At 63.0% G+C, this 57,671-nt stretch carries 43 protein-coding genes and 1 pseudogene (1 of these 44 running past the window's edge); 21 read left to right on the top strand and 23 right to left on the bottom strand.

Going from position 1 to position 57,671, the window contains the following annotated elements; genetic code table 11:
• A protein-coding gene (locus tag ACV4UY_RS05905; protein ID WP_491606718.1) for a beta strand repeat-containing protein crosses the window boundary here: on the top strand, nt 1–2,806 show its end. 3,863 nt of this gene lie to the left of the window's left edge; the window shows 2,806 of its 6,669 coding nt (coding positions 3,864–6,669); its start codon lies beyond the left edge, outside the window; its stop codon occupies nt 2,804–2,806.
• Nucleotides 2,807–2,961: 155 nt separating this feature from the next.
• A complete protein-coding gene (locus ACV4UY_RS05900) occupies nt 2,962–3,858 on the top strand; it encodes a type II secretion system protein N (protein ID WP_491606717.1) in 897 nt (298 codons plus the stop codon).
• A 37-nt stretch (nt 3,859–3,895) separates the two neighbouring features.
• Here ACV4UY_RS05900 and ACV4UY_RS05895 read toward each other — a convergent pair whose 3' ends face one another.
• Nucleotides 3,896–4,150, bottom strand: coding sequence for a hypothetical protein (locus ACV4UY_RS05895; protein ID WP_491606716.1), 255 nt, complete (start codon nt 4,148–4,150; stop codon nt 3,896–3,898).
• On the opposite strand from ACV4UY_RS05895, the gene gspD reads away from it, so the two are divergent.
• Entirely contained in the window at nt 4,149–6,788 is a 2,640-nt protein-coding gene (gene gspD / locus ACV4UY_RS05890; protein WP_491606715.1) for a type II secretion system secretin GspD, read from the top strand. The two genes, ACV4UY_RS05895 and gspD, sit on opposite strands and share 2 nt — an antisense overlap.
• Before the next feature lie 140 nt (nt 6,789–6,928).
• Here gspD and ACV4UY_RS05885 read toward each other — a convergent pair whose 3' ends face one another.
• Nucleotides 6,929–7,084, bottom strand: a complete 156-nt coding sequence (locus ACV4UY_RS05885; RefSeq protein WP_491606714.1) for a hypothetical protein — start codon at nt 7,082–7,084, stop codon at nt 6,929–6,931.
• Nucleotides 7,085–7,332: 248 nt separating this feature from the next.
• Between ACV4UY_RS05885 and gspE the strand changes: the two genes are divergently transcribed.
• The 4 genes from gspE (at nt 7,333) to ACV4UY_RS05865 (ending at nt 11,413) form a co-directional block, all read left to right on the top strand.
• Nucleotides 7,333–8,862, top strand: coding sequence for a type II secretion system ATPase GspE (gene gspE, locus ACV4UY_RS05880; RefSeq protein WP_491606713.1), 1,530 nt, complete (start codon nt 7,333–7,335; stop codon nt 8,860–8,862).
• Nucleotides 8,862–10,100 carry a type II secretion system F family protein gene (locus ACV4UY_RS05875; protein WP_491606712.1) on the top strand — a complete coding sequence of 413 codons (1,239 nt, stop codon included), beginning with the start codon at nt 8,862–8,864 and terminating at the stop codon, nt 10,098–10,100. The genes gspE and ACV4UY_RS05875 overlap by 1 nt, the downstream gene beginning before the upstream one ends.
• Nucleotides 10,097–11,017, top strand: a complete 921-nt coding sequence (locus ACV4UY_RS05870) for a tetratricopeptide repeat protein (RefSeq protein WP_491606711.1) — start codon at nt 10,097–10,099, stop codon at nt 11,015–11,017. The genes ACV4UY_RS05875 and ACV4UY_RS05870 overlap by 4 nt, the downstream gene beginning before the upstream one ends.
• Before the next feature lie 72 nt (nt 11,018–11,089).
• Entirely contained in the window at nt 11,090–11,413 is a 324-nt protein-coding gene (locus ACV4UY_RS05865) for a hypothetical protein (RefSeq protein ID WP_491606710.1), read from the top strand.
• Between the two features lie 111 nt (nt 11,414–11,524).
• On the opposite strand, the gene ACV4UY_RS05860 is transcribed toward ACV4UY_RS05865, so the two are convergent.
• The 6 genes from ACV4UY_RS05860 to grpE form a co-directional block, all read right to left on the bottom strand.
• Entirely contained in the window at nt 11,525–14,824 is a 3,300-nt protein-coding gene (locus ACV4UY_RS05860; protein WP_491606709.1) for a Helicase associated domain protein, read from the bottom strand.
• Between the two features lie 425 nt (nt 14,825–15,249).
• Nucleotides 15,250–15,501 (bottom strand): hypothetical protein, encoded by a 252-nt coding sequence (locus ACV4UY_RS05855; protein WP_491606708.1) that lies wholly within the window; start codon nt 15,499–15,501, stop codon nt 15,250–15,252.
• A gap of 376 nt (nt 15,502–15,877) precedes the next feature.
• A complete protein-coding gene (dapB, locus tag ACV4UY_RS05850) occupies nt 15,878–16,702 on the bottom strand; it encodes a 4-hydroxy-tetrahydrodipicolinate reductase (RefSeq protein WP_491606707.1) in 825 nt (274 codons plus the stop codon).
• Between the two features lie 543 nt (nt 16,703–17,245).
• The gene (gene dnaJ / locus ACV4UY_RS05845) at nt 17,246–18,406 is read right to left on the bottom strand and encodes a molecular chaperone DnaJ (protein ID WP_491606706.1); all 1,161 of its coding nucleotides are present in this window, start codon (nt 18,404–18,406) and stop codon (nt 17,246–17,248) included.
• On the bottom strand, nt 18,403–20,349 hold the full coding sequence (gene dnaK, locus ACV4UY_RS05840) for a molecular chaperone DnaK (RefSeq protein WP_491606705.1): 1,947 nt from the start codon (nt 20,347–20,349) through the stop codon (nt 18,403–18,405). The genes dnaJ and dnaK overlap by 4 nt, the downstream gene beginning before the upstream one ends.
• A gap of 126 nt (nt 20,350–20,475) precedes the next feature.
• Nucleotides 20,476–21,129, bottom strand: coding sequence for a nucleotide exchange factor GrpE (gene grpE / locus ACV4UY_RS05835; protein WP_491606704.1), 654 nt, complete (start codon nt 21,127–21,129; stop codon nt 20,476–20,478).
• A 251-nt stretch (nt 21,130–21,380) separates the two neighbouring features.
• Between grpE and ACV4UY_RS05830 the strand changes: the two genes are divergently transcribed.
• The 12 genes from ACV4UY_RS05830 to acpS all read left to right on the top strand — a co-directional run bounded on the left by ACV4UY_RS05830 (nt 21,381) and on the right by acpS (nt 38,603).
• Nucleotides 21,381–24,650, top strand: coding sequence for a YhdP family protein (locus ACV4UY_RS05830; protein ID WP_491606703.1), 3,270 nt, complete (start codon nt 21,381–21,383; stop codon nt 24,648–24,650).
• Nucleotides 24,651–24,927: 277 nt separating this feature from the next.
• On the top strand, nt 24,928–26,658 hold the full coding sequence (locus ACV4UY_RS05825) for a chemotaxis protein CheA (RefSeq protein WP_491606702.1): 1,731 nt from the start codon (nt 24,928–24,930) through the stop codon (nt 26,656–26,658).
• A 56-nt stretch (nt 26,659–26,714) separates the two neighbouring features.
• Nucleotides 26,715–27,074 (top strand): response regulator transcription factor, encoded by a 360-nt coding sequence (locus ACV4UY_RS05820; protein WP_491606701.1) that lies wholly within the window; start codon nt 26,715–26,717, stop codon nt 27,072–27,074.
• A gap of 47 nt (nt 27,075–27,121) precedes the next feature.
• On the top strand, nt 27,122–27,832 hold the full coding sequence (locus ACV4UY_RS05815; protein WP_491606700.1) for a hypothetical protein: 711 nt from the start codon (nt 27,122–27,124) through the stop codon (nt 27,830–27,832).
• A 19-nt stretch (nt 27,833–27,851) separates the two neighbouring features.
• On the top strand, nt 27,852–30,611 hold the full coding sequence (locus tag ACV4UY_RS05810; RefSeq protein WP_491606699.1) for a response regulator: 2,760 nt from the start codon (nt 27,852–27,854) through the stop codon (nt 30,609–30,611).
• Nucleotides 30,612–30,632: 21 nt separating this feature from the next.
• Complete coding sequence (locus ACV4UY_RS05805; protein WP_491606698.1) at nt 30,633–31,571, top strand: diguanylate cyclase domain-containing protein; 939 nt, start codon at nt 30,633–30,635, stop codon at nt 31,569–31,571.
• A 19-nt stretch (nt 31,572–31,590) separates the two neighbouring features.
• Nucleotides 31,591–33,102 carry a response regulator gene (locus tag ACV4UY_RS05800; RefSeq protein WP_491606697.1) on the top strand — a complete coding sequence of 504 codons (1,512 nt, stop codon included), beginning with the start codon at nt 31,591–31,593 and terminating at the stop codon, nt 33,100–33,102.
• A 46-nt stretch (nt 33,103–33,148) separates the two neighbouring features.
• Entirely contained in the window at nt 33,149–35,809 is a 2,661-nt protein-coding gene (locus ACV4UY_RS05795) for a response regulator (protein ID WP_491606696.1), read from the top strand.
• Between the two features lie 12 nt (nt 35,810–35,821).
• A complete protein-coding gene (locus ACV4UY_RS05790) occupies nt 35,822–36,472 on the top strand; it encodes a hypothetical protein (RefSeq protein WP_491606695.1) in 651 nt (216 codons plus the stop codon).
• Nucleotides 36,473–36,490: 18 nt separating this feature from the next.
• Nucleotides 36,491–37,012, top strand: a complete 522-nt coding sequence (locus tag ACV4UY_RS05785; protein WP_491606694.1) for a chemotaxis protein CheD — start codon at nt 36,491–36,493, stop codon at nt 37,010–37,012.
• A gap of 455 nt (nt 37,013–37,467) precedes the next feature.
• Nucleotides 37,468–38,202, top strand: coding sequence for a pyridoxine 5'-phosphate synthase (gene pdxJ / locus ACV4UY_RS05780; protein ID WP_491606693.1), 735 nt, complete (start codon nt 37,468–37,470; stop codon nt 38,200–38,202).
• The gene (gene acpS, locus ACV4UY_RS05775) at nt 38,199–38,603 is read left to right on the top strand and encodes a holo-ACP synthase (protein ID WP_491606692.1); all 405 of its coding nucleotides are present in this window, start codon (nt 38,199–38,201) and stop codon (nt 38,601–38,603) included. Before pdxJ ends, acpS begins: the two co-directional genes overlap by 4 nt.
• A gap of 1,029 nt (nt 38,604–39,632) precedes the next feature.
• On the opposite strand, the gene rnhB is transcribed toward acpS, so the two are convergent.
• The 7 genes and pseudogenes from rnhB to ndk all read right to left on the bottom strand — a co-directional run bounded on the left by rnhB (nt 39,633) and on the right by ndk (nt 44,181).
• Nucleotides 39,633–40,322, bottom strand: coding sequence for a ribonuclease HII (gene rnhB, locus ACV4UY_RS05770; RefSeq protein ID WP_491606730.1), 690 nt, complete (start codon nt 40,320–40,322; stop codon nt 39,633–39,635).
• A gap of 56 nt (nt 40,323–40,378) precedes the next feature.
• Nucleotides 40,379–40,726, bottom strand: coding sequence for a 50S ribosomal protein L19 (gene rplS, locus ACV4UY_RS05765; RefSeq protein WP_491606691.1), 348 nt, complete (start codon nt 40,724–40,726; stop codon nt 40,379–40,381).
• Nucleotides 40,723–41,541, bottom strand: a complete 819-nt coding sequence (gene trmD / locus ACV4UY_RS05760) for a tRNA (guanosine(37)-N1)-methyltransferase TrmD (RefSeq protein ID WP_491606690.1) — start codon at nt 41,539–41,541, stop codon at nt 40,723–40,725. The genes rplS and trmD overlap by 4 nt, the downstream gene beginning before the upstream one ends.
• Nucleotides 41,542–41,582: 41 nt before the next feature.
• Complete coding sequence (locus ACV4UY_RS05755; RefSeq protein WP_491606689.1) at nt 41,583–42,239, bottom strand: ribosome maturation factor RimM; 657 nt, start codon at nt 42,237–42,239, stop codon at nt 41,583–41,585.
• 37 nt (nt 42,240–42,276) lie between these two features.
• Nucleotides 42,277–42,501: pseudogene (gene rpsP, locus ACV4UY_RS05750) on the bottom strand (30S ribosomal protein S16); the annotation flags it as partial.
• 100 nt (nt 42,502–42,601) lie between these two features.
• Entirely contained in the window at nt 42,602–43,756 is a 1,155-nt protein-coding gene (gene rlmN / locus ACV4UY_RS05745; RefSeq protein WP_491606688.1) for a dual-specificity RNA methyltransferase RlmN, read from the bottom strand.
• A complete protein-coding gene (gene ndk / locus ACV4UY_RS05740) occupies nt 43,756–44,181 on the bottom strand; it encodes a nucleoside-diphosphate kinase (RefSeq protein WP_420904328.1) in 426 nt (141 codons plus the stop codon). The genes rlmN and ndk overlap by 1 nt, the downstream gene beginning before the upstream one ends.
• Nucleotides 44,182–44,466: 285 nt before the next feature.
• On the opposite strand from ndk, the gene ACV4UY_RS05735 reads away from it, so the two are divergent.
• Together ACV4UY_RS05735 and ACV4UY_RS05730 are read left to right on the top strand one after the other, a co-directional pair.
• A complete protein-coding gene (locus ACV4UY_RS05735; RefSeq protein WP_491606687.1) occupies nt 44,467–45,327 on the top strand; it encodes a hypothetical protein in 861 nt (286 codons plus the stop codon).
• Between the two features lie 239 nt (nt 45,328–45,566).
• Nucleotides 45,567–46,418, top strand: a complete 852-nt coding sequence (locus tag ACV4UY_RS05730; protein WP_491606686.1) for a PilZ domain-containing protein — start codon at nt 45,567–45,569, stop codon at nt 46,416–46,418.
• A gap of 208 nt (nt 46,419–46,626) precedes the next feature.
• Here the strand turns inward: ACV4UY_RS05730 and ACV4UY_RS05725 are convergent, their stop codons facing one another.
• From ACV4UY_RS05725 to ACV4UY_RS05690, 8 genes are all read right to left on the bottom strand, one after another.
• The gene (locus ACV4UY_RS05725; protein WP_491606685.1) at nt 46,627–49,911 is read right to left on the bottom strand and encodes a DNA translocase FtsK; all 3,285 of its coding nucleotides are present in this window, start codon (nt 49,909–49,911) and stop codon (nt 46,627–46,629) included.
• 4 nt (nt 49,912–49,915) lie between these two features.
• On the bottom strand, nt 49,916–51,598 hold the full coding sequence (locus tag ACV4UY_RS05720; RefSeq protein ID WP_491606684.1) for a ribonuclease J: 1,683 nt from the start codon (nt 51,596–51,598) through the stop codon (nt 49,916–49,918).
• Nucleotides 51,595–52,383, bottom strand: coding sequence for a twin-arginine translocase subunit TatC (gene tatC, locus ACV4UY_RS05715; protein ID WP_491606683.1), 789 nt, complete (start codon nt 52,381–52,383; stop codon nt 51,595–51,597). The genes ACV4UY_RS05720 and tatC overlap by 4 nt, the downstream gene beginning before the upstream one ends.
• A complete protein-coding gene (locus ACV4UY_RS05710) occupies nt 52,380–52,964 on the bottom strand; it encodes a Sec-independent protein translocase subunit TatA/TatB (protein WP_491606682.1) in 585 nt (194 codons plus the stop codon). The genes tatC and ACV4UY_RS05710 overlap by 4 nt, the downstream gene beginning before the upstream one ends.
• 50 nt (nt 52,965–53,014) lie before the next feature.
• On the bottom strand, nt 53,015–53,245 hold the full coding sequence (tatA, locus tag ACV4UY_RS05705; protein WP_491606681.1) for a twin-arginine translocase TatA/TatE family subunit: 231 nt from the start codon (nt 53,243–53,245) through the stop codon (nt 53,015–53,017).
• A gap of 231 nt (nt 53,246–53,476) precedes the next feature.
• Nucleotides 53,477–54,340, bottom strand: a complete 864-nt coding sequence (locus ACV4UY_RS05700) for a tetratricopeptide repeat protein (RefSeq protein ID WP_491606680.1) — start codon at nt 54,338–54,340, stop codon at nt 53,477–53,479.
• Between the two features lie 203 nt (nt 54,341–54,543).
• Nucleotides 54,544–54,756 carry a hypothetical protein gene (locus tag ACV4UY_RS05695; RefSeq protein ID WP_491606679.1) on the bottom strand — a complete coding sequence of 71 codons (213 nt, stop codon included), beginning with the start codon at nt 54,754–54,756 and terminating at the stop codon, nt 54,544–54,546.
• Nucleotides 54,753–57,206: a tetratricopeptide repeat protein gene (locus ACV4UY_RS05690; RefSeq protein ID WP_491606678.1), complete on the bottom strand. Its 2,454-nt coding sequence runs from the start codon at nt 57,204–57,206 to the stop codon at nt 54,753–54,755. Before ACV4UY_RS05690 ends, ACV4UY_RS05695 begins: the two co-directional genes overlap by 4 nt.
• Nucleotides 57,207–57,671: the final 465 nt, after the last annotated feature.

Below are 57,671 nucleotides of genomic sequence, written 5' to 3'. Positions count from 1 at the left end.
GGCCCAGGCCACCAACAGCATCTGTGCCATCACCACCCTCAAGACCGGGACCTTCACCGTCACGGTCAAGGACACGGCCACCTACAACGGCAAGACCGGCGCGGGTGTTGATCGGACCGAAAATGCCGTCACCACGGCGACCATCGAGGTGGTGGATCCGATCACGGTAACCGGATTGCCGGGCAAAATTCTGTATCTGGATACGGTCACCACCACCGGTGGACGCAACACCGCCAAGCTGGTTCCGGTGGGCGGTGGCAGCGGCGCGACCTACTCCTTCACTTCGGCGGATGCCACCAAGGTGAGCGTGGACAGCGCGGGCAATGTCACGGGTCTTGGCGTCACCGATGGTGTCAAGGTGACCATCAAGAGCAACAAGTACACGGAAATCGCCACGGATGTGACCGTGATCGTGAAATCCGCGCTCTCCTTCAAGGATACCGCCGCGACGGAGATCGATGTCACCAAGGCTCAAACCACCACGAGTGGGGGGGCGGCCTTGCGCTTTGCGGTTTCCGGTGGCGCGGGCAATTTGTCGGTGATGGTCAAGGGGCCGTGGTATGGGACCTCCTCCGAAACCCTGACCGCCACCAACGGGGTCTACACCTTCACCGCGCCGACGACCGGAGCCTTTGCCGGAGTCTACACCGTGACCGTGACCGATCCGGACTCCGGATGGACCAAGGAGATGACCGTCAACGTGCCTTACAAGGTGGCGATCTCCGCGAGTGCCATGCTCTCCTCGGATCTGAACCAATCGGTTTCGGTGACCGGTGGCAAGTCGGGTGATCAGTTCAAGCTGACGGTGGTGGATGGTGCTGGTGTTGCCGACACCACGGTGAAGATCGCCGGTTTGCTGGCCACCAAGGGGCAGGGGACCGCGACCAACAGCCTGACCGCGACCGCGGTCGCCGGTACCGGCACCGAACCGGCCAGCGCCGCCATCGTGCCCGCGTCCGGTTTGACCAAGGTGACCAGCTTCAAGGTCAAGGCGGTGGTGTTGGTCGAGAATGCCGAATCCACGGCGGCCTGGGCCACGGCCACTTCGGAGTCGGCGGCCATCGTGCCGGTCTCCAGCTACACCCTGACCGTGACCGATGGTTCCAACGTCGCCTTGAACGGCGCCACGATCGCCTTGCGCGACAAAACGACGTTGAAGACCGAGTTCAACATGGATTGGGTGAATCAGACCACGGGCACCGATGGCAAGGCGACCTTCTCCTTGCCGGTGGGCGGCAAGTATGCGTTCGATGTCACGCCGGCCAATGCCACGACCCACCTGACCAACAGCATCACGCTGGAGAGCACGCAGACCACCGGTACGGTGGTACTGCGGGCGATCGGCAAGCCGATCAGGTTCATGGGCACCCTGTCGGGTGAGACCGTCGCCACCTTGACGGACATCTCCGTCTCGGTGTTGGATTCGACCGGCAAGCGCGTGTTCGGGACCGCCGCCGTGGCGGCGGGGGTCGCGAACACCACGTACAGCTATGTCGTCTCCGTGGACAGCGCGACCTTGACCCCGGATCGTCTGGTGATTGCGGCCAAGGATGTGGTTTCCGACGTGCGCAGCGTGAAGACAGTGGATCTGACCACCGCCAACGGCTTCACGGTGTCCTGTGTCAACGGTCAGGGTGCCACGCAGACGCTTGAGACCATGAGCGCCTGTTTGGCGGTCTCCGGGAATACCTGGCAGGTCAACGTGGCGGCGATTCAGTTGAAGAGTCCTCCCACGGTTGGCGTGGTGACCGGGGATACCAGCAAATTGGTCGTGGGATCGACGACGCTTACCTTGCCGACCACGGGCGGTGTTCAGGAGACTCTGGACAGCACCTTGAGCGGCACGGGGGTTCAGACCGCGAGCCTGGTGACGGCGGCGCCGACCTTCATCGCCATCAGCGACAAGACCGATACGCCGGACTTCAAGGACATCGCCTTGACGACCAGCGAGTCGGCGGTGATCAAGGAGGTGGGTATCGCGATTCCGGCCAACGCTTTCAAGAGCGCGGACGTGGCCAATGTGGTGACCAAGGTGAATGCGGTCAAGCTGGACAACGCCGCCGCCGATGCCCTGACCGGTGGTGAGGTTCTCGAGATCAAGATGTTCGCCAACGACAAGAGTGGCAACGTCCTTTCGACCGCTTCGGGCAACACCATCATCGACAGTTCGGTGGGTATTCCCATCGAGGTTCCGGTGAGCAAGAAGGTGGTCGAGCAGAAGATGGTTGCCGGTGAGTCCATCTGTGACGCGGCGGTGAAGGCGCGCATGGAGGGCGGCTATGTCTTCAAGATCGCCAACACCCTGGCCGATCTGAATGCCGGGACCAATGTCGAGTCGTTGCCGTTCACCTTCAACTGCAACAACGGTGGCACGCCGTCGATCACCGTGAAGATGCCTCACTTCTCCGTGGGCGCGCCCGCCACCGTTTCCACGAGTGGCGGCACTTCCGGCGGCGGTGGTGGCTGCTTCATCGCCACGGCGGCCTATGGTTCTTACGAGGAGCCGCATGTCCAGCTCCTGCGTGAGTTCCGTGACCGTTACCTGCTGACCAACGCCCTGGGCAGCTGGTTCGTGGAGCAGTACTACACCCACAGCCCGGCGGCGGCGGATTGGCTGCGTGAGCATGATGCGGTCAAGCCTGTGGTGCGGGTGCTGCTGTTGCCCTTGATCGGCATGAGCTGGTTGCTGTTGACCGGTTCCATGCCGGCGGCCCTGGGGCTGATGTTGCTGTTGATCGTCGTGCCCGTGGCCCTGGTCGGCTGGCGGCGGCGGTCGATGGTCAAGGTGAGCGGCGGATTGGTCTGACAACGCGGGAGCGGATCGTATTCGACCGTGGAACGCCCTGGTGTGGGGGTTCCACGGTCGGGAGGTGCGTGGGGGATCTTGTCGTCATGGCCCGTCACGCTCCGCTCCTCTTTTCCAAGCCATTGTGATCACGAATCGGCAACCTCCGGTCGAGCATGACTCCAACCTCGTTGAACCATCTGGGCGCGCGTGTCGCGCCCTTTTTGATGGCCGCCTGTCTGGGACTGGAACTCGCCCGTCTCTCCTGGCTGGCCGTTCCGGAACCCCAGTCGCTCGCCCAGGCGCTTCCATCCCAGTCCGGCAAGAGCGCTCCGGTTCCGAATCGCGCGGTTTCCGGGACCACGTTGCTGGAAGGGATGCGCGCGTTCAATCCCTGGGAGACGGTGATCGTCGAGAAGGAGAAACCAGTCGCACCCCCGCCACCGGTGGTCAGGGAGGAGGTGGTGGAGTCGAGGCTGGAACTGAATCTGATCGGCTGCATGATCCTGCCGCAGCTCTCCTGGGCGGTTCTGACCCGCAAGAAGGATCCGAACAATCAGTTGGTGTTGCAGGTCGGCGAGGAGGTGGATGGGGCGTTCCTGAAGAAGATCGAGCGCAACGCCGTCTACTTCGACAATCGGGGACGGACCGAACGGATCGTCATGCCCGACGGCATCAAGCTGCCGGAGTTGGCTGGGGCGCGTCCTGCCGCCGAGGGGAGTGTTCAGGCATCACCGTCCACCGCAACCCTGGGCACGATCGCCAGACAGGAGTATGATACCCTGGTGGGCAAGGGTATGGGGCTTTTGGCGGGCGTGAACGTCACCCCGTATTATCAGGGGAACGACTCCGTGGGTTATCGGGTGAAGTTCGCCGATACCAAGACCGAGTTCACCCGATTCGGGTTGGCCAGCGATGACGTGATCCGCCAGATCAACGGCATTTCGGTCACCGATGCCCAGAAGATGGGGCAGTTGGCCGGTCAGCTCAAGGGGTTGGCCACGATTCGGATCGATCTGATCCGAGACAACCAGCCCAAGACGCTCGAATGGACCATTGGCGATGGATCGTGATGGCGATCCACGCTTAGAGGCGGTTTGGTGATTCCATTCATGGAATCACCAAACCTGCACGAATCGAAACAATCGATTCGTGCTTTTCAAATTGCGGCGCAATTTGGCGGGCCATGAATGGCCTGCGTCGGCTGTTTGGCATTTGCCAAACAGCCTCTTTAAGGATTTGGGAAGCGCGGATGAGTTTTCTTCGCATGTTGATGGTGTTGCTGCTTTCCGTGTCGATCGCGGAGGCGGCCCCATTTGGCGGGAGATCCTCTGTCAGGCCCTCGGACCCGAACGCGCCGGGCATGGGCGTCTCTGCCCAGACACCCGATCCGAACGTGACGGGCAATTCTGGTGCATCCGTGGTGACGGATGCGGCCTCCGGCGGCAGAGCGGGTACCGTTGCCGCCTCTCAAGCCGCGACCGGTGGCGTCGCATCCGCCCAGTCCGCATCGATGGGGGTGATGCCGGGTTCCGGGGATCGGGTCACCATGGATTTTCAGGGCGTGGAACTGGCCCAGGTGGTCCGTTTCGTCGCGGAGATGACCGGCAAGAACTATGTGCTCGATCCGCAGTTGAAGGGCAAGGTGACGGTGGTCACCCCTACGGCGGTTTCGGTGGGCGAAGCGGAGAAGATTTTCGAATCGATCTTGAGCGTGCATGAGTTGACCGTGGTCGAGCGGGATGGCGCCTTCAAGATCGTGCCGTTGAAATCGGGCATCGCCGAGGGAGGGACGCCGGTGTTGGAACCTTTGCCGGCGCCATCCAAGGAGGAGATGGTCTTGAGTCGTCTGGTGCGACTGCGCCATGTGGATGCCAACTCCCTGGCGGCCACCCTGAAACCGCTGTTGCACCCCTGGGGATCCCTGGCCGCTCATGTGCCGACCAATGCGTTGGTGGTGACCGACGCGGCGGTGGTGGTCAACAAGCTGGTGACCCTGATCGAGGCGATGGACGTGCCGGTGGGGTTGGCCGAACGGCGGCTGTTCGTGTTGAAGCACGCCTCGGCGACCGCGGTCGAAAAGCTTGTCAACGCCATTTATACCGATTTCAACACCCGGCGGCGCAAGGAGGATGTGGGGGTCAAGGTGTTCGGGGATGCCCGGAGCAACACCCTGGTGGTGGTTTCGCCCAAGGAGCAGCTCAAGGAGATCGCGCATCTGATTGCCGGGTTGGACCATCCGGTGGTATCGAACGCCGGGAATCTGCATCTTTATTATCCGCGCAACAGCGAGGCCGAGGCAATCGCCAAGGTGTTGACCACGCTGATGGGGTCGTCGAGTGCTTCCAAGAGCGGTGGCGATGAGTTGAAGCCTCTGGAGTTCATGCGTTCGGTGAACGTGGTGGGGGAGAAATCGACCAACACGCTGGTGATCGCCGCGACTCCGGAGGATTACCGGACTCTGTTGCCGATCATTCAGGGGTTGGACAAGCGGCGCTTGCAGGTGCATGTCGAGGCATTGATCATCGAGGTGACCGCCGAGCGGGCCGCTGAGTTCGGGGTGGAGTGGCGTTTCGGCAACATTCCGACCGTGGCGGGATCGAAGGCGTTGACCGGGTTTGCTGGGTCGTCGTTCGGGGATACGATCACCAACCCCCTGGACACGGGCAATGGCATGGCCTTGGGGTTGATGAAGGGGGCGATCACCTGGGGAACCACCACGGTTCCGAACATTCCGGCCATGATCAAGGCGTTTCAATCCGAGGGGGATGTGAACATCCTCGCCACCCCGAACATCGTCACCATGGATGGGGTGGAGTCGGAGATCATCGTGGGTCAGAACATTCCGATCGTTTCGGGAACCACCTCCTCCACTGCGGCCTCGTCCACCACCACGCCGGGTGTCACCTCGCAGACCGTGGAGCGCAAGGATGTGGGGTTGACCTTGAGGGTCACGCCTCGGATCATCGAGGATCAATGGCTGGAGATGAAGATCTATCAGGAGCAGTCCAGCATCACCCCGAAGAGCATGGATCAGCTCAATGCCGGCACCCTGGGCAGCAGTGTGGTGACCAACAAGCGTTCCATCAAGACCACGGTGAACTTGAAGAGCGGCAACACCATCGTTCTGGGTGGTCTGATCAAGGAGGAACAGAGCGATCAGGTGGGTATGGTTCCCTGTTTGGGCGGTGTTTCCGGGGTGGGGGAGTTGTTCAAGAAAACCAGTCGTTCGCGCAACAAATCCAATCTGATGGTGTTCATTCGTCCGGTGATCACCAATCAGTTCGACGAATTGGTCAAGCTCTCTTCCGACAAATATCAGACCGCGCGGGAGATGTGGGGTGTGGTGGAGTCGAAGGGGTCGGGGGTGATTCACACCTTGCCGCCTTCGCCGTTGCCGGAGTTCGGGCAGATTCTGCCGTATGTTCCCGTGGGCGAGGGGTCGGTAAAGGGGGAGGTTTTGTCGGAGGTGCCGACCGTTTCTGGCGGGTCGGATGGCGAGAAGCGCCCGGCTCCGGTGCGTGTGGAGGATCGCCCTCTCAAGCGTTCCGCCCAGGTAAAGGGAGAGGCGTTGTCGGTCAACGCCGCGACACGGGGTGAGGCCAGGTCCGGCAAGCGGGGTGAGGCCAGCGCGAAACAGGATGAAACGAGGTCCGGCAAGCGGGGTGAGGCCAAATCCGCGACGCCCGAGCCGGTGAAGGCCGAGCCTTCCGTCGCGGTTGAGGCGGCATCCGTGCCTCGGGCTTCGGACGGGTATGCGTTGCAGGTCGAGTATGGCGACAATCTCGAGGGGGCCAAGGTCACGGCGTCCAGGTGGGTGGACAAGGGATATGCGGCCAGTGTGGTGAGGGAGTTGGATCGGGACGGCAAGGCGCGGTTTTCGGTGCGGATTGGTCATTATGCCGGTGAGAAGGAGGCTTTGCGTGCGGCGGAGGCCTTCAAGAAGAAGGAGGGGAAGCGGGTCTATCCGATCCGGTGGCGTCCGGCGATCGAGGGGAATTGAGGCATGTCGAGGGGCGTGAGCGTGTCGAGGGGCGTGAACGTGTCGAGGGGCGTGAACGTGTCATGGGTCCAGGGGGATTATCCCCCTGGTGGGATCCAAGGGCAAAGCCCTTGGGACTTTCGTCTTTAATCTTTCGTCTTTCAGGCGCGTTTTATAAAGCAACATTTTTCACGTTTTTTGTGAAAAATGTTGCGCGCCAGCCTTGGCTGCGGGATCGTTTCGCGTTTTTGGCGAAACGATCCCGCGAACATGGCCAGTAAAGAGCAGGCCGCCGGAGGCGGCTTGTGTGCAGACATGCAATTCGCCCCATCCATTGTCCTGACGGGCAACGGATGGGGCACATGAGACCTCGCGCGCTTGCGCCATTTCTCGCAAAAGACGCGAAAAATGTCTTATCGTGAAAAGCGTGCGAAAAGCAAAAGTCCCAAGGGTGTTGCCCTTGGAACCCACCAAGGGCGTTGCCCTTGGAACCCACCAGTGGCCATTGGCCCCTGGACCCCGGTGACACTGGAATCTTATCCTTCCCCCTCGCACGGTTGGTTCGATGAGCAGAACAGAAACCCCACCGGAACGCTTGAACCCCGCCATCGCCCGCTCGCTCCCCTTTGCCGTGGCCAAACGTGCCCTGTTCCTGCCTGCCTGGAAAACCGACAATGGTCGCCTGGAGGTGTGGATCACCACGCACACCGATCCTCATGCCCTGGATCAGTTCCGTCTCGCCAGCAACGAGCCGGTCAAACCGGTCCGGGTCACCCGGGAGCAGCTGCTCGATGCCTTGCAACGGGTGCACCAGGAACACGGGATCGCGGTGGAAAACGTCCTGGACGAACTCCCACCCTCGATGCTCGCCAGTCAATTGGCAGAGAAACCGGATCTGCTCGAAGCCGACAACGATGCGCCCATCATCCAACTGGTCAATTCACTGATCATCCAGGCCCTGCGCAACCGCGCTTCGGATATCCACATCGAACCATTCGAGAACAACCTGATCGTGCGTTTCCGGGTCGATGGCCTGCTGCACGAAGCGTTGCGTCCCCCCAAACCGGTCCAGGCCCCGCTCATGTCACGCATCAAGGTGATGGCCGGCCTGAACATCGCCGAGAAACGGCTTCCCCAGGATGGCGCGCTGCGGGTGCAGGTGGCCAGCCAGGATATCGACGTGCGCGTATCGGTGCTGCCGGGCCATTACGGCGAACGGTTGGTGATGCGCCTTCTGGAGAAACAGGGCGAGAAGACCGGATTGACCGAACTGGGACTCACCGACGCGCAGATGGGGTGGATTCGGAGCCGCATGACCGCCAGCCACGGCATCATGCTGGTGACCGGGCCGACCGGAAGCGGCAAGAGCACGACTTTGTATTCGATCCTGTCGGCGATCAACACCTCGGAGAAAAACATCATCACCATCGAGGATCCGATCGAATACTCGCTGGCCGGGGTGGGACAGATCCAGGTGGCTCCGAAGATCGGCTTGACCTTTGCTTCCGGACTGCGCTCGATTCTGCGCCAGGATCCGGATGTGATCATGGTGGGCGAGATCCGCGACCTGGAGACCGCCGAGATCGCCATTCAGGCGAGTCTCACCGGCCATCTGGTCTTTTCCACCCTGCACACCAACGACAGCGTGGGGGCGGTGGTGCGGCTGGTGAACATGGGGATCGAGCCGTTTCTGGTCAGTTCGTCGGTGGATGGGGTGGTGGCGCAACGGTTGGTGCGTCGGCTGTGCGAGCGGTGCAAGGAGCCGTTCGTTCCCGAGGCGTCGTTGTTGCGGGCGAGCGTGGGCGAGAGTCGCGCGGGGGTGTTGGAAGGGGCACGGTTTTATCGTCCCAAGGGGTGCCCGGGCTGCATGGGGACCGGCTATCTGGGACGGACGGCGGTGTTCGAGCTTCTGACCATGAGTTCGGCGATCCGGGCGCTGATCGATCGGCGAGCCTCGGATCTGGAGTTGCACCGCGTGGCGCGTGAGGAGGGGATGACCTCGCTGCGCGAGGCGGGCCTGATCAAGGCCGCCGAGGGGCTCACCAGTCTGGAGGAGGTGTTTCGCGTCACCCAGGAGCGCGGCGAGGTGGTCTGATGGCGGTCTTTCGTTACGAGGGAATGCGCGCCGGCGGTGGTCGCACGGTCAAGGGGGTGCTGGACGCCGACACCGAACGGGATGCCCGTCGTCTGTTGAAGCAACAGGAGATCTATCCCACCCTGCTGGAACGGCTCGAGGGGAGCGAAACGTCGAAACGGAGCCCAAGACGTTGGTCGTTGAACAGACGCGCGCCTCTGCCGCCGATGCGGGAGAAGATCGTTTTTACCCGCCAGATGGCCAGCCTTCTGGCGGCTGGTTTCCCGGTCATGGAGGTGTTGAGCAGCGTGGAGGAGCAGATTCGCACCGGTCCGTTTCGCGAGGTGGTGGCGACCATCCGCAACGATGTGGGCGAGGGTCTGTCGCTTTCCGAGGCGCTGGGACGACACGAGCGGATCTTTCCGCCGCTCTATGTGAGTCTGGTGCGTGCGGGAGAGCGGGGAGGAGGTGGGGCGCTGGATACCATTTTCGAGCGTCTGGCGGTGGTGATGGAGGAGGAGAGGCGTATTCGTGCCCGGTTGATCAGCGCCATGATCTATCCTGCGGTGATGGCGATCGTCGGGGGGATGATTCTGATTTTCATGATGACCGTGGTGGTTCCAAAGGTGACCACGGTCTTCAAGGAGACCCAGCAGGCGTTGCCGATGGTGACCCGTTCGTTGTTGGCGATCAGCGATTATCTGCGCGACTGGGGGGTGTGGAGCGCCGTGGCGCTGTTGATCGGGTTGTTGGTGCTGGCGGGATGGGCGCGATCGTCGAAGGGGCGCGTGCGTTTGGAGCGTGTCTGGTGGCGTGTGCCTTTGTTGGGGGAGTTGCTGTCATCGGTGGCGACCATGCGGGTGTGTCAACTGCTTGGACTGCTTTTGAAAAGCGGGGTGCCTGTGATTGGCAGTCTGCAGGTGACCGCGGATGCCACCGGATTCGTCACGGTGCGCTCTGGCATGCTGGAGGTGGCCAAGGCGGTGGAACGGGGAGACTCCCTGGCCGAGGCCCTTGAGCGTACCGGCCATTTTCAGGGGTTGGCGATTCGCATGATCAAGGCCGGAGAGCGGTCCGGGAGCCTGGAGGCGATGCTGGAGCGGGCGGCGCGTTTGCATCGCGAGGAGATCGAACAGACCTTGGAACGGTTGATGCATCTGGTGGAACCTGTGATCATTCTGGTCATGGGGGGTGTGGTGGGTTATGTGGTGGTGGCGGTCTTGTTACCCATTTTCGAGATGAACCAGTTCATCAAATGAAGACACGGTTGCGCCTTTTTCTGGGGATTCTGGTCTGTTGGCTTTTCTGGCCGACGGGTGGCGAGGGGGGCTATCTGAATGCCCCGGAGGCGGTGTTTTCTTATGCGTTGGATCTGGAGAAGGGGAGCGACCACAAACGGGCGGCCACCGAGTTCGGTCGGTATGTGTCGGCTGGGCGGGGCGGTTCGGACCAGGCGTTTCCCAGACTCGAGGAGGCGATGTTCCGTCTGGCGGTGAATCTGGCCCAGGCCAACGAGACGGATGGTGCGTTGCGGGCCTTTTCCGAGCTTGGGGCGGCCTATCCCAAGAGTCCGTTCATTCCCATGGCGTTGTTGCGCATGGGGTTGATCTACGAGCGGGCCGGGGCGCGCGAGGAGGCGGTGAGACGCTATCAGCGGCTTGCCGAGATGGGCATGGATACCGAGTTGAGCGCCTTGTCGCGTCTGCGTCTGGCCTGGCTGGCCATGGGCAAGCCGGGTGAGGAGGAGGTGGCGCGCGGTCATCTTCTGGCCGTGGACCATCCGGAAATGAAAGAACCGGTTCATGATTTGATTCGTGAACTGGATCATCTTCCGAAATTGCCCTACAAGGATCCGTGGATTTCGGGTTTGTTGTCGGCGGCGGTTCCGGGTGCCGGCCATCTTTATCTGAATCGACCGGAGGATGCCGGGGTGGCGTTGCTCTCCAATGGCCTGCTTCTGGCCGGGACCATCCAGGCCTTCTCCAAGGGGATCTCGGGGCTGGGGGCGGCGTTGGGCGTGGTGGAGTTGGGGTGGTATTCGGGTACGATCTTTAGCGCGGTCAGCTTGACCCACAAGCAGAACCAGCGTATCCGCGAGGACCATTTGAACCATATCTGGCAGTTGCAGCAGCCGAAGATCGAGACGATCGGGCTGGAGATGGAGTGGCGGTATTAGCGTGCGACGGGGGTGAGGCGAACCGGGATTTCTATAAACCGGTTTACTTGAAGGCAAGGTCTGGAGGATGTGATGAACAATCGGTTGCTGGGTATGATGGGCGTGGTGATTGGCCTGGGGATGGCGGGTGCGGCGTGGGCCGCCGGGGATGTGGCGGCCAAGGAGCCGGACAAGGCCGCGCAGTTCAAGGCGCGCAAGGTCCGCGAAATCCAGGATCTGGAGGCCAGACTGACCTGCGTCAAGGCTGCCAACAGCCCCGCTGAGTTGAAACAGTGTCACGAGAGTGTGAAGGCACGTCACCAGAGCGAGCAGTTGCAGCGCATCCAGGAGCAGCGCCGCAAACTCGACGAACGGGAAAAGGCCCTGCGTGAGCAGCAAACCATCCAGGAACGGTAAACCGGTTTCTTGTTCTGGAGCTTTACCCGGTTCCGGAGACCTTTCCATTCCGGATCCGGTATGGGGTGAACCGAATACGTTCCATGCGTTCGAGGAGAACGTCTGAGGCCTCTAGCGCCAGATCACGCCGATCTCACCCAGCTTGCGGGTCCGCTCCGGGTCGAGCTGGCCATCCCTTTTGGCCTGGCGTTGAAACTGCAACCACATCCCCAAACGCGGCTGCTCCGGGGAGTCGAGCGGAACCTCGCAGTGACCGTGACGCCGGCGGAACGCGCGCAACTGTTCCATCATCTCCTCGGCCACCGCCTCCTTCGGATCCCAGATCATCCCCAGCGTGCTCAACCGTTCGGCATGGTCCGCACTCAGATGCCCCTTCATGCGCGCATTGCGCTGCGCGGTCACCCAGGCGGCCAGACGGGGATTCTCCGGCCAGTCGGTGGGCACCAGCAGGTGGCCGAAACGCTCCTTGAACGTCTCCAGCGTCCGGAATGACTCCAGCCAGAGCACCTCCTGGGCATCCCACACGAAACCGATCGCCTCCAGACGCGCCACCCGATCCGGTTCGAGTTGACCGGTCAGACGGGCCTTGCGTTGCGCGGCCACCCACCAGGCCAGTTGCGACAGCTCCACCGACCCCTCGGGCACCAGACAGTCCCCATGCCTGGCGCGATAGTCGGTCAAGGCGGCATACATCTCTTCCCAAAAGATCGCCTTGGAGTCCCACAAAAAGCCCAACGCCTCCAAACGGGCGATCCGGTCCGGAGAAAGCTGGTTGGCGCGGTACTCGCGGCGCTGCTGCTCCACCCAGCGGGCCAGATCCGGATCCTCCTCCCAACGCGCCGGCACCAGACAGTGGTTGCGGGCGGCGCGAAACCGTGCCAGGGCCTGGAACCGGGCCTCCCACGCCGCTTGGCGACCATTCCAGATAAAGCCGATCGCCTCCAGACGCGCCTGTTTGTCCGGCTCCAGCCGACCTTTCTCGCGGGATGCGCGTACCCCCTTGATCCAGACGGTCAGTTCCGGATCCTCCGGTGCGTTCCGGCTGGGATCAAAGTGTCCATGCGTGGCGAAAAAAACTTCCAGGGCGCTGCAACGTTCGTCCCAGAGCAGGCGCGCCGGATCCCAGACAAAACCCAACCGCTCCAGCTCTTCCACCCGCTCCGGTTGCAGCCGTCCTTTCTTGTGCAACTGGCGCACCCGCTCGGCCCATTCAGACAGCTCCGGCTCTTCGGGGCAGGGATCCGGGATTCGGACGTGACCGTTCTGGTCGATGAAACGTTGGAAACGGGTCATCTCCAGGGTCCAGGCATGGGCCTCCAGATCCCAGACGAATCCCAACCGTTCCAGCTCTTCCAGGCGCGCGGGCGCCAGTTTGTCCCGCTTGCGCGCCAGACGCTGGCGTTCCGCCCAGTCACCCAGTTCCGGATCCTCCGGGCATGGGTTGGGTATGATGGCCTGACCGGTCCGGGCGATGTGTCGCTTGAGGCGGGTCAGCTCCCCGGCCCAGGCGTGGGCCTCCAGGTCCCAGACAAAGCCGAGCTTTTCGAGTCGTGCCTCCCATGCCGAGTCCAGCTGACCACGGACACGGGCCAGACGCATCTTGCCCGCCCAGGCGGCCAGCTCCGGGGCTTGGGGCAGGTGGGTCGGCACCGCGCCATGACCATGCAGCCGACAGAATTGAATCAGCTCTCCGTAACGCTGGTCCTGGGGGTCGCCCAACACCCGCAACAGCGCCGTGACCAGAGCCTCCCCATCCACCGCGGCCCCACCGGGGAGAATCCGCATCCGGGTCAGGAACGGTTCGGCATCGAAGATTCCGCTCCGTCCCCATTGTTCCATGGCGGCGCGAATGTGTGCGCCCAAGGTCGGATCCCAGGCGACAAGCCCCTTCAACAGCTCCCACAACAGCGGATTGGACCCGATTCCATCCGCGTCGATCCCCAACGGGACGATCAGGAGTGCTGGTGTTTCAGCCCGCGAGGCGGCAAGCAGCGGCTCGAGCAGCGCGGTCAACTGCGCCGGATTGAGCGCGGTCAACAGAATCGCCCCATCCACGGCGGGGAGGTGCCTGCCCAGTTGCGCGGGTTTGATGGCCAGGATCGCCCGGTCCGCCTGGTCGAAGGCGGTGAAAACCGGTTCGCGGACAAGGAGAGCCCGCTCCTCGGGCAGGGGATGCCAGTTCCATGTCGAGGGCAGATCCTCCGGATTCTGGATTTCTCGTGGCAAGAGCGCGAACAGATGATCGCAACGCTCAAACCTCTCCAGTCGGGCGGATATCTCGCCAAATGTCGGTTCTTCACGCTCCGTCGGCACCAGCACGAGTCGCCACGGACGCGCGGGCGCCATCACCACGCCCGCTTCGGTCGTGACGGGTCGGGGCAGGAGGGGCGCGGTGAGTCGGATCCGTTTGGCGGCGGCGATCGGTTCTGCCAGCGTGTCAAAGCCGATCGCCAGATCCGCCCGCGGCGTGCCGATCATGGCGCGCGCCACCGTGCCCATGGCGGCGCGGGTGGCCAGGATCACCCGAGCGCCGGTGTGGCTCCAGGCCAGAAACCGGCGGATGCCATCCAGCGGATGGGTCAAGGGGAAGTCGAGTTCCAGGGGGTGGAAGGTGGTGCCTGGCTCTTCGGTCACCTGGAGCACCGCCAGATCCCCCCAGCCCAGATGGTGTCGCCACCGTCGTACCAGCTGGATGAGCTGTTCGAGATCCGTGGCGATCACCACCACCATCCGACGTCCCCCCAGCCGCAGCGCCAGCCGCAGCGCCAGGATCTCCCCTTCCGCGCCTGGAGCCAGATGCAACTCGGCGTGATCCGCGCGGGTCAGCGTTTCGTTGATCTGCTCCATGGCCCAGGCGTGGGCGGCGTTGGGCAGGGGACGTTCGATGGCGGAACCGGCTCCTTGCAGCCAGCGGCGCAGCGTCTGAAAATGGCGCGCCTCCAGGCGGTCCAGGTCGGACCCGCGCATGGCGTGGGCCTGTTTGGCCTTGTTCAAATACTCGAGCCGATCGCCGTTGGTGATGAGCAGCGGGCGCGGCGCACTCGAGGCAAAGGGGAGAAAACGATCCCGTTCCTCGGGAAGGGGGATGGATCGATCCGGTCGGAAAGCGATCTGATAGGCGTGAATCTCCCCCTCCAGGGAGCGGAAGAGACCATCCGCCCCTGGAATGCGCTCGGGCAGCGACAGTCGGCGGCGTGCCTCGAGCGGAATTGCGCCGCTTGGCCAGATCTCCACCGCCCGGTGCAACGCGCGGGTGGTGAGGATCCCTTCGACGAACAGCCCGAAGGCGGCCTGTTGCTCCTCGGGCGTGGCCAGCGCGCGGATACGCGCTTCGAGTTGCTCGAAACGGGTGATGTCCTGGAACAGTCCGGTCTCGAGGAGATGTTTGGCTTTCGGGTGACGGGGCAGCATGAGGGCGTTAATTCACCGGACTTTTCTTGAATGGTGCCAGCGTGTCATGGCGTGCGCGGGCGAGTGTGGGTGGCCATGGTGGCGCGTGATGCGGCGGCGAGCATGCCGAATTCGTTTATAATGGGGGGCGGATTGGAGTTCAAGGTCTGATGTGCGTTAATGGTCAAGACGGTGGTGGAGGGATCGATCGGGGAGGTTTCAGAACGCGCAAACGCCGATGCGATGTCGCAGATGCGTTTGCGCGTTCTGGATGGTCAGAGACTCTCAAACGGCTCCATCCATGGAATCAAGCCAAGCATGCGGATCGATGGGATCGATGCGCGGAGGTGAACCGGGTTGGCAACCTTGCGGCCATTCAAGGCGCGCATCGGGTGTTTGGCCGTGGTCAAAGCATCTTGGATGGAGATCGGACCTGGCCGGTGGGTTCAACCGAAAACCAGACCGGACCGCTGATGGGCATCCAGGAAGCCGTTTTCCAGTTCACCGATCAGCATTTCGCTCAACTCCTGGGCGATGCCGAGTTCCGGGATCCCTTCGATCATGCAGTCACCGACCTGCGGATGATCGTTGCGGCAGATGCTGTAGCCGTTGTCACCCAGGGCGATGTGGACATGTTCGCGAGCGCCTTGGTAAAGTTTGTGGAGGTCTTGCGCAAAGGTTTGATAGGTGGCGTTCATGGTGTAGTCTCCTTCATTAGGTAGAGTGCATTCAGACCTTGTGGCATGTTTCCCAATAAAGCGGTCCGTTGGATGCGCTTTGCCTCATGCCCCTGGTGTGGTGGTTGGGGCATTTTCCGAGACGGTGTTTGGATTGGTCCAGAGTGGGTTGGGGTTGATACGAACGGACGCTTGTTCATGCTTCACGTGCTGAATCGTGCTTATTCACCAGCTTGTTTAACTGTATGACAGCACAAGCGGCGAGAAAGTTCAAACAAAAAATGTCTGTCAGGGGAGAACTTTCTGTTCCCCGACCGTGGATCCGGCTTGTGGAAGCGCCACGATCAAAAACGCGGCCCAGTGGGCCGCGTTTGAAAATCCGAGTCGGATCCGTGCGTTACCCTTGACTGGTCTTGAATCCCAAAATATGGCCCATGTCGAACAGACCGGCCTTTTGGTCCGAGACCCAGAGCGCGGCCCGGACCGCCCCTTGGGCGAAGGTCATGCGGCTGGAGGCGCGATGGGTGATCTCCAGCCGTTCGCCCTCTCCGGCGAAGAGCGCGGTGTGATCCCCGACGATATCCCCGCCGCGCACCGTGGCAAAGCCGATGGTCTGGCGGTCACGGGCGCCGGTATGTCCTTCCCGGCCATACACCGCAACCTCTTGCAAGTTGCGATCCAAAGCGGAAGCGATCGCCTTGCCGATGCCCAGCGCGGTGCCGGAGGGGGCATCCACCTTGTGGCGATGGTGGGCCTCGATGATCTCGATATCGACCGTTTCGCCCAGTGCCTTGGCGGCCTCGGCGACCAGGCGGAACATGAGATTGACCCCCACCGAGAAGTTGGGCGCGAAGACGATCGGAATGGAGGTTGCGGCCTGCCCGATCGCCTGGACCCCGGCGGCATCGATTCCGGTGGTGCCGATGACCATGGCCGCCTGGTGACGGGTGGCCAGTTCCAGATGGGCAAGAGTTGCCGCCGGCAGGGTGAAATCGATCACCACCACCCCAGGCCGGAAGGCACTTTCCGCCTCCGGGGAGATGGCTACCCCGAGTCTGCCGACGCCGGCCACCTCGCCGGCATCCTGGCCGATGAAGGGGGAGGCGGGGTGTTCGGTGGCGGCCACCAGGCGGGCGTTGGCGGAACGGGCCTGGATGGCCTGGATCAACATGCGGCCCATGCGGCCCGCGGCGCCGACAACGGCGATTTGGATGTGTGACATGCTAAAGATTCCTTGGAATGGAGCGGTCATGATGAGAATCGGTCCGGGTGGTGGCAGTCGGTGAAGGTGCCATCCGGAAGGTCCATCAGCTTGCAAGATTGCTTGCCGCTTGGCAAGGGACGTTGCCGGATTGTTTGCGGCGCGGAATCGGGTGCCCTGGCCGCATCGCGCTCCGTTCGATCCGATCCTTCCTGGTGGCCCAGGTACGGGCACCGGCCCTCCTGCTGACCCAGGCACGCACGGCACCGGCCCTCCTGACCAGGTGGTACGCAGTCCCTCCTGCGGACCCAGGCACGCACGGCATCGGCCCTCCTGCTGACCCGCACGGCAGACATGGCCCCTCTGTTGACTCACGCACGGTACCGGCCCCTCTGCTGACCTCGGATCAGATGTTGAAACGAACTCCGGAGGGGGGATCGTGGTGAATCTGGTGGCGTGATCCGCGCTCCCTCCGTGCTGGCGTGGCACGGAGGGAGGCGGAATCGGGATGTTCGTGTATCGGGGATTCGATCAGTCCGATGCGCGGGCTGAGTCAGGGAAGCGTCACTTCGAGGACATCTTGTCCAGAAACTCCTTCACCTTGTCGAGGAAGGAGTGGGATTCGGGTTGCGACTCCTGATTGGAAAGCTCCTCGAACTCCTGCAACAATTCTTTCTGACGCTTGGTCAGGGTGACCGGGGTTTCCACCCGCACCTCGACCACCAGGTCGCCGAAGACGCCGGGTCGGTTGAGATGGGGCAACCCCTTGCCGCGCAGCGCCAGACGCTTGCCGGTCTGCACGCCGGGGGGCAGGGTGACGATGGCGCGTCCCACCAGGGTAGGCACCTCCAGCTTGCCGCCGAGGGCCGCCTGCGGGAAGGTGATCGGCGCGTGACAGAGGATGTCCGGTCCGAACCGCTCGAAGATCGGATGCGGGGCCACGTCGATGATGATGTACAGATCCCCGGACGGCCCTCCCAGTGGGCCGGCGCCCCCCTCGCCGGTCAGGCGGATGCGCGTGCCGGTCTCCACGCCGGGCGGGATCTTGACCGTGAGGGTCTTTTCGGAACGTTGCCGTCCCTGACCCTGACATTCGCCGCACGGGTTGCGGATGATGCGTCCCTGACCGCGACAGTTCGGGCAGGGACGGGAGATGGAGAAGAACCCCTGTTGGGTGCGCACCTGACCGGAGCCGCCGCACGAGCCGCAGGTTTCGGGTCCGCTGCCCGGACGGGAGCCCGAGCCGCGACAGGTTTCGCAGCGCACGATCGAGGGGATGCGGATCCGCTCGCTGGCCCCGTGCATGACCGTTTCCAACGTCACGGTCATGTCGTAGCGGAAATCCTCGCCCTTTTGCGGTCCGCCGCGGCCACCGCCGCGACCGCCGCCACCGCCACCACCGAAGATGTCGCCGAAGAACTCCTCGAAGATATCGCCGAATCCGCCGCCGAAGCCGGAGGGATCCCCGGAGAAGCCGCCACCGCCACCGCCCGCGGACTGGTTGAGTCCGGCGTGGCCGTACTGGTCGTAGATGGCGCGCTTCTTCGGATCCTTCAACACCTCGTAGGCGCCGTTGACCTCCTTGAATTTGGACTCGGCCACCTTGTCACCCGGATTGCGGTCCGGGTGCAGCTCCATGGCCAAGGCCCGGTAGGCCTTCTTGATGGCGGCGTCCGAGGCATCCTTGGGAACGCCGAGGATTTCGTAGAGGTCTCTGGACATCACTTACCGTCTTTATCGGTCTTGACTTCCTCGTAATCGGCATCGACCACATCGTCGTGCTTGCCGCCATGGCCCTCTTTGTTGCCGGTCGCGTGGGGATCGGCGCCAAAACCTTCCGCGCCGGCGCCAGCCTGGGCCTCCTGACTCTCCTTGTACACCGCTTCACCCAGTTTGAGCGAGGCTTCCATCAACGCCTGGGTGAGATTTTCGATCTTTTCCGCGTCATCGCCGTCGATCACGCCCTTCAGGGCGGCCACGGCATCCTCGATGGACTTCTTCACGCCCGCATCCACCTTGTCTCCGTGCTCCTTCAAGGACTTTTCGGTGGAGTAGACCAGCGAGTCCGCATGGTTGCGGGCATCGATCAGTTTGCGCTTCTTGGCGTCTTCGCTGGCGTGGGACTCGGCGTCACGCACCATCTTGTCGATTTCGTCCTTGGTCAGACCGCCCGAGGCCTGGATCTTGATCGACTGTTCGCGACCGGTCCCCTTGTCCTTGGCCGACACATGCACCATGCCATCGGCGTTGATGTCGAAGGTGACTTCGATCTGCGGCACGCCGCGCGGAGCCGGCGGAATCCCCACCAGGTCGAACTGACCCAAAAGCTTGTTGTCCGAGAACATGTCGCGTTCGCCCTGGGCCACGCGAATGGTCACCGCCGACTGGCTGTCCGAGGCGGTCGAGAAGATTTGCGACTTGCGGGTCGGGACCGTGGTGTTTTTGTCGATCAGCTTGGTGAAGATGCCGCCCAGGGTTTCGATGCCCAGCGACAACGGGGTGACATCCAGCAGCAGGACATCCTTGACCTCGCCCTTGAGCACGCCACCCTGGATCGCCGCGCCGATGGCCACGACCTCATCCGGGTTGACCCCCTTGTGGGGATCCTTGCCGAAGAATTCGGCTACCAGGCTCTGCACCTTGGGCATGCGGGTCATGCCGCCCACCAGGATCACCTCGTGGACATCGCGGGTGGAGATGCCGGCATCCTTCAGGGCGATGCGGCAGGGTTCCAGGGTGCGTTGCAGCAGGTCATCGACCAGGGATTCGAGCTTGGCGCGGGACATGCTGATGTTCAGATGTTTCGGACCGCTGGCATCTGCGGTGATGAAGGGCAGATTGATGTCGGTCTGGGTGCTGTTGGAAAGCTCGATCTTGGCCTTTTCGGCGGCTTCCTTGAGCCGTTGCAGCGCCATGTTGTCCTGACGCAGGTTGATGCCGGTTTCCTTCTGGAAGGTTTCGGCCAGATACTGGATGATGGCGTGGTCGAAATCCTCGCCGCCCAGGAAGGTGTCGCCGTTGGTCGATTTGACCTCGAACACGCCGTCGCCGATGTCGAGGATCGAGATGTCGAAGGTGCCGCCGCCCAGGTCGTAGACCGCGATGGTCTGGCTGCCCTTCTTGTCGAGACCGTAGGCCAGGGCCGCAGCGGTAGGTTCGTTGATGATGCGCATGACGTTCAGTCCGGCGATCCGACCGGCATCCTTGGTGGCCTGACGCTGGGCATCGTTGAAATAGGCCGGCACGGTGACCACGGCGTCGGTCACCTTTTCACCCAGATAGTCCTCGGCGGTCTGCTTCATTTTTTGCAGAATCATCGCCGAGATTTCCGAGGGGCTCATTTTTTTGTCCGTGCAGCGCACCCAGGCGTCGCCGTTGTCGGCCTTGATGATGTCGTACGGCACCAGTTTCTGATCGCGACGGGTGGTGGGATCCTCGAAACGCCGTCCGATCAGCCGCTTGATGGCGAACAGGGTGTTTTTGGGGTTGGTGACCGCCTGACGTTTGGCCGACTGGCCGACCAGACGCTCGTTGCCTGAAGTGAAGGCGACCATGGACGGCGTGGTGCGGCTGCCCTCGCTGTTTTCGATCACCTTGGGGTCGCCCCCTTCCATGATGGCCACGCAGGAGTTGGTGGTACCCAGATCAATACCGATGACTTTGCCCATGTTCGAATATCCTCGTTAAAGCCGTGTGGCGATGCGTTTTATATTTCAGATTTAAAACCCGCCATGCGTTGCGGATTTCGAGCTTTGATATGGGAATGGTCTGGCGCGTTGTCAAGAGCGTCGCGATCAAGAATTCCCGGCTGTCGCGCCCCCTTGGGAGATTCCCACCATCGACGGGCGCAGCAGGCGTTGATTCAGCAGATAGCCGGTTTGCAGCTCACGCACCACCTGGTCCGGGGGCACGGAGGGATCCTCGATTTGCATCACCGCCTGGTGGAGATTGGGATCAAAGGGGGTGTTCAGGGCCTGGATGCGGGTGACGCCGTGTTTTTTCAGGGTGCTCTCCAGACCGGTGGCCACCATGCGCACTCCGTCGGTCAGGGCCACGGCCACCGGATCGTCGCTGGCCGGAATCGCTCCCAGGGCCCGTTCCAGGTTGTCCGCCACCTGCAACAGATCCTTGGCGAACGATTCGATGGCGAATTGTCGCGCCTGCTGCATCTCCCGTTCGGTGCGCTGGCGGAGGTTCTTCATGTCCGCCAGGGCGCGCAGGTAGTCGTTGCGATACTCCTCGGCCTTGGCCTGTGCCTGGATCAGCATCTCCATCGGCGAGATGTACCCCTCCGGCTTCTCGGAGGAGGCCTCCCCGGCCTCGACCGAGGCTTCGTCCAGCGTGCCGTCCGCGTCCGGGGTGACTGGGGACTCTCCGGTCGCCGCGACGAATTCGGTCTCCCCGTTGGCTGGGGTCTCTTCCTGGTTTTGGGTGCTGTTGTTGCTCATGGTCGCGTTCGTTCCCGCTTTGGCTTGAAATGACGATGGGACGTAGGATGGACGATGCCAACCGGACGTCGTGCCGGGTCGGTTCGCGGGCATCCCCCATTTCAGATAGGTCGCCTTGGGAAAAAGTCAACCGGGACGCGGGAAATTCTCCGCGATTCCTTGCCGTGCGTGCGCCATCGATTGCCCGGCGCGGGGATTTGGGCCTATCATGCCGATTGGTTCCATTCATCGTGGTCATTGAATGTTCGGGCATGTCCATCCGCGAATCCATCCCTCCAGATCCTCCCGCCCTGCCACCTGGCAAGCCAGGTCGATCCGGGTTGATGCATGGTCTGGAGCGGATCTCCCGGCTGCTGCTCTGGTGTCTGGCGCCGGTGCTGGCGCTGGCGCTTCTGTTGGGGGGAGCGGTGGCCTACGTCACCGTCCGTCCCCCTGATCTCACCCCGCATGTCGAAACCCTGGCGGCCTTTCTCTCCGAAAAGAGCGGACTCTCCGTCCGGCTGGCCGGTCTCGATCTGACTCCCGGTCTGTCGTTGGCCGTGGTCGGACAGGGGGTGGAGATCGGCGATCCGGTGAGCGGCGCGCCCCTGCTGTCCGCCGAACGGATCCTGCTGCGCGTCTCGCCGCTGGCCTTCGCCCGTGGGGGGGTGCCGGTCGCCATCACCCTGGAGCGACCCAAGGCCACCTTGCGACGCGACGCGGCGGGGAATCTCCATCTTGGCGGTCTGCTCCTGGCCGGCGGGGAGGGGAGTTCGGCCCGCGATCACTCCTGGCTGCTGCTCAATGCCGTCGATCTGCGCGGGGCGGAGTGGATCTGGATCGACGAGACCGTCACCGACTCGGGAGGGCCGCTTCGATTCGTCGTGGACGACATCACCCTGTCCGCCTTTCTGGAACGGGCCGGGCAGGGGCGGGTGAACGGATCGGCCCGGCTGTCCGCCTTTGGGGAGGGAGGGCGTCTGGAATTCACCGGCGAGCGTCTCCGGGGCGGTCGCTGGAACGCCCGTCTGACCCTGCATCATGGACTGGTCGCGCCGCTCAGGCCATACCTTCGCGACGCCGAGCCGTTGAACGGCCTGACCGCGCCGATCGATGCGACCGTGGAGTTGACCGGCCTGGAGCGCGATCTCGTCAAGGCCGACTGGCAGGCGGAACTCGGCGCCGGCGAACTGGCCTGGCCGTCGCTGTTTCGCTGGCCGCTCCCCATCTCCCGCCTCACCGCCCGCGGCGGGGTCGGTCGTGACGCCAGCGGCTGGCGCGTCGATGTGCAGGGTTTCGAGCTGCGCTCCGCCCACGGACGGGCCCAGGGGTCGGTGCTGGTGACCGGGATCGGCGGTCCGGGGTCCCCGTTCATGGATCTCAAGGCCGAGGCTTCGGGCAATCCGGCCAGCAAGGCCGGTTTTTACTATCCCACCCCGATCATGGCCCCCTCGCTGGTTCAATGGCTCGACAACGCCATCCGGGATGGCCAGGTCAAGCGGGCTTCGGCGTTCATCAAGGGGCACCTGGCCAACATGCCCGCCGGTCCCAACGATCCTCCGGATGACCGTTTCCACATCGAGGCCGATGTCACGGGCGCCACCCTGAACTATTTTCCGCCCCTGGTGCCCCTCACCCAGGCCACCACCCATCTGATCTTCGACCGCTATTCCTTCACCGCGCGGGTCTCCGAGGCGAACTACGGCGATACCCGCCAGGTCAAGGGGGAGGTGCGGATCGACAACATGGTGGACAACCCGGTGGTGGAGATCGTGGCCGAGTCCCCCCAGATCGATCTGGGTTCGGTGTGGAAGGAGATCGTCACCCATCCGAAACTGCGTTGGGACGAGGCGGTCGGCATGGGGGGCGCCAGGGCATCCGGGCAGGGGTCCGGAACCTTCAAGCTTTCGCTGCCGCTGGAGAATCTCGCCACGCTGCGTTATTCGGGCCAGGTGGAGATGAAACAGACCCTGTTCCATCCCCGTTTTCTCGACCACCCTCTTTCCGAGGCATCCGGGACGCTCGCCATCGATTCCGAACGGCTCGATATCCGTCTCGAGAGTGGCAAGCTGGGGGCGTTTCCGCTTTCCGGAGAGGCGGCGGTCCGCAACTACCAGCAGCCCGGCAAGACCGCCTTCACCGCTCGCGTCAAGACGCGGGTGGAGGCGGAACGTCTGGCCGAATGGTTGGCCCCGCTTCTCGGCGAGGAGGGGGAGATCCGGGGTCGCGCGCCGGTGGAGATCGCGTTCACGCGACAGCCGGGAGGCGCCGGGTTTGCCGTGGAGGGGATGGCGGACCTTAGGGAGATCGCCGCGCTCGGACGCATGGGCTGGAGCAAGGGGGCCGGGGAAGAGGGGGAGATCCGTGGCGAGGGGAGTCTGGCCAGCGATGGCCGGTTGAAACTGACCACGTTCAAGGTGGGCGCGGGGAACTTGAGCGGTTCGGGTCGTCTCGATTGGGATCTGGCCGGGAATCATGGCGAGGTGGCGTTCGGGGAGTTGCGCCTGGACAAGAGTCACGGCAAGGTGACCTTGACCCGCGCGCCCGGCAAGGGCGGGGTGGGTTGGTCGATCGATGCCGCCTGGAAGCAGCTCGACATGGGCCCCCTGTGGAGCCGTCCGGGCGGATCGGGGGAGAGCCGTGCCGCCACCGGAGAGACGGAACGGATCGACCCGGAGCGGAGTTGGCCCCGGGTGGCCATGAAGCTGCGTGCCGAGCATCTGTTGCTGGCCAACGGCGAACGGGCCACCCGGCTCGATACCGAGGTGGAGATCGAACGGCGCATTTTGCGCATCGTCGCCTTTTCCATGCTCCAGGCCGGGGGTGAGGTGAGCGGCAATGGGGAGTTTTTGTGGTCGAGCCGCATCGGCTCCGGCGGCTACTCCGGGCGTCTGCTCATGAACGGCGCCGATTTCGGCAGGCTGTTCAAATCCCTGGACCTCAACGAAGGTCTGGAGGGGGGAGCCGGACAGATGGAGGTCTCCCTCGATGGCTTCAAGCCGCCCGGTCAACGTTGGATCGACACCCTCTCCGGCACCGCCCGTTTCAAGTTCCAGGATGGCAAGGTGCGTCGTCTCGGTTTCGTGGCCACCCTGCTTGGACTCTTCTCCCTGAAGGATCTGCCCAAGCTCGTGGTGGGGGCGCGGCCCGACCTGGACGTGACCGGGTTGCACTATCGGGAGTTCCAGGGCGATTTCGCCATTCGCGAGAGCGTCTGGGTGATCGATCGCATGCAACTGCTCAGCCCGTCGATGAACATGGTGGTCACCGGCAGGATCGATTTTCCCGGCGACGCGGTGGAGCTGTTGGTGGGGATGCGTCCGTTGCAGACGCTCGATTCGTTGGTCAATACCGTGCCGTTGCTGGGAAAACTGGTCACCGGCGACCGCCAGGCCGTGGTGGAGACCCAGTTCGATGTCGCCGGCTCGACGAGCGCTCCGCAAGCGACCATCCGTCCGGTCTCCAGTCTGGCCCCCGGCCTGTTGCGCGACTGGATCAACGCCCCGATCGACTGGCTCAAGCGGGCTACCGGCAAGAAGTGACCCGTCCGTCGCGCCGGAGGGTGGCGCCAGGGAGCCTTTCACCACCGACCCGCCGGGTGGAATGAGGAAGGCCAGCGAAAGGCTGGTTTGTAACGCATTGTATCGGCTTTGTCAGGAATATCACACGGATGGTTCGCGCGGGATTGCGCGGAATGGTTGTGTTGGAATATTTTTTGATATTTGCCGTGCAGCGCTCGTAAGGGAGGTTCACGGTCGAGGGGGTGAGGGGTGAGTCTTCCCCCATCGTGCAAGTCTGGCGAGAATCATTCGCGGATGGATGGAATCCGGGTTTCACAAGGGGCGCATGTTCGACGAAGCCAGCCAGCAGGCACTCATGCAGGAGTTCTTCTCCGAGAACCGGGAGGCGTTGGACCGGATCGAACGGGGACTGCTGCAACTCGAGACCGCGCCGGAGAGTCGGGAGTTGCTCAACTCCGTGTTCCGCGACATGCATACCGTCAAGGGCAACTGCCGGATGATGGGGTTCGAGCGGCTCGAGGAGGTGACCCACACCGCTGAATCGCTGCTCGATGCCATGCGCGATGGCCGGTTGGTGATCGACGTGCTGATCGGCAATCAGCTGCTGAGCGTGCTGGATACGGTGCGACGAACCCTGGAGGAGATCGAGCGGAGTGGTTCCGAGGGGGATGCCGAGTTCTCCGCGTTGATCCGGCAGCTCGAGCGGTTGCAGAACCGCCAGGGCGCGGTGATCTCGATGGATCACGACGAAGCGGATGGGGGCGAGGCCGGTCATGTGCCGACTCCCGGCACGCCGTCCGATGAGGCGACAGGGCGCGGGGAGAACGATGCCGCGACGGGCAAGCTCGATTCGATCCGGCTCTCCATCGAGCGGTTGGATGGCCTGATGAGTCAGGTCGGCGAACTGGGCGCCACCTTCAATCAGGTGAAATACGCCCTGGCGCGCAACGCCTCCCAACTCGACCAGGTGCTCGAGACTCTCGGTCAACAGATCCAGACCCTCCAGGGTGAGGTGTTGCAGTATCGGCTGCAACCGATCGGTCGCATCCTCGACACCTACCATCGGCTGGTGCGCGATCTGGCGGTGGAGACCAGAAAGAAGGTGCTGCTCGATCTGGTCGGCGAGGAGACCGAGGTCGATCGCAACGTGCTCATCTCCATCAAGGAGGTGTTGGGTCATCTGATCCGCAACGCCGTGGATCACGGCATCGAAACCCCGGAAGAGCGCGTGGCGCATGGCAAGTCGCCGGTGGGGCGGGTGCGTCTTCTGGCCGAGCAGAAGCAGGGACAGATCTATCTGGAGATCACCGACGACGGACGTGGCATCGACGTGACGCGGGTGCGCTTCAAGGCTCTCGAGCGGGGGCTGATCACCCACGAACAGGCCGGGGAGATGTCCGAGGCCGAGCTGATGCGGCTGATCATGGCGCCCGGCTTCTCCACCGTCGAGCAGGTCAGCAAGATCTCCGGACGCGGCACCGGCATGGATGTGGTCCAGGCCGCCATCGACAAGCTGGGCGGATCGGTGGCCATCTCCAGTCAACCCGGCGAGGGATCCCGTTTCCGGTTGCGCATTCCCCAGACCATGGCGATCGTGCCGGTGCTGCTGGTCACCGCCGCCGGCGAGACCTATGCCGTGCCCCAGGTGAACATCGTGGAGCTGGTCTCCTACCACGGGTCCGAGATCGCCGGGCATGTGGAGGGGAAGATGCAGGCCCCGATGGTGCGGGTGCGCGAACGGCTCCATCCCATGGTGGCCCTGCGCGAGGCGGTGGCCCATCCCGGTCAGGCGGCCCAACGGGCCCGGAGCGTGGAGAAGATCCTGGCCGAGCCGGCGCTGCATGTGGTGGTGCTGCAATCCGAAGAGCGTCTGTTCGCCCTCGACGTGGATGATATCAAGGAGCCGGCCAATCTGGTGATCAAACCGGTGAACCGGATCTTCGCCGACATTCCGATTCTGGCCGGTACCGCGGTGCTGCCGGACGGTTCGGTGTCGTTTCTGTTGAATGTGCCTGAATTGATTAAATAATCGTTATTTTATGCGAATTTTACCCCCATCTGAACGAAGCGCGGAGCAGAGGCGTCATGGAGAAGAACTCGGTATTGATCGTGGACGACAGCAGTCTGGCGCGCATGATGGTGCGCAAGATCTTCGCCACCCGTTTTCCGGATTGGAAGCTGATCGAGGCCAAGGATGGGGATGAGGCGCTGTCTCTCACCAGCGATGAGGTGCGTCTGGCGCTGGTGGATTTCAACATGCCGGGCATGAATGGCATCGAGCTGGCTGAAAGGCTGATGGCATGCAATCCGCGCATTGCGGTCTATCTGGTGACCGCCAACATTCAGGAGCGGATGCATCAGCGGGCAGAGAGCATGGGGATCGGTTTCATCAAGAAACCGATCGCCGAGAACAAGATCGCGGAGATCTTGAAATCATTCGTCTAGGGGGGGTGGTCCCGAGGGGGGGTGAACCATTGGGATGCCAAAAGCACATGCACGCGGGTAGCGATGAACGGGCCGGGCCGGGGGGCGGTGACGAAATGTTTTTCCTGACCGAGATGGAAGAGGATGCCTTGAAGGAGTTCTTCAACATGGGGCTGGGCATGGCCGCGGCCTCGTTGAGCCAGATGGTGGACAACGAGGTGCTGCTCTCCCTGCCGCAGTTGAAGGTGGTCTCCTACGAGGAGGCGACCCGCATGCTGGTCTCCAACGGCGAGGAGAAGCTGGTGGCGATCCGCCAGAATTTCACCGGCGAGTTGACGGGTACGGCGTTGTTGATCTTTCCCGGCGCCGAGAGTCTGGAGCTGGTGCGTACCCTTTTGAACGAGCAGATGCCCCTGGAGGTGCTGGTCGAGTTGGAACAGGAGACGCTTCAGGATGTGGGCAACGTGGTGTTGAACGCCTTTCTGGAGAGTTTCACCCAGATGATGTCGATCCAGTTCGAGTTCGAGGCTGCGGAGTTTCTCAAGGGGAGCAGCAGTTTTCTGTTGGACATCTCCTCGCATCTGGCGGCGCAGCGTCGCGCTTTGTGCGACGAGGAGGACGGTGGGGGGGAGAGGGCCTTCGTGCTGATGATGGACTTCAAGACCCATGACGAGGAGGAGGCCCAGCGCACCTTGAGCGGTTTCGTGGTGTTGTTGTTCTCGCAACATTCGATGGAGATCCTCAAGCGGGAGCTGAAGGTGATTTTGGCCAATTTATGATGATTGTCGCGTCAATTCCATGAGTGAGCTGGATATCATTTTGCTGACCAGGGCCCTGGAGGTCAGCGCCGTGGGGACGATTCTGCTCGATTCCGACCAGAGGGTGGTCTTCTGGAACGATTGGATGGAGAAGGGGGCGCGTCTGCATGCCGATGAGGTGTTGCATCGCGCCCTTTTCGACATTTTTCCCGAGTTGGCCAACTCGCGCATTGCCCGCGCCGTGGAGAGCGCCTTGCACTCCGGTCTGCCGACCATGCTCTCCCACCGGCTCACGCCGACCCCGTTTCCCTTGTTCACGGCCTCGGAAAAGAGCGCCGACCGCCCGCCGCGCATGAGCCAGATGGTGTTGATCAAGGCGATCCGGGATGCCGCCGAGATCCGTTACTGCCTGATCCAGATCCAGGACATCACCAACACCGTCTCCCGCGAGAGGATGCTGCGCACCCAGGCCCAGGAGCTTCAGGCCGCCAAGGAGAGCGCCCAGGAGGCCAACAAGGCCAAAAGCGACTTTCTGGCCAACATGAGCCACGAGATCCGCACGCCGATGAACGCCATCATCGGCATGACCCATCTGGCCTTGAAGACCGAACTCAATCCCAAGCAGCGCGACTACATCACCAAGGTCCACTCGTCGGCCCAGTCGCTGTTGGGGATCATCAACGACATCCTGGATTTCTCCAAGATCGAGGCCGGCAAGCTGACCATGGAGTCGGTGCCGTTCTATCTGGAGGATGTGCTCAACAACGTGGCCAATCTGGTGGCGTTGCGCGCCGAGGAGCAGGGGTTGGAGGTGAATTTCCACGTTGCCCAGGGGGTGCCGCTGAACCTGATCGGCGATCCGTTGCGGCTCGGTCAGATCCTGGTCAACCTCACCAACAACGCGGTGAAGTTCACCAAGAAGGGAAACATCGTCGTCTCCGTGCGGGTGATTCGTCACGAGACCACCGAACACCGGGTGGGGTTGCATTTCACGGTCGAGGATACCGGCATCGGCATGTCCGAGGAACAGATGTCCCGGTTGTTCACCGCCTTCACCCAGGCCGACTCCTCGACGACGCGCAGGTTCGGTGGGACCGGTCTGGGATTGACCATCAGCAAGCGGTTGGTGGAGATGATGCACGGGCGCATCTGGGTGGAGAGCGCGCCGGGGGTGGGCAGTACCTTTCATTTCACCGCGATTCTGGGCCAGAAGGGGACCGATCGGCGTCGTTTCCGGCTTCCCACGCGGGAACTGGTCGGCATGCGGGTGCTGGTGGCCGATGACAACCCGGTGTCGCGGGAGATCTTGCAGAAGTCCTTTGAATCGTTCTCCTTCAAGGTCACCTGCGTGGCCTCCGGGGAGGAGGCGGTTTTCGAGATGGAGCGGGCCATCGCCACGCGTCATCCGTATCGGATGGTCTATCTGGACTGGCAGATGGGCGAGATGGATGGCATTCGCACCGCGCGGGAGATCACCCGTCGGTTTCCCCTGGCGCACATTCCCAAGATCGTCATGGTGACCGCCTACTCACGGGAGGATATCATCCTGGCGGCGGATGGGGCGGGGATCGATGCCTTCTTGACCAAGCCGATCAACCTGTCGGTGCTTTTCGAGACCGTGCTGTCGGTGTTGAAGCAGGATGCCGAGCGTCGCGAGGGGAGCGGGCCGCGGGAGATGGTGGTGTCGCGGGGAAGGATCGGCGAGACATCCCGTTCCGACTGGCGCGGGGTGCGGGCGCTGTTGGTCGAGGACAACGAGATCAACCAGCAGGTGGCGCGGGAACTCCTGGAAGAGGAGGGGATGGTGGTGAGCATCGCCGGCAACGGCGAGGAGGCGGTGGAGGCGGTGCGTCGCGAGCCGTTCGATCTGGTGCTGATGGATGTGCAGATGCCGATCATGGACGGCTATGCCGCGTCGCGGGCGATACGCGCCGACGAGCGCTTCAAGGGGTTGCCGATCATCGCCATGACCGCCAACGCCATGGCCGGGGATCGGGAGAAGTGCATGGCCGCGGGCATGAACGATCACATCAGCAAGCCGATCCATCCGGTCACCATGTTCGCCACCATGGCCCGTCACGTTCCGGCCCGTGCGCGCACCCCCGAGGTGGCGGCGGTCGGCCCGGTGGTCGAATCGGGCGGGCGTGTCGAGGCCCTGGTTTTGCCACCCGAGCCGCCGCGCGAGGAGACCGATCTGCCCGAGCGGCTCGACGGGGTGGACATGCTGGCCGGACTCGCCAATCTGAACGGCAACCGCAAGCTCTACCTCAAGATCCTCGGGGATGTGCATGCCCGTTTCCAGGATGTGGGGGCCCGTCTGCGGGTGGAGTTGGACGGGGGAAATCGCGACGAGGCGCGGCGGTTGATTCATACCTTCAAGGGAGTGGTCGGCACGCTGGGCGCGCGGGAGGCGCAGCGTCTCTCCGGTCAGATCGAGGAGGCGCTGGTCGAGGGCGCGTTGGAACGGGTCGAGAGGCTCATTCCGGCGTGGACGCCGGTGGTGGAGCGGATGATGCATGGGTTGGCCGGGGTCAACGTCGGGCGGGAGACGGTCGTCCAGCCGGTGGTCGGGGTCGAACCGCTGGATGTCGATCGGTTGCGGGGGATTCTCGACAAGCTGGCCGGTCTGATCGAGGAGGGGGATTCGGATGCCCAGGAGTGTGCGGCCAGGGCCAGGGAGTTGTTGGCCGGTTCGCCGGTTGCCGGAAGCATGGAGCGCATGGCTGCCCAGATCGACGATTATGAGTTCGAGATGGCGCGGGAGACCTTGAGAGGGATCGTGGCCGAGTTGTCCTTGTAAGGTGTTGTGGGGTGTGGAGCCGTGGAACAGACTGAGAATCGTCCCAAGGTGTTCATCATCGACGACGAGACGGTCAGCATCGACGTTTTGTCCGGTCTGTTGCGCCCTTTTTACCGGGTGGTGTCGGCCAAGAGCGGTGAGAGCGCCTTGGCGCGACTCGATACCCAGACCCTGCCGGATCTGATTCTCCTGGATGTGATCATGCCCGGCCTGGATGGCTATCAGGTGTGCGAGCGGTTGAAGCTGAATCCCCGTACCCGCGACATTCCGGTGATCTTCATCACCTCGAACTCCTCCGAGGAGGACGAGACGCGCGGTTTCGAGGTTGGCGCGGTCGATTACATCACCAAGCCGTATCGCCCCGGGATTGTCCTGGCGCGGGTCAGAACCCATGTCGAGCTGAAAAGGCGCGGGGATCTTCTGGAGCGGCTGGCGGTGCTCGACGGCTTGACGAGCATTCCCAACCGGCGCCGTTTCGATCAGTTCCTCGAATACGAGTGGAACCGCTCCCAGCGGCATGCCCATCCGTTTTCGCTGTTGCTGTTGGACATCGACTATTTCAAGATGTACAACGATCTTTACGGCCATGCCCAGGGGGATGCCTGTTTGCGCCGGGTGGCCGAGGCGATCGCCACCTCCATGCCGCGTGCCATGGACCTGGCGGCCCGGTACGGCGGCGAGGAGTTCGCCTGCGTGTTGCCGGAGACCCATGAGAACGGCGCCCAGGCGGTGGCCCAGAGGATCCTGGGGTCGGTGCGGGCGCTCAAGATTCCCCATGCCCACTCCAAGGCCGGAGAGCATGTGACGGTGAGCATCGGCGTGGCCTGCATGATTCCCAATACGGGAAAACACCCCCTGGATCTGATCACCCGCGCGGATCAGGCGTTGTACAAGGCCAAGCGGGCCGGACGCAATCAGATGTCCACCCTGGGACAGGTTCCGGAAGCGGAGGAAGCGTGAGCATGAGGAGAGGGATCTGATGGGCGCGGAGCTTCCCAAGATTCTGATCGTCGATGACGAGACCACCAACATCGACGTGCTGGTGGGGCTTTTGGCCGAGGAGTGCAAGACCGTGGTCGCCAAGAACGGCGATCAGGCGTTGCGGCGCGCGCTGGTCAAGCCCCATCCGGATCTGATCCTGCTGGACATCGTATTGCCCGACATCGACGGTTTCGAGGTGTGCCGGCGCCTCAAGGAGCGTTCCGAGACCAGCGACATTCCCATCATCTTCATCACCGGCAAGGAGTCGGAACAGGATGAAACCCGTGGATTGTCGGTGGGGGCGGTGGATTTCATCCGCAAGCCGTTCAGTCCGGTGGTGGCCCTGGCGCGCATCCAGACCCATCTGGCCCTGCAACGGCAGAGGCATCACCTGGTCGCGCTCAACGAACTCAAGAACCGGTTTCTGGCCATGGCGGCCCACGACCTGCGCAATCCCCTCAACTCGATCAGTGGCCTGAGCGAAATTCTGCTGACCATGCCGCTCGACGAGCAGGAGAATCGCAGCTTCATCCAGACCATCCACGATGTGGCCGGTCAGATGCTCAAGCTGATCCACGATCTCCTCGATGTCAGCAGCATCGAATCCGGCACCTTTGCCCTGGAGAAACGTCCCACCGACCTCGCCACGCTGATTGGCGAACGGGTGGAACTGACGCGCATCGCCGCGCGGGAGAAGGGGGTGACGATCCGGGAAGAGTGCCCGTCGATGGCGCCCGTTGCCGCGGATCCGGACCGCCTGGCCCAGGTGGTCGATAATCTGGTCGGCAACGCCGTCAAGTTCTCTCCGGTCGGGTCCGAGGTCACCGTGCGCTGCGGACGACTGCACGACCGCTGTTTTCTTCAGGTGGTCGATCAGGGGCCGGGTATCCCGGATGCGGAACGTCATCGGCTCTTCGGGGAGTTCCAACGCCTGAGCACCCGGCCCACGGCCCAGGAAAAGAGCACTGGACTTGGGTTGTCCATTGTCAAACGGATCGTCGATGCCCATCATGGTGAGATCGTGGTGGCCAACAACGCCGATCGTGGGGCGATCTTCACCTGTTTTCTTCCGGAAGGCTCCCATGAGACCATCCCCACCCGGGTGCGTCCGGCCCTGGCCGCGGGCAAGGCGTTGCGCATGCTCTTGATCGACGACGATCCGGTCTTGCGTCTCATGTACGCCAAGGCGTTCGCCGAACAGGGGTTCGAGTGGGTCGGAGAAGCCAGGGATGGACGGGAGGGGGTGGCGCTCTATCAGGCATTGAAACCCGATGTGGTGATCTGCGATATTGAGATGCCGGTGATGGATGGCCTGGAGACGCTCAAGGCGTTGCTGGCCGTGGATCCCAACGCCTGCGTGATCATCCTGACCTCCTCGGTGGATCAGGAAAAATGGACCATCTGTCTGGCCCATGGCGCCCGCTATACCCTTCGGAAGGACACGCCGTTTCCGGAGATCCGACGCAAGGTGCTGGAAATCTGGAAGGAATATCAGGGCCGATTCGCGTGAGATTCCCGGTTAACCGGTTGGCTACAACGAAACAAGAGACCGCGACATGCAAGAAACTCAAGGCAGGATTCTGATAGTCGATGACGAGCGGATCCATGTGGAGACATTGACCGGTCTGCTCGCCGAGACCTATCGGACCGTGGTGGCCGAGAGCGGCCCCGAGGCGTTGCGGTTGGCCGGCGCGGATCCCAAGCCCGATCTGATCCTGTTGGATGTCGCCATGCCCGGCATGGACGGGCTGGAGGTGTGCCGACGCCTCAAGGCCAATCCGGAAACGCGCGGGATCACGGTGATTTTCGTGGCCGAGCGCGATCGCACCGGGGACGAGGATGAGGGGCTTGGTCTCGGCGCGGTGGATTATCTGTTCAAGCCGATCCGACCTGCCCTCTTGCGCGCGCGCGTGCGTAATCACATGGCCCTGGCCGATCAGAGCCGCGTGCTGGAACGGCAGGTCGCGGAACGCACCCAGGATCTGGAACAGGCCAAGGAGGCGTTGCGCTCCTCCATGGGCAATCTCCTGACCATCCGGGTGGGTCCGGGGGTTTACTGGTTGCAGATCCCCGAGGCTGGCCTCTACATTCTGTGCGGATGTCCGAGCGAGGTGGTCAAGCTGCTGATGCACAAGGGGCTCAACGCCCCGGCCATCAAGAATGGCGTCCACTTCGAAACCGGTCCGAACGTCATTCTGCTGTCGGATCTGCTGATGCAGAACGGCGGTTTTTCCAACATGGCCGAGTTCCCGGTGTTGCAGATGCTCTACCGGCAGGGGATGATCCTGCCGGGCCATCCGAACAACACCGGGGTCAAGCCGTTGCTGATGGGCGCGGAAGATCAGGTCGAGGCGCAGCTGGCCTATATCCATCGCGGCAACTACGGACTCTCTCGCGAGGAGTTGGAAGAGGTCGGTCTGGACGAAACGACCGTCGAGATGATGATGCGCATCAAGTTGCAGTTCGCCTTCGGACGGATTCGCGAGCCCTCGGAGTTTCTCGATACCCTGGTCGTCACGGACAAACCCCAGGAGATCCGCAACGGCGCGACCATCCAGAGGGTGGGTTCGAACCGTTTCCGCATCGCCTTTCGCGACCAGAGCGCCGAGATCGATCTGAACCTGCCCAAGGACACGGTTTACAAATCCCCCTATCCATTGGGATTTCATCGGGTGCCGCGCCACTACTTCGCGGTGTTGCACACCGGCGAGGGGGATGGCTGGGATCCGGAACGTCCCAGCATGAGCAGCGTGCTGATGTTCCAGGGACGCTTCTACCTCATCGATGCCATTCCCGGCGTGCTCAACGTGCTGACCGCCATGGGCATCGACATCAGCGAGGTCGAGGGGATCTTCCACACCCACGCCCACGACGACCACTTCGCCGGTCTGCCGGCCCTGATTCAGACCGATCGCCGCCTCAAGTACTATGCCACTCCCATGGTGCGTTCGTCGGTGGCCAAGAAACTGGCCGCACTCATGTCCTTTGACGAGGACAAGTTCAACCAGTTCTTCGAGATCCACGATCTGGAGTTCGACGTTTGGAACCAGTGCGGCGGTCTGGAGGTGCGCCCGATCTACTCGCCCCATCCGGTGGAGACCTCGCTGCTGGTCTTTCGCACCCTGGCCGAGGATGGCTATCGCACCTATGCCCACTGGACCGATCTGACCTCCTTCGCGGTGCTCGACCGGATGACCAATCCCGGACCGTTCGCGGTCCCCAGGGAGCAGGTGGAACACATCAAGGCGAGTTACCACTTTCCGGCGGATCTGAAAAAGCTGGATATCGGCGGCGGAATGATCCACGGCATGGCCCAGGACTTCAGGGGCGATCCCTCCGGACGCCGCATCCTGGCCCACCTCTCCCGCGATCTGACCACCGAGGAGATGGAGATCGGCTCGGAGTCCACCTTCGGCGCCCTGGATATCCTGATTCCCGGCGAGCAGGATTACCGTCGGCAGCGGGCCTTCTACTACCTGCGCGATCTCTTCCCGGAGATCTCCGATGACGACATCCGCATGCTGATCAACGGGCCGATCGTCAAGTACAACGCCGGCTCCTTCATCCGTTGGGAGTCGGATGCCCACGATTTCGTGGAGATGACCATCTGCGGGGATATCGTCTATCTGGATGCGGATTTCGGCATTCGCTATCACCTGGGTTTCGGCTCTTTCATGGGGTTGCAGGGGATCTTTCCGGAGATCCAGTCCGACGAGGGCGGGTATCGTTCGGTCTCCCACAGCGCGGTGTTGCGGATTCCCGCCCGGATGCTGCGGATCTTTCTGGAAAACCGTGGTCTCTACGCCAACCTGGCCGGGGTGTTGGAACAAATCCGCTTCCTGCGGCATACCTGGCTGTTCGGGGAACAGACCTCCTTCGTCTTCCTGGCCACACTCACCCGCAATCTCGAGACGATCCGCGTCGAACAAGGAAGCTGGATCGAGATCACCGGCAATCCGCCGGTGTTGTGGCTGGTCTCCTCCGGTCGGGTGGCGATGTGCGACCCGACCGATACGGTGGTGGGAATGATCGAGGCCGGGGGATTCTTCGGCGAGTGGGCCTATCTGAATTCGGGAAGCTGTCCCTGGCGTTTCCGGATGGAAGAGTCCGGCGACCTGGTGCGTTTGTCGTGGGCCGGTCTGCTGGATGCGCCGATCATCCACTGGAAGATGCTGGAGACCCTTCAGAAGCGTGCCAGTCTCGCCCAGCCTGCGTGAAATGGAGTCGAGATGACCACGCCGTTGTTGCTCGACGAGGTTGAGGAAGATGCCTTCAAGGAGTTGTTCAACTTGAGCTTCGGCACCACCGCCGCCACGTTGAGCGAGATGGTGGATGCGGAGATCGTGTTGTCGGTGCCGAGTTTCTCCAGACTCTCCCCCCGTTCGCTGCTTGTGCAGATCCATCAACTGTTCGGCGACGCGATCGGTCTGGTGGGCATGCGTTACCAGTTCACCTTTCCCTCCGAGCGGGTGGTGCCGGGCACGGCGGTTCTTTTGGTGCGTGCCACGGATCTGGGCCTGTTTCTCGAAGCCTTGCATGGGGATGCCATCCCCGTGGAGATGATCGGGCAGATCGAGGCCGATTCCATGCAACTGGCCGGAGATGTGTTGCTGTATACCTGTGCCAGCAGTCTGAGCGCGTTGTTGGAGTCGGATATCGACTGTCAGAAGCCCTTTTTCTTTCGTGGCGATCCAGAGGCGTTGTCCATTCAACTGGGCTTGGCGGAACGAGAGGAGAGTCAGGAATTGCTGATGTTGCGGGTGGACTTCCTCATGACCGGCAAGGGGGTTACCGGTGCCCTGTTGACCTGGATGGATGGCGATGGCTTGCCGTTCCTCAAGACGGAGATCGATCACTTCATCACCACCCACATGTCTTGATGCGCGCGGACCCTCTCCATGGAGATCATCCGACTCGATCCAGGGGAACTCTACATCGGAACCGCGCCTGCCGAGGTGCATACCGTTCTGGGTTCTTGCGTTTCCATCATTTTTTTCCATGAACGGCTTAAATTGGGCGCGATCTGTCATGGTCGCAAGCCCGACCATGTGTGCAGGCCCACGACCACGGGGTTGAAGGTGTGTCGCGAGTTGGGCGATCATGTGCGCTGCTCGTTGGAGTTCATGCTGGGCTGGTTCGACACGCGCGGCGTGCCGAGATCGGAGTTGGAGGTGAAGTTGTTCGGCGGGGCGATGATGTTTGCCCACTCCCTGGCAGGCGGAACGGGTCTGGGGATGGGCAAGCGCAATGTGGATACGGCGATGGAGTTCATCCGTTCCCGGAGATTGCATCTCACCGCCTCGGATGTGGGTGGGCCATGGGCGCGGCAGATCGTGTTTTTCACCGATACCGGGGAGATCCGGTTGAAGCGGTATCGCAAGTCGGCGCAGGAGTTGGAGAGGTTGGAGCAGTTGGGTTGAGGGGTGGGGAATGGACAGGAGAGGGGATGGTCCAGGGATCCCCTCATCAAGCAAATCTTCGAAAAAGCGATTCTTTGAAGAGCACGCTAAACCGTACCCATCACGGGATGCGTTGTTTCATGATCAAGGGGCCAGGGGGATTATCCCCCTGGCGGGATCCAAGGGTAAAGCTCTTTGGACTTTGGTTTTTGACTTTGGCGCGCTCTTCTCAAGAAAGCATGTTTCGCGTCTTTTGCGAAAAATGCGTCGCGCGCAGCCTTTGCGAGCTTCGTTTCCTACCGTGGAACTCCCGTAAGGGAGGTCCACGGTAGGGGGGTGAGGGGTTCTCCCCCCATCCTGCAAGTTGGGAAACGAAGCTCGTATTTTGCACTTAAGCCGGGGACCTTGCGCTCCTCCGTCCCCCGCAAGGGTGGGGGTTCTGAACAGGTGCCACGATTTTTGAATGGGAATACGCCATGTTGACACTCGGGGTGAATGTCGATCATATCGCTACGGTGCGTCAGGCACGCGGAAGCCGCTACCCGGATCCGGTCGAGGCGGCCCTGGTGGCGGAACGGGCCGGCGCGGACGGCATCACCGTGCATCTGCGCGAGGACCGGCGCCACATCCAGGACCGGGACGTGCGGCGGTTGCTGGAGATGGCCCAGACCAAGGTCAACCTGGAAATGGCCGCCAGCGACGAGATGGTGGCCCTGGCCTGCCAACTGCGTCCGGCGGACTGCTGCCTGGTGCCGGAAAAGCGGGCCGAGTTGACCACCGAAGGGGGCCTGGACATCCTGGCCAACAAGGATACGGTACGACGGGCCACGGAGTCGCTCTCCCAGGCCGGGATACGGGTCTCCCTGTTCATCGATCCCGATCCCGAACAGATCCGCGCGGCGGTGGCGGTGGGCGCGCCGGTGGTGGAGCTGCATACCGGGGCCTATGCCGAGAGTCACGACGAGGGGCGGCGCGCGGAGGAGTTGAGCCGCATCCGCCATGCGGTGGAGCTGGCTCTGGCGCGCGGGTTGACGGTGAACGCCGGACATGGGTTGCACTACCACAACGTGCAACCGATCGCGGCAATCCCCGGCCTGACGGAGTTGAACATCGGCCATGCGATCATCGCGCGGGCGCTGTTCGACGGGATGGAACGGGCGGTGCGGGAGATGAAGCGGTTGATGGTGGAAGCTGCGGGCTGGCGGACGTGATTCTGGGGATCGGCACCGATCTGGTGGCCATCGACCGGATCGGCAAGGCGCTGGAGCGCCATCCGGAGCGGTTCGCGGCCAAGGTGTACACCGACGCGGAGCGGCAAGCCTGCGCGTTGCGACAGGAGACGGCGTGTCTTGCCAAACGTTTTGCCGCCAAGGAGGCGTTGGCCAAGGCGCTGGGGACCGGCATGCGCGATGGGGTGTGGTTCACCGGCATGGAGGTGGGGAACGACCCGTTGGGCCGTCCGACGCTGCGGGTGAACGGGGAGACGGCACGGCAGCTCGAGGTGTTGCGGGTCCGGTCTGGCGCGCGCGAGGTGGTGATTCATCTCTCCCTGGCCGATGAGGGCGGCCTTGCGCTGGCCCATGTGGTTCTGGAAGGGGTGTTTTCTTCGTAACCAAGTGGTTGATCTCGTTTTTCTTGGTCCGTTGTTTCCGGATCGATCCTCTGACACATGGGGTTCCAGGCCACAAGCGGGCGCGATACGTCCGTGCCGATCCATGCGCGCGTCTTGGGGGAGGGGCTTTTTTTCGACATGCGAGCCTCTGTGCGTGCCAGCGCCCTTGCGAAAATTTTTCGTTCTCCACGGCTTTCTTGTAAAAAAAATCGCCACCACCTTTTAACTGATTGATTGCAATTTGTTTCTATTTAAGAGTCTCCTGATGAACGCTATATTGCAATGCAAAATGAATGAATTTTTTGCACCAGTCGAAACAGGAAGCTTGGCGGTCGTTTTTTGTCAATTTATTGATTCTAAAAATGAAAACACGGAAATTCAAGCTTGGCACGTCTCTTGATATTTATCAAATCAAGGAACAAGCACACGGACTAAGGATGGTTCAAGCATTTGTGCGGCAATGAGCATGTTGTGTGGCAGTTGTGTTGTTGCAGTGGCAGTAGATGTGGAAGAGAGAGAGTGGAAGGAACAGGGCCAAGTTCGCGCACGGCCCGGATCAAGGGTTGGATATCCTCCCCCCCCATCCAGCCCTTGATCCTCCTCTCCCCTGTTGAAAATGGGGAGAATGAAAACGAATTTCGAGAAGGGACGCCAGTCGTCCCGACCAAGGGTCGGCCTCCCCCCCCCTCAAGCTGACCCTTGGTTCTTTATCATAGCAGTGGGACGCCAGTCGTCCCAACCAAGGGTCGGCATCCCCCCCCTCAAGCTGACCCTTGGTTCTTTATCATGGCAGTGGGACGCCAGTCGTCCCAACCAAGGGTCGGCCTCCCCCCCCTCAAGCTGACCCTTGGTTCTTTATCATGGCAGTGGGACGCCAGTCGTCCCAACCAAGGGTCGGCATCCCCCCCTCAAGCTGACCCTTGGTGCTTTTTCATGAAGACCGAGGCGTGGTTCGTTCATGCCTCCTCCAGGGATCCGGCCTCCCCCCCCCCTCAAGCCGGATCCCTGTTCTTTTTCAGGGATCCCTTTTCAGCACAATCCAAGCAGGCGTGCCACCGGGCCATAGTTGCGTCGGTGCTCCGGGGTCACCCCCAGTCGTTCCAGCGCCGCCAGATGCTCTTGGGTGGGATAGCCGGCATTGTGTTCCCAGCCGTAACCCGGATGACGACGTGCCAGTTCGGTCATGATTCCATCCCGATGGGTCTTGGCCAGAATCGCCGCCGCCGCGATCGAGGCGGACAACTGGTCCCCCTTGATCACCGCCCGCGCCGGACAGGGGAGACCGGGGGGCACGTCGCGACCATCCACCAGGACGAATCCCGGCACGATCCGAGACTCTGGCGCGATATGGGGGGCAGAGGAGGCGTTCCCCCCGCCGGAAGCAGGCAGCGCGTCAGGCGCGGCATGGGGAGGATTCGTCGTACCCTGAACCCCGGTCGCGCGCAACGTCGCCACTGCGCGGTTCATCGCCAACAGTGAGGCACGGCGGATGTCGAGCCGGTCGATCTCCACCGCCTCGCAGAGGCCGATGCCAAAGGCGAGGGCCTCGGCGCGGATCGTCAGGGCAAGGATATCCCGTTGCGCGGCGGTCAGGCGCTTGGAGTCGTCGATGTGGACAAGGGAAGGGGGAAGCGCCCGAAAAGGGGGCAGAATGACGGCGGCGGCCACGACCGGACCGCATAAGGGACCGCGACCGGCTTCGTCCACGCCACAAATCAGCGTGAAGCCGGTCGCTTGAAGTTCCTGTTCCAGGTCGAGACCTGGACGAACCCGGGCTACCAGTCCCGTTTCTCCCGGATGCGCGCGCCCTTGCCGGTGCGGTCACGCAGATAGTAGAGCTTGGCGCGGCGCACGTCGCCCTTGCGCAACACCTCGATCTTGTCCAGCTTCGGGGAGTAGAGCGGGAAGAGACGCTCCACGCCCTCGCCGAACGAGACCTTGCGCACCGTGAAGGTGGTACGGTTGCCGGCGTTGCGCAGCGCGATGCATACCCCCTCGAACACCTGAATGCGCTCGCGGCTTCCCTCGATCACGCGCACATGCACCCGCAAGGTGTCGCCCGCGTTGAACTTGGGGACATCGGCCTTGATCTGCGCCTGCTCAAACAACTGTAATTCGTTCATGATCTTTTCATCCTGTCATGCGTGTGCTCAAACCCTCCACCCTCGGAGGGTTCATCGGTGACATCCATGGCCTCCAGATCCTTGGCCAACTCTTCGATCAACCGCCGCTCCTGGCGACTCCAGGCAACCCGCGTCAACAACTCCGGACGCCGGATCAGGGTGCGCAACAGCGACTGTCTTCTTCTCCACGCCGCAACCGCCCCGTGGTTCCCGGACAACAGCACCGAAGGTGCCGAAACCACTTCCCCGGAAAGGGTTGGCCACCGGGCCGGGCGGGTGTAATGCGGGTGATCCAACAAACCTTGCGAAAACGATTCCGCCTGTGCGCTCTCCGCGTCGCCCAAGACGCCGGGAACCAGCCGGGCCACCGCGTCGAGAACCAGCATGGCGGGCAGTTCGCCGCCGGTCAGGACAAAATCGCCGATGGAAAGCTCCTCGTCAACCGACTGCGCCACCCACCGTTCGTCCGCGCCCTCATAGTGGCCGCAGACTAAAATGACATGCGGTTCCAAACTCAAACGAACCGCCTCGTCCTGTCCAAACCGCCGCCCTTGCGGTGTCAACCAGATCACCCGACCGGGACACGCGTTGCGTGTCGCATGCACCGCCCGTTCCAGCACATCGGGCTTGAGCACCATGCCTGGTCCGCCTCCGAACGGGGCGTCGTCGACCCGGTTGTGCTTGTCCAGCGCGAAATCGCGAATCTGGATCAGACGGGTTTCGATCACCCCCCGCTCTCTGGCCCGCCCGAGGATGGATCCATCCAGCACCGGGGCGAACATCTCGGGAAACAGGGTGAGAATCGAGAAGCGCATCCTGCAAGCCCCGGCTATTCAGTCATGGACGCGCCGACCATTCACAGGCCCGGCATGAGCCGGACCCGAATCGTCTTGCCGGCTTCGTCAACCGCCAGGATCACATCGCGAATCACCGGCAGCAGACGCTCTTCTCCGTCGGGTTGGGTCACCACCAACACATCGTTGGAGCCGGTTCCCAGCAGTTCGCTCACCACGCCGATTTCGTGCTCCGGACCGTCCCCTGCGTTCGGCGACTCCGAATCGCCCTCCGCATTCGATACCCCTGGAGCGGCCCCTTTGGGGGTGGAACCATCCGAGGCCTCCGGCATGGCCACCACCCGACAACCAAGCAGACGGAACCAGTAGTGTCGTCCCGCGCCTGGATCCGGCAATTGATCCACCGGCAACCAGATGGACATGCCCGCCAGGGTTTGGATCTTCTCCCGAACTTCCCAGTTCTCGATCGTCACCAGGAGGTCGTCGCCGTGTCGGCGGACGGAGCGCGCGGTCACCTGGATTTCGGGCGGGGCTGCCTTGCCCAACTCCCAACGGGTGTGCGTGAGCAACCAATCGCTGGACAACTCGCGCGTGGGGGCATTGTCCGGCAGGATTCTGGCAACGGGCAGAAAACAGGGCGCCACCCGCGCCTCACCCCGCACCCCGAACGCCCCCTTGATTCGCCCCAGGGCGACCCAGTGGGCGCCCGAGTCGATCATGTCGGGCCGATGCCGATCAGGCCGAAGCCTGGAGTTGCTTGATCAGGCGACCCACGGTATCCGAAGGCACCGCGCCGACGCTCAACCAGTGGTTGACGCGCTCCATGTCCAGGGAGACGCGCTCGGTCTCCAGGAGCGGATTGAAAACGCCGAGTTTTTCCAGGAAACGACCATCCCGCGGCATGCGGGCATCCGCCGCGACCACGGCGTAGAAGGGACGTTTTTTGGAGCCTCTGCGTTGCATGCGAATACGAACCGCCATTGATCTCGTGCCTCTTTTCTTCTGGATGGAGATGTCTTGCGCGCCACGTTCGGCGCATCTGCGACGAAAACCCTATATTCTATGCATTTTTTTTCGGGAGTCAAGCTTCCGTTGCATGATGGGGATCAAATAACCCCAACTCCCCTGCCGTGCCGGCCAATTGACCGCAGGCCGCCCCCACATCCGCCCCGCGACTGTCCCGGATGATGGTCACCAATCCGGCATTGGCCACGACTTCTTGAAAGCGCAGGATCTGCTCTCGCGGGGTGGGGGCATAGGGTGCGCCGGGCCAGGGGTTGAAGGCCAGCAGGTTCACCTTGGAAGGGATCCCCTTGAGCCAGTTGACCAGTTCGCGGGCATCCTGAAGCGAATCGTTGATCCCATCGAGCAGCACATACTCCCAGGTTATGCGGTCGCGTCCGCGCATCGGCCAGGCGAGGGCGGCGCGGCGCAGTGCCGCCAGATTGAACTTGCGGTTGATCGGCACCAGTTGATCGCGTACCGCGTCGCGGACGCTGTGCAGGGAGATGGCGAGGTTGACGTTCAGGTTGAGTCCCGCCTCTTCCATTTTGTTGACCACCCCGGAGGTGGAGAGGGTGAGTTTGCGACAGCCGATCGCCAGTCCCGTGTTGTCCATGATGATCCGCACCGCCCGGGTGACCGCCGCGAGGTTGTACAACGGTTCGCCCATGCCCATCAGCACCACGTTGGTGACCCGCACCCCGCGTGCCGCCATGGTGGCGCGCACGAACAGCACCTGTTCGACGATCTCGGCGGTGGTGAGGTTGCGGCGCAGGGGCAGGGTGCCGGTGCGGCAGAAGGGGCAGGCGAGGCTGCATCCGGCCTGGGACGAGACGCACACCGTGCCGCGCTCTTCATCGGGGATGAAGACCGTCTCCGCGGCCACGTCGTCGCCGCAGTCCAGAAGCCACTTCTCCGTCCCATCCGCGGAGACCCGATGGGAGATCACGGGCGGGCGCAGCGGCGCGATCACTTCCGCCAGTCGGGCGCGGAACGGTTTGGAGAGATCGGTCATCTCCTCGACCGTTCCGGCCAGCCTGGCATACACCCAGGACCATGCCTGCTGGGCCCGATAGGGTTTTTCGCCCCACGCGACCATGAGTTGGGTCAACTCCTCGCGGGTCATGTCGGTCAGGCGCAGGGGCGCCGACGGCGTGAACACCGGCGCCGACGGGGCATCGCCCAGCTCAAGCGGTTCTCCGTCGGGCGGTGGGGCAGAGGAATCGAGAGGCATCAACGCGGACAGATCTCCATTTGACCGAAGAAGAAGGCGATCTCCTGGGCCGCGGTTTCCGGGGCGTCGGAGCCATGCACGGCATTGGCCTCGATGCTTTCGGCGAAATCGGCGCGGATCGTCCCTGGCGCCGCCTTGGCCGGATTGGTGGCCCCCATCACCTCGCGATTCTTGGCGATCGCCTCCTCGCCTTCGAGGATCTGCGCCATGATCGGTCCGGAACTCATGTAGCGCACCAGATCGTCATAGAACGGCTTGCCCTTGTGCACCCCGTAGAAGGCGCCTGCCTGGGCCGGCGACAGATGGAGCATCTTGGAGGCCACGATGCGCAGGCCGGCGGCCTCGAAACGGGAGTAGATGGCGCCGATGACATTTTTGGCCACGGCGTCGGGCTTGATCATGGAAAGGGTACGTTGAATGGCCATGGCATGGACTCCTGATCGCGGTTGCGTTGGATGATTGGACAAAGGGGTATGGCGTTTCCGTTCGGTTGGGCGCGCGTTTTTGTTCTGAAATGGTTTGGGTGCGCGAGCGCGCGGGATGTGTATATCTTGATTTTTGGGTTTGCGCCAAGATATATTCGACATTTGCGGTCGTGAACCGCCATATTTTTTCGTGAAACTCCTGCCAGGGAGGTTCACGGTCGGGGGTGAGGGGGCTCTCCCCATCAAAAATCATTCAATCTGGCATGAGGGGGAGTCTTTGCATTGATGTCCATGTCCCGATCCTTGTTCAAGGGCACGCTCGCGGCTCTCGCGGTGCTCACCCCCGGCCTTGCCGGTGCCGCTTCGTGGTATGGCGCCCCTTTTTCGGCGGATACCGTGATGGTCAGCCCCGTGGATCCCAAGGATCGGGCCTCCGGCAAGCTGTATGTGGGCGCCGACCGTCTGCGTTCCGAGGGGGTCTATCAGGGTACCCGAAAAGTGTTGATCGTCAACATTCCGGAACGCAAGGCCTATACCCTGATACCGGACAGGAAGGTGTATCACGAAGGGTTGAGCGAGGCGCTCATGCCACCCCGTCCGGATGTGGAAAAGATGCCGGATGACCCGCAAGGTCCGTGCAAGCTCGATCCGCAACTCGCCTGCACCCACGATGGATCCGAGACCATCCATGGGATCCAGACCGAAAAATGGTCGGTCAAGGCCAAGGGGCAGGGTGGCCAACACGTCGTGCGCATCTGGGTCGATGCCAGGCGACGCATCGTCATTCGTCAGCAGCCGGATGACGGTCCGGTCATGGAACGCAAGCTGCTCGGCATCGAGAAGATCGATGGACGCGATACGGAAAAGTGGGAGATCACCCACAGTTTCAAGGAGAGGAAGAACAGCTATCAGCAGTGGGTGGATGCCGCGTTGCGCATTCCGGTCCGGCTCGGCGAGGGGCGTCAGGCCGCCATGGAGGTCACCGCCATCCGCGAGGGTGCCCAGGATGCCGCCCTGTTTCAGCTGCCCGCCGGCTACAAGCAGGTCAATCCGCCGCCGCCTCTGGGCGCCGAGGGGCCTGGCCTGGCCCCAGCCCAGACTCCGCAGCCTCCGGCAGACCCCAAGAAAGCCCCTCGCTATCCATAGTTCCTCGTGGGGATGCGCGCGTTCCCCGTGGGGATGCGGGGAGTGTTGACAGGCCGGGCCACGCATCGTTGCCACGACGGGTTCCAATCTGAACCGGGGTCGCGACGGCTGGAATAAGGCTGGATGATGGCTTGCTTGTGGTGTGATTATTGCTTGAAAGTGCAAATCATATCAATTCTGATTTGATCTGTTCATGTCTGTTCGCGTGATTTGGAAGGGGGCCTTGAAAGAGCATGGTCATGGACAAGAACGTACCCGGCAAGCTTTCGACATTTGATACTCTGCAACGTGCCGTGCGTGAGAGCGTGTTGTTGGAGGTGCGTTTGGACGGCGAGGAGAAACATTACGGCGCCCGTTTGTTGTCGCTCTCCGAGGATCCCAGCCATTTCAAGAAAAAGACCGCTGATCTGGTGTTGGCCCAGTTCGCCGCCAAGATCCAGCCGGGTGTCGTCACGGCGGATGCCGTGCCCCAGGCGGAGGAGCAATGGATTCTGATCACCCCGCTCGAGCCGCCGGATGGGAACATGCGCATTCGCAAGGCGGCCAAGGTGTTGTTGGGGTTTTGTCTGGGCCTGGAGTATTTTCGTACCGTGGTGACCTTTCGCAAGGTGCAGCGGATCGAGACCGGGCAGGCGATCGAGCTTTCCTGGCCACCGGGTTTTCAGGTGGCCACCAAGCGGTTGCAGCAGCGGGTGGAGATCCCGAATGAGATGTTGTTGGAGGTTCAGGTTCACAAGCGTGGTGCCGAGCCTTTTTCCGCTCAGGTGGTGGACATCTCCCAGGGTGGTTTGTCGTTCACCTGCAACACCCCGCCGGTTGCGTTGGAGAGTGGGGACAGGATTGGGGTTTCCATTCGTGGTGAGATTCTGATGGGCACGCCGATCAACACCTACGGCACGGTCACGACCGTCACCAAGGCGCGAGACAGCAAGGATGTGCAGGTATCGCGGCAGTTGTATGGCGTTCGGTTCGTGATGTTGTCGGTGGCCGATGCCATGACCGTGGATCGGTTGGTGGAGGCGGTGGAGTCCGTCGCGCAGGGACCGTCGCCGAGTGGGGGCAAGCATATGCGCAAGCGGGTGGGGGTGTGACGCGCAAGCGGAGTTGATTGGTTTTACCCCGCAACGGTCAAACCATCCCGCTTGGCCCGTCCTTCGGCCCCCCGTCCTCCGCAACGGTCAAACCATCCCGCTTGGCCCGTCCTTCGGCCCCCCGTCCTCCGCAACGGTCAAACCATCCCGCTTGGCCCGTCCTTCGGCCCTCCGTCCTCCGCCCCCCTCAAATCAGCCACCTCTCCCCCTACCGCTCTCCCCCCTGATTCGGGGCCAACACCTCCCGCTTGCCGGAATGGTTCGGCTCGGAGATCAAACCATCCATCGCCATCCGATCCACAATCCGCGCCGCACGGTTGTATCCGATCTTGAAATGCCGCTGCACCATGCTCGTGCTCACCTTGCGCGCCCGGATCACCACCGCCACCGCCTGGTCGTACAACGGATCATACTCGTCCGTCATCCCGTCTCCCAGGCCCATGTCGTCCCCCTCCTCCCCACCCGTGCCATGGGCGAGAATGGAGAGATCATACTCCGGACGTCCGGTGGATTTGAGGAACTTCACCAGATTGTGAACCTCGCCATCCGCGACGAACGGGGCGTGAATGCGCTGCAATAGCCCGGTCCCAGGGGGCTGGAACAACCCGTCACCCATGCCCAACAACCGGTCCGCGCCCATGGAGTCAAGAATCGTGCGCGAGTCGATTTTCGAAGAGACCTGAAACGCCAAGCGGGTCGGGAAGTTGGCCTTGATCAACCCGGTGATCACATCCACCGACGGACGCTGCGTGGCGATGATCAGATGCAACCCCGCCGCACGCGCCATTTGCGCCAACCGCGCGATGGCCGGTTCCACATCCTTGCCCACCTGGATCATCAGATCGGCCAACTCGTCGATGATGATCACGATCAACGGCTTTTTCTCGAGTGGGATCGGCTCTTCCTGCTCCACCGGACGCCCGGTCTCGGGATCGAACCCAACCTTCACCCGCCGGGTCGGCTCCTCGCCGGAGATCAGACACTCCTGAATGCGCTGGTTGTAACCGGAGAGATTGCGTACCCCCAGCTCCGACATCAGCCGATAGCGCTCCTCCATCTCGGCCACCGCCCACTTGAGCAACGCCGCCGCCTTGTTGACATCGGTGACCACCGGGGCCAACAGATGCGGAATCCCCTCGTAGATGGAAAGCTCCAGCATCTTCGGATCGACCATCAGAAACCGCACATCCTCGGGACGACACGAAAACAGGATCGAGCAGATCATGGCGTTCACCGCCACCGATTTACCCGAACCGGTGGTGCCCGCGACCAGCAGATGCGGCATCTTGGCGAGATTCCCCACCACCGGACGCCCGTTGATGTCCGAACCCAACGCCATGGCCAACGGACTCTTCATTTGCCGGAAGATGTCGGAATCGAGAATCTCCCGCAGATAGACCGTGCGTCGGTTGGCGTTCGGGATCTCGATGCCGATGACGTTCTTGCCGGGAATGTTCCCCACCACGCGCACCGACACCGCCGAGATCGAACGGGCCAGATCGTCCGCCAGACCGACCACCTTGGCCGCGCGCAGACCCGGAGCCGGGTCGAGTTCATAGGTGGTGATCACCGGTCCCGGATGGGCGTCGATGATCTGCCCCTTGACCTTGAAGTCCTCGAGCTTCTGCTCCAACAGCCGCGCCGTGGACTGCAACTCCTCGCGACTCGGGCCGTGATAGCCGGTATCTTCCGGCAATGCCAACAACGACAACGGCGGCAATGGGGCCGGGGCATCCTCCAGGCTCGACGAGGCGTCGAAGCAGGCGTCGTCGGAGGTGTCATCGCTCTCCAGGTCGGGATCCGCATAGGTCTCGAGCGTCGCATCCGCGAAATTCAACGCCGGGCTCGGCATGCGCATATCGGGAATCGCCTCGCCGGGGCCGTCGAACCCCATGCCGTTGTCGGACGCCCGCGACCAGGGGGCCAGGGGCGGAATCCCCTCGTCCGGAGGCAACTCCTCGTCCGGATCCAGCTCCACCGGCTCGGGACGGAGACGCGATACGCTCGAACTTCCGTCCGTCCTCTCCCCGGAATCATCGAAATCAGGCTGATCGGGGTCTGCCATCTCCATCGCGCTCCCGGAGGTCGCGGCTTCCGGAGATTTCTTCAAGAACACCACACCCTGACGCCGCGCGGGAGCAGCGTCGGAATTCTTGGCATCCGCCTGGTCCGGTTGCGCGTCACGGGCCGGGGTGGCCGGCGCGCTTCCCAACGAGAAGGAGATCCTGGGCTGCTCGATCGATACGCCCGGCGCGGTGGAACCGCCCAGAGAGAGCGCCAGGGTGGCCTTCTCGATCGACAGGCCGGGCGCGCCGCCCGTGGCAACCTTGGCAGGAGGTGCCGACTGGAGGGAATCCTGTCCGGTCGGGGCCACGGGCGCGACGGTGGGTTCGGGGCGACGCTCGGTGAACAACGAGGCCGAGGTGATCGGCTCCGACGGGAGAGCCGCGATTTCGGGCGTGCGGATCGGCGCTTCGGCGCTCCGCTCCGCTTCGGGCGTCGCATCCTGCCCGCGGGGGGGCGGTTCCGGAACCGGAGACGGTATGACGGGAGCTGATTCCGGCGCGGCGAGCGTGGTTTTCGTCAGAAGATCGCGCAACTCCGGCGCGGGAGTCGGCGGAAGATCGATCACCGGCTCGACCCGCGTCTCCAGGAGGGGCTCGCCGAGCGGTTGCGCGGGGGGCGAAGGAGGCGTGGGACGGGCTTTCGGTGTGGCGGCGCGCAGCCGATCGTGCAGCGCATGCATCAGCATCGGCAGGGCGGCGACGACGCCCACGATCCCGATGAGCAGTTTGCCGCTTAAACCCAGGGCCTTGGAGAAGAGATCCGCTCCCGAGCGGCTGACCATTTGCCGGGCCTCGGGGGTGGAGGTGGGCTTGGGCAGCGAGACCTCGCGCAGATCCCGCACCCACGCCATGATGCCGGTGAACGAAACCCGCAGCAGCACCATCAGGGCGAGCACCCCCAGCGGGGTGATCAGCAGCAGGCCACCCCACAGCCCAAAGGCGTGACGCATGGTTTCGGCCATCGCCCCGCCGATTACGCCGCCGGGTCCGGCGGGCGGAAAGGCGTCCGGGGAGGAGGTGGTGTGGGTCAGCAGGGCGTGCAGGGTCATGGTGACCAGGGCCACCATCGGCGCGGCCATCACCCGGTCCAGATAGAAGGTCTCCTCGGGTTTGGAGCGCAGCAGCCGATATCCGGGCACCAGCAGAAAGAAAACCAGCCAGAAGGCGCCGTATCCGAGCGCCTGATAGAGGCCGTCCGAGAGCAGGGCGCCGGTGCGACCGGCCAGATTGTGGACCGCCGCGTTGTCGCTGGCGTAGTTGAACGAGGGATCCTCGGGGTTGTGGGAGAGCAGGGTCAACAGCAGAAAGGCGCCCAGGAACAGCATGATCAGACCCAGCGCCTCGCGCACGATCTGCGCGCCGGGCGTGAGCGGCGCATCGGCGGCAGCCTTGGGAGCCGTCGGTGTGGGACGTCGCTTGGTGGTCATGGGATCACATCTCCATGATCAGGGGGAAGACCGCCGGACGCCGCCCAAGACGACGTTTGAAGAAACGACGCAGGGCCCGTTGCGCGATCTCAGACGGACCAACCACCTCGTCGTCGGCAAAGTCCATCCCCTTGGAACCGAGCGCCAACGCCGCCTCGATGGCGTCCTTGGCCTCTTCCAGGAGTTCCTGGCTTTCGTCCTCGTAGACCACGCCGCGGGTCAGGAGTTCGGGACGTTGCAGCACCTCGCCGGTGGCCTTGTTGATCACCAGCAGCACCACTGCCATGCCGTCTTCGGCCAGATGCATGCGGTCGCGCAGCACGATGTCGCCCACATCGCCCACTCCCTTGCCGTCCACGAACACCCGTCCGCTCGGGATCGAGCCGTCCACCCGCAACGAGTCGCGGTCGAGCACGGCGCGATCGCCGTTCTCGATCACCAGGGCCCGTTCCGGCGGAATGCCCATGCGGATCGCCAGATCGCGATGGCTCTGGAGATGGCGCCGTTCGCCGTGCATCGGGATGAAGAACCTGGGTCGGGTCAGGGCGAGCATCAGTTGCAGATCATCCCGAGGCGCGTGACCGGAGACATGCACCTCCGGATGGGTCTTTTCGTGGATCACCTCGGCCCCGCGCTTGAACAACAGGTTGATCAGCGACCAGATGCTCCCTTCGTTGCCGGGAATGAAACGCGACGAGAGCATCACCATGTCGCCGGGGCGGATGTCGATATCCTGGTGTTCACCGGCGGCGATGCGCACCAGCGAGGAGTTGGGTTCGCCCTGGCTGCCGGTGGAGATCACCATCACCTGATGGCGTGGGTAGCTGTTGAACTTGCGGATGTCGATCAGCAGGTCATCCGGGATGTCGATGTAGCCCAGGGAGCGGGCCACGTTGACGTTGGCCACCATCGAACGTCCGTTGAGCAGCACCTTGCGGTTGGCCGCCACGGCGGCCTCCATGACCTGCTGGATGCGTTGGATGTTCGAGGAGAAGGTGGCGACGATCAACAACCCCTTGGCGCGCGGAAAGAGTTTGGCGAACGCTTCGCTCACCGTCTGTTCCGGGATGGTGGAGCCGGAACGGTTGATGTTGGTGGAGTCGGAGAGCAGCGCCAGCACCCCCTTTTCGCCCAGTTGCGCGAATGAATAGAGGTCGGTCGGACGGTCGTTGACCGGGGTGTGATCGATTTTGAAGTCGCCGGTATGGACGATGGTGCCGAGCGGGGTACGGATCGCCAGGGCCGAGGAGTCCACGATCGAGTGGGTGACGTGCAGGAAGGTGACGTTGAACGGTCCGATCTGCACCGGTTGGCGGTGTTTGGCCTGGATCATTTCGGCCTGGTTGAGCAGACCGTGTTCACGGAATTTTCCTTCCAGGAGTCCCAGGGTCATGGCCGTGGCGTGGATCGGCACATCCAGCAGCGGCCAGATGTAGGGCATGGCGCCGATGTGGTCCTCGTGGCCGTGGGTGAGGACGATGCCGACGATCCGTTCGCGGTTTTCGACCAGGTAGCGCACATCCGGGATGATGAAATCCACCCCCGGGGTTTCAGGCGAGGGGAAGGTGAGACCGCAATCGACTACGAGAAGCTTGTTCTCGTAGCCGTAGACCATGAGGTTCATGCCGATCTCCCCCAGTCCGCCCAGGGGCATGATCTCCATGGGCGCGAGGGGATGTTTGCTCATTCTCCGGCCTCCGGGGCTGGGGTGGTCTCCTGGGTTGGCGTCGCGGACGGATTCTCCTGCGCCCGTTTGCGTTCGATGCCACGTCCCAGGAAGATGGCGATTTCGTACATCAGACACATCGGCACCGCGAGCATGATCTGGGAGATCGGATCCGGGGGGGTGATCACCCCGGCCACGACGAACGAGAGCACGATGTTGTATTTGCGTTTGTCGATCAACGTCCGGGTGCTGACCGCGCCGGTCTTGATGAGCAGCAGCAGCGCGATCGGCATTTCGAACACCAGCCCGAAGGCCAGCATCAGGGTCATGATCAGGCTGAGATACTCGGAGATCGACGGCATGGCGGCGATCTCCGGCGTGGAAAAGCTCAGGAAATAGGTGAAGGCCATGGGAAACACGAAGGTATAGGCCATGGCCGCGCCCAAAAAGAAGAGCGCCGGGGTCATCATCAGGAACGGCAGAAAGGTCTTTTTTTCGGATTCGTAGAGTCCAGGGGCCACGAATCCCCACAACTGACCGAGCACCACCGGCAGGGCAAGCACGAAGCCGCCGAAGGCCGAGACCTTGAGGTAGGTGAAGAAGGCTTCGTGCAGGCCGGTGTAGATCATTTTGTCGTTTGGCCCGAGGAGTTGCTTCAGGGGGCGCATCAGAAAGGAGAAGATCTCCTCGGAGAAGCCCCAGCAGAGCCCGAAGCCGATGATGATCGCCACCACCGAGATGATCAGTCGGTTGCGCAGTTCGGTCAGATGCGCCAGAAGCGGCGCGGTGTCGTTGGGTCCCATCATGGGTGGTTCGGGTGATCCTGGTTGGCGGGCCGGGCCATGACGGTCGGCGCGGCCTGGGTAGGTTCCGGCGGCAGGGCGGCCGGATGGCGGCTGGCCGTCTCGACGGTCCCCGGCGACAGGGCGACAGGTTGCAGGCCACCCGATTCGGTGGCGGGCGATCCTGCGCCGTTGGTGGTCGCGACGGACGTGTTTGACGCGGGTGGAACGGGCGTCACGCCATCGGCGGGCGCTTTCGAAACCGGCGACGATTCAACCGACGCGGCGCTGGTGACCCGCGGCGTGGTCGCGGCGGGTGCCGGATCGATCGTGGCAAGGGCTGGGCCGAGTTCGACGGGTCGGGGCGAATCTTCGGGGCGTGGGGTGGGGGTCGGCGTCACCGGAGGGGTGTAGTGGGAATTCTCCCGGTAGCGCGACTCCAGATCCTCCATGCGGATGGTGTCCCGCACCTCGTTGACCAGTTTCTGACCCTGGCGGATCAGGCGTCCCAGACCGCGCGCCACCTCCGGCAGCTTGTCGGGGCCGATGACCACCAGTGCCACCACCAGGATGATGAAGATTTCAATCCAGCTGAGTCCGAACATCGACCATCACTCCGCCCGCGAGGCGTCCGATTCACCCGAGTCTCGCGCGATCAAGCGGAGGCGTCCTTCTTGACCTGGCCTTCGATGGTCTGGGAGGCGGCGGCGATTTTCTCTTCCGGCTTGGGGTCGCCGTCGGGAGGATCCTTGTCGCCGCTCATGGCGTCCTTGAAACTCTTGACTCCCTGGCCGATATCCCGCATCACCGAAGGGAGTTTTCCGGCGCCGAACACCACCAGGACGATCACCAGAATGATCAGCAAATGCGAAGTTCCCAAACCCATGAAGTGGCACTCCTTGGTCAGTTTGAAAGGTGAAAGGCATGATGCGCGTGGCGATCCGGTCGTTGCAATTCACGCGCATCCTTTCATGATACCCGATTGGTCGCCTTCACACCAGGATTCCCGGTAACGGGCCGAGCTGCTTGACGTTTTTTTGCGCGGCGTCCGCCCGTGTCGCGCCAACTGGCGCGATGGGCGGAAGCGGGCATGGGGAGGGGGGCGGCAGGATCGCCGTCACGGCGTGCCGATCTGGGCGATCGCCTGGTCCACGGTCTGGATGGCCGGGGATCCGGCGGGCAGCAGGGGTTTGAGCCGGTTGAGCAGCGTCAGGGCCTTGCTTTTCTGTCCGGTGCGCGCCGCCTGGAGTCCCAAGAACCAGAGCGCGTCCGGATGGTCGGGATGGCGGACCAGCAGGGCCTCCAGGCGATTCTCCGCCTCGGCCTGCATGGCCGGATCCGGGCTTTGCAGCTGCAACTCGCTCAAGGCCAGGAGCGTGTCCTCATTCTCGGGTTGGCGCGACAGGATGTGCCGATAGGCGGCCATCGCCTCGCCGGGGCGATCGAGCGCCGCGTAGGAGCGGGCCAGACGTTGCCAGCCGGCGATGTCGTCCGGGTTGGCGCGCAGCCGTTGAGCCGCCTGTTCCACCATGCGCAGAATGTCGGCGGAGGCCGCCGGATGCTCCTTGGCCGGTGCGATCGGTTGCGGGGTGCCCAGCCAGAGATAGAGCAGGCTGGCCAGAAAGGCGACGGAGAGCATGCCCGCCACGCCCACGGCCATGTCGAGGGGGGGCTTTTTGATCACCCCTGCCGCGTCTGGAGAGGAGGAGGGGGCGGTCAGGCCGTCGAGTCGGGTCAGGATGCCCGCCAGTTCTCGTTCCAGTTCGGCGCGGGTGGTCCCTTGTTGGGGATCGTCGTTCCCCTCCAGATCCAACTCCTTGAGTTGCACCAGCACGGCGTCGCGGCGCGACAGAAGCGCCTCGCGCGGATCCCCTTCCACGCCGACCGGCAGTGGCGCGTGGCCGCGACGGGTGAAGAGCGGATGAAAGACGCCGATCAGGGTGATCAGCAGAATGACGGGCAGGCTCCAGATCCAACTCATGACGGGTGGCGATCCAATCGGGACGGGTTGTTTGAGGATGGGGCGATCCGCCGAACGCGCCTTGGGCATGACCTTCTGAAAAATCGAATGAAAGTCGATGGGTCGATCGAGCGGCGATGGTTGTCTCGTAAATACGTTCTATCGCGCGCCACGTCAACCGCCGACATGCGGATCCGTGCGGGGGACGCCGCGGGCCGGCGCGCTCACCAGCAGGAGATCTGGAAATTCTTCAAGCCATTGGCCAGGGTGGTCAGCAGTTCGTCGGGCGCGGGATGGGGTGGCGCGGGGTTCCAGGGCCCCTGTTCCATGAGCGGGCCCGGATCCATGTCGCCCGGTTCGAAAAGACGGCGGGCGAGAAGTTCCCGTTCATCCGGGCGGGACGCGGCGGTGTCGTGACAGATCGAGGGGACGTTCATTCGATGGACAGTTCCAGTTCCAGTTGACGAGGGAGCGCGGGTTGGCGATTGGCCTCCTCGTGGCGCGGTGGTTTGAGTTTGAGTGCCCGGTCCAACAGATAGCCCAGCACCGCCGGTCCCCGTTGCCCGAACTCCGTGGGCGCGAGGGTTTCGAGCAACCGGTCGCGGAGTTGGCGCAGCGATGCGGCATCGGTATGACCATGCAGTTCCTCGCGCAGGCGGGCCCGCAACTCGCGCAGCAACTTCGCTTCCAGCAGCTTGGGAATTCGCGCCGGCGAGAGGGGTACCCCGCGCAACGGATCGATCGGCGGATGGGTGGCCGGAATGGCCAACAGGGCGCGAATGCGCGCGGCAGCCTCGGGATCGGACTCCTTGAGTGTCTCTTCGGCATCGAAAAGCCGTTGGAAATCGTGATCCGTCAGACGCCACGGCTGGTTTTCGCACTGTCCGCGCGCCCGGAAGTAACGGAACATCGGTTCATCGGGAAACTGCCGTTCGCCGACCCGGGCATACTGGGTCAACATGGCATGCCGGCGGGTCAACGCCAGCGCCTCGCAGATCATCAAAAGCTCCCCGGCCTCGAACGGCAGTCGCAATCCGGCGCGCAGTTGCCCCCCCAGCAGCGTCATCACCTCGCTCGCGGCATCCGGATGGGTGGGCCAGGCACGGGTGATCAAACCGGCCACGATGACCAGTTCCGAGCGTTCGGCGGACAGCGCGTCGCATCGGATCAGTTCGCGGCGGAATCCGTCCAGCATCAATCCCGGCAGGCGCAACGCCGTTCCCTCCAGAAAAGCCTTGACCGCATGCAGGGTTTTCTGACTGGCCAGCCGACGCCCCTCGTCCAGCATCTCCTCGCCCCGGCGCGGATCCCCGGCGAGAAACTCCAGCATGGCGCCCAACAGGCCGACCGGTTGCGCCCCCTCGTCGCTCAACCGTTCGGCGCGGAACAGTTCACGCCGCGCCACCGTGAACCGGCCCTCCAGAATCCGCTTCCGGGCGTGTTGCAGGTGGGCGCCGAGCCGTTCGGAGAGGATGCCGTCGTGACCGGGATTGATCTTTTGGATGCGACGCGCCACTCCCGAGGCCTTTTTGTAGCTTCCCTTTTCCATGGCCGCGCGCAAGGCCAGCGTAAGGATCGCCTCATCCTCGGGAAAGCGGTGCGCCGCCCGGTCGGCGAGTCGGTGAAACGTCAGACGGTCGCGACCCAGCCGATGGCGGGTCTCCAGAATTTCCACCCAGGTTGGTTGGTGATCCGGATCGTGCTCCAGACTTTTTTCCAGCCATTGCAGGATCTTCGAGGTGTCGGGATGGGGGTCGCGCCGCTCGAGTTGGGCCATGTGCCGGAGGATCAGGGCGATCTGGAGCGACTGTTTCGGAGCGTCCGGAGCGCTTTCCAGGAGCGGGATGCACTTGCGCCAGTAGCCGCGGGCCTTGGCCGGCGATCCGTGCCGTTCATGATGGAGCGCGAACAGGCGTTCCCGTTCCAACTCGCTCAACGGTCCGAACCGCTTCTCGAAGGGGATCCGTTCTTCCGGACAGTCGGGCAGCAGTTCCAGACAGGCGGCACGGGTGGCGGCGCGGGGCAGATGATCCGCGTTGGCGATCAGCAGGGCGGTCAAACGGGCCGGATCGCGGGACTTTTCCAGTTTGACCAGGAGTTTGATCCACTGTGCCGTGGCTCCGCACAACCGGGCGGCCAGGGGTTTGTCTGCGTGCGGCAGGTCCAGGATGGCCTTCACCCGCTCACGGGGGTCCAGACCGCGCAACCGCGCCAGGTGGGCCAGAGGCGCGAAGGGAGAGGTGTCGGGAATCTCTGCGAGCAGAGTCCGGATCCGCTCCGGCTCCTGGGCGGAGACGAGCAGCGATTCGAGGATGCGCCGCATCGGAAAGAACGGGGAGTCCGCGTCGATGGCGGTCAACAGGGTGCGGACCGCGAGGGTGTCGTCATGGGCCAGGGCCTGCATGGCCGAGAGCAGCGCGGTGGCTTGACTCCAGGGGGGATGATTGAAGGGGGGCAGTTGTCGGGTGTCGTTGTCATGTGTCAGGCAGACCACCGCGAGCAGTTCGCGCGTCAAGGACCAGAGGGCCGGCTGATCGTAGTGCAGAATCGCCTCATGGGTGGTGAAATGGCGCGCGGCCTTGAGATGCTGTCCGGCGTTGATCATCCAGACCAACGGGGTGGCGGGGTGCAACGGGGTCACGCCACCTTGGCGCATGGCCCGCTCCCAGAGCAGCACCGCCTCCTTGAAAAGCCCCTTTTCGGCGATCTCGCGGGCCCGGTTCAGGGTCGAGGCGCTGTTTTCCGTTCCGCCGCCACGGGGCTCCAACGAGGTGGGGGGGCGTTTGCTCAGGGTCTTTTTCGACAAGGGGCGGGCGATGGCTTTGATCGGACCGGATGGGTCGGCATCCGCGCGCGGCAGCGCGAGTGGGCGTGGAGGAGTGGCCATGGTTCGGATTTCAGTTCGTCCGAAGGTGTGGTCAGGCGTGACGGAACGTGCATGATGGGGGAGACCCCCTTCACTCCCCCAGCCGTGCGCCTCCCTTGCGGGAGTCCCACGGGAAAGATGGCGCCTGAAATGGTTTGGGTTGAGAGGGATATGAAAGAATTGTGCCAAAATGGCGATCAGGATGGGGAGGGGGTGGTGGTGGCGCAGGATGGCCGTCTTGTTGAGCGACGCATCCTCGCCATGGATCCGGCCCTCCCGTGCGATTTGTTCAAGAAGTGGCGTGCGTCCAGGTTGGGATCGCTCTCCGGGTGGCCATTGCCGGTCGCGTGACTGCCGAACAGATGGATGGCAACAGATTCGGCATGGCGTTTTTCGCGATTTGTGCGAAAAACGCGCCGCGCGCAGCCTTCACGGGAGTCGTTTCCGTTTTTTGGAAACGACTCCCGTATTTTGCACGCAGCCTTG

The sequence above is a fragment of the Candidatus Magnetaquiglobus sp. genome, assembly GCF_058402785.1.
This window is presented reverse-complemented; position numbering and strand designations above follow the sequence as displayed.

Bases quoted from the DNA above. Each gene is read 5' to 3' on its own strand.
- ACV4UY_RS05900 (WP_491606717.1), top strand. From the start codon at position 2,962: ATGACTCCAACCTCGTTGAACCATCTGGGCGCGCGTGTCGCGCCCTTT.
- gspD (WP_491606715.1), top strand. From the start codon at position 4,149: ATGGGCGTCTCTGCCCAGACACCCGATCCGAACGTGACGGGCAATTCT.
- ACV4UY_RS05895 (WP_491606716.1), bottom strand. From the start codon at position 4,150: ATGCCCGGCGCGTTCGGGTCCGAGGGCCTGACAGAGGATCTCCCGCCA.
- ACV4UY_RS05885 (WP_491606714.1), bottom strand. From the start codon at position 7,084: ATGTCTGCACACAAGCCGCCTCCGGCGGCCTGCTCTTTACTGGCCATG.
- gspE (WP_491606713.1), top strand. From the start codon at position 7,333: ATGAGCAGAACAGAAACCCCACCGGAACGCTTGAACCCCGCCATCGCC.
- ACV4UY_RS05875 (WP_491606712.1), top strand. From the start codon at position 8,862: ATGGCGGTCTTTCGTTACGAGGGAATGCGCGCCGGCGGTGGTCGCACG.
- ACV4UY_RS05870 (WP_491606711.1), top strand. From the start codon at position 10,097: ATGAAGACACGGTTGCGCCTTTTTCTGGGGATTCTGGTCTGTTGGCTT.
- ACV4UY_RS05865 (WP_491606710.1), top strand. From the start codon at position 11,090: ATGAACAATCGGTTGCTGGGTATGATGGGCGTGGTGATTGGCCTGGGG.
- ACV4UY_RS05860 (WP_491606709.1), bottom strand. From the start codon at position 14,824: ATGCTGCCCCGTCACCCGAAAGCCAAACATCTCCTCGAGACCGGACTG.
- ACV4UY_RS05855 (WP_491606708.1), bottom strand. From the start codon at position 15,501: ATGAACGCCACCTATCAAACCTTTGCGCAAGACCTCCACAAACTTTAC.
- dapB (WP_491606707.1), bottom strand. From the start codon at position 16,702: ATGTCACACATCCAAATCGCCGTTGTCGGCGCCGCGGGCCGCATGGGC.
- dnaK (WP_491606705.1), bottom strand. From the start codon at position 20,349: ATGGGCAAAGTCATCGGTATTGATCTGGGTACCACCAACTCCTGCGTG.
- grpE (WP_491606704.1), bottom strand. From the start codon at position 21,129: ATGAGCAACAACAGCACCCAAAACCAGGAAGAGACCCCAGCCAACGGG.
- ACV4UY_RS05830 (WP_491606703.1), top strand. From the start codon at position 21,381: ATGTCCATCCGCGAATCCATCCCTCCAGATCCTCCCGCCCTGCCACCT.
- ACV4UY_RS05825 (WP_491606702.1), top strand. From the start codon at position 24,928: ATGGAATCCGGGTTTCACAAGGGGCGCATGTTCGACGAAGCCAGCCAG.
- ACV4UY_RS05820 (WP_491606701.1), top strand. From the start codon at position 26,715: ATGGAGAAGAACTCGGTATTGATCGTGGACGACAGCAGTCTGGCGCGC.
- ACV4UY_RS05815 (WP_491606700.1), top strand. From the start codon at position 27,122: ATGCACGCGGGTAGCGATGAACGGGCCGGGCCGGGGGGCGGTGACGAA.
- ACV4UY_RS05810 (WP_491606699.1), top strand. From the start codon at position 27,852: ATGAGTGAGCTGGATATCATTTTGCTGACCAGGGCCCTGGAGGTCAGC.
- ACV4UY_RS05800 (WP_491606697.1), top strand. From the start codon at position 31,591: ATGGGCGCGGAGCTTCCCAAGATTCTGATCGTCGATGACGAGACCACC.
- ACV4UY_RS05795 (WP_491606696.1), top strand. From the start codon at position 33,149: ATGCAAGAAACTCAAGGCAGGATTCTGATAGTCGATGACGAGCGGATC.
- ACV4UY_RS05790 (WP_491606695.1), top strand. From the start codon at position 35,822: ATGACCACGCCGTTGTTGCTCGACGAGGTTGAGGAAGATGCCTTCAAG.
- ACV4UY_RS05785 (WP_491606694.1), top strand. From the start codon at position 36,491: ATGGAGATCATCCGACTCGATCCAGGGGAACTCTACATCGGAACCGCG.
- pdxJ (WP_491606693.1), top strand. From the start codon at position 37,468: ATGTTGACACTCGGGGTGAATGTCGATCATATCGCTACGGTGCGTCAG.
- rplS (WP_491606691.1), bottom strand. From the start codon at position 40,726: ATGAACGAATTACAGTTGTTTGAGCAGGCGCAGATCAAGGCCGATGTC.
- trmD (WP_491606690.1), bottom strand. From the start codon at position 41,541: ATGCGCTTCTCGATTCTCACCCTGTTTCCCGAGATGTTCGCCCCGGTG.
- ACV4UY_RS05755 (WP_491606689.1), bottom strand. From the start codon at position 42,239: ATGATCGACTCGGGCGCCCACTGGGTCGCCCTGGGGCGAATCAAGGGG.
- rlmN (WP_491606688.1), bottom strand. From the start codon at position 43,756: ATGCCTCTCGATTCCTCTGCCCCACCGCCCGACGGAGAACCGCTTGAG.
- ndk (WP_420904328.1), bottom strand. From the start codon at position 44,181: ATGGCCATTCAACGTACCCTTTCCATGATCAAGCCCGACGCCGTGGCC.
- ACV4UY_RS05735 (WP_491606687.1), top strand. From the start codon at position 44,467: ATGTCCATGTCCCGATCCTTGTTCAAGGGCACGCTCGCGGCTCTCGCG.
- ACV4UY_RS05730 (WP_491606686.1), top strand. From the start codon at position 45,567: ATGGACAAGAACGTACCCGGCAAGCTTTCGACATTTGATACTCTGCAA.
- ACV4UY_RS05725 (WP_491606685.1), bottom strand. From the start codon at position 49,911: ATGACCACCAAGCGACGTCCCACACCGACGGCTCCCAAGGCTGCCGCC.
- ACV4UY_RS05720 (WP_491606684.1), bottom strand. From the start codon at position 51,598: ATGAGCAAACATCCCCTCGCGCCCATGGAGATCATGCCCCTGGGCGGA.
- tatC (WP_491606683.1), bottom strand. From the start codon at position 52,383: ATGATGGGACCCAACGACACCGCGCCGCTTCTGGCGCATCTGACCGAA.
- ACV4UY_RS05710 (WP_491606682.1), bottom strand. From the start codon at position 52,964: ATGTTCGGACTCAGCTGGATTGAAATCTTCATCATCCTGGTGGTGGCA.
- tatA (WP_491606681.1), bottom strand. From the start codon at position 53,245: ATGGGTTTGGGAACTTCGCATTTGCTGATCATTCTGGTGATCGTCCTG.
- ACV4UY_RS05700 (WP_491606680.1), bottom strand. From the start codon at position 54,340: ATGAGTTGGATCTGGAGCCTGCCCGTCATTCTGCTGATCACCCTGATC.
- ACV4UY_RS05695 (WP_491606679.1), bottom strand. From the start codon at position 54,756: ATGAACGTCCCCTCGATCTGTCACGACACCGCCGCGTCCCGCCCGGAT.
- ACV4UY_RS05690 (WP_491606678.1), bottom strand. From the start codon at position 57,206: ATGGCCACTCCTCCACGCCCACTCGCGCTGCCGCGCGCGGATGCCGAC.